This is a genomic window from Acinetobacter rathckeae, from assembly GCF_015627125.1.
GTDB classification, from domain to species: domain Bacteria; phylum Pseudomonadota; class Gammaproteobacteria; order Pseudomonadales; family Moraxellaceae; genus Acinetobacter; species Acinetobacter rathckeae.
This window is the reverse complement of sequence record NZ_VTDO01000001.1, coordinates 692,057-744,468: the sequence shown is the minus strand read 5'-3', so window position 1 is coordinate 744,468 and position 52,412 is coordinate 692,057. Positions and strand designations below refer to the sequence as shown.

At 38.7% G+C, this 52,412-nt stretch carries 47 protein-coding genes and 1 pseudogene (1 of these 48 cut by a window edge); 39 read left to right on the top strand and 9 right to left on the bottom strand.

Going from position 1 to position 52,412, the window contains the following annotated elements:
• Positions 1-122 precede the first annotated feature (122 nt).
• The 4 genes from I2F31_RS03555 to I2F31_RS03540 all read left to right on the top strand — a co-directional run bounded on the left by I2F31_RS03555 (position 123) and on the right by I2F31_RS03540 (position 7,291).
• Positions 123-827, top strand: coding sequence for a fimbrial biogenesis chaperone (locus I2F31_RS03555; RefSeq protein ID WP_323127547.1), 705 nt, complete (start codon positions 123-125; stop codon positions 825-827).
• A gap of 2 nt (positions 828-829) precedes the next feature.
• Positions 830-3,322 carry a fimbria/pilus outer membrane usher protein gene (locus I2F31_RS03550; protein WP_195773447.1) on the top strand — a complete coding sequence of 831 codons (2,493 nt, stop codon included), beginning with the start codon at positions 830-832 and terminating at the stop codon, positions 3,320-3,322.
• Entirely contained in the window at positions 3,319-4,365 is a 1,047-nt protein-coding gene (locus I2F31_RS03545; protein ID WP_195769568.1) for a fimbrial protein, read from the top strand. The genes I2F31_RS03550 and I2F31_RS03545 overlap by 4 nt, the downstream gene beginning before the upstream one ends.
• Positions 4,366-4,651: 286 nt before the next feature.
• Positions 4,652-7,291: a bifunctional aconitate hydratase 2/2-methylisocitrate dehydratase gene (locus I2F31_RS03540; RefSeq protein ID WP_195769569.1), complete on the top strand. Its 2,640-nt coding sequence runs from the start codon at positions 4,652-4,654 to the stop codon at positions 7,289-7,291.
• Positions 7,292-7,386: 95 nt separating this feature from the next.
• Here the strand turns inward: I2F31_RS03540 and I2F31_RS03535 are convergent, their stop codons facing one another.
• On the bottom strand, positions 7,387-8,394 hold the full coding sequence (locus tag I2F31_RS03535) for an ABC transporter substrate-binding protein (protein WP_195769570.1): 1,008 nt from the start codon (positions 8,392-8,394) through the stop codon (positions 7,387-7,389).
• Between the two features lie 2 nt (positions 8,395-8,396).
• A complete protein-coding gene (locus I2F31_RS03530; RefSeq protein WP_195769571.1) occupies positions 8,397-8,984 on the bottom strand; it encodes an ANTAR domain-containing response regulator in 588 nt (195 codons plus the stop codon).
• 345 nt (positions 8,985-9,329) lie between these two features.
• Here I2F31_RS03530 and I2F31_RS03525 point away from each other — a divergent pair, with 345 nt between their 5' ends.
• Genes I2F31_RS03525 through I2F31_RS03465 form a run of 13 tightly spaced genes read left to right on the top strand, consistent with a single transcriptional unit; the run spans position 9,330 to position 24,409 of the window.
• A complete protein-coding gene (locus I2F31_RS03525) occupies positions 9,330-10,670 on the top strand; it encodes an MFS transporter (RefSeq protein ID WP_195769572.1) in 1,341 nt (446 codons plus the stop codon).
• Between the two features lie 35 nt (positions 10,671-10,705).
• Positions 10,706-13,246 carry a nitrite reductase large subunit NirB gene (gene nirB / locus I2F31_RS03520; protein ID WP_195769573.1) on the top strand — a complete coding sequence of 847 codons (2,541 nt, stop codon included), beginning with the start codon at positions 10,706-10,708 and terminating at the stop codon, positions 13,244-13,246.
• Positions 13,247-13,257: 11 nt separating this feature from the next.
• Positions 13,258-14,868: a nitrite reductase small subunit NirD gene (gene nirD / locus I2F31_RS03515; protein ID WP_195773446.1), complete on the top strand. Its 1,611-nt coding sequence runs from the start codon at positions 13,258-13,260 to the stop codon at positions 14,866-14,868.
• Positions 14,869-14,896: 28 nt separating this feature from the next.
• Positions 14,897-17,659, top strand: a complete 2,763-nt coding sequence (locus tag I2F31_RS03510) for a nitrate reductase (RefSeq protein ID WP_195769575.1) — start codon at positions 14,897-14,899, stop codon at positions 17,657-17,659.
• Positions 17,659-18,276: a molybdenum cofactor guanylyltransferase gene (mobA, locus tag I2F31_RS03505; RefSeq protein ID WP_195769654.1), complete on the top strand. Its 618-nt coding sequence runs from the start codon at positions 17,659-17,661 to the stop codon at positions 18,274-18,276. Before I2F31_RS03510 ends, mobA begins: the two co-directional genes overlap by 1 nt.
• Before the next feature lie 51 nt (positions 18,277-18,327).
• Complete coding sequence (gene moaA, locus I2F31_RS03500; protein ID WP_195769576.1) at positions 18,328-19,347, top strand: GTP 3',8-cyclase MoaA; 1,020 nt, start codon at positions 18,328-18,330, stop codon at positions 19,345-19,347.
• A 1-nt stretch (position 19,348) separates the two neighbouring features.
• Positions 19,349-19,600, top strand: a complete 252-nt coding sequence (locus I2F31_RS03495) for a MoaD/ThiS family protein (RefSeq protein ID WP_195769577.1) — start codon at positions 19,349-19,351, stop codon at positions 19,598-19,600.
• A gap of 4 nt (positions 19,601-19,604) precedes the next feature.
• Positions 19,605-20,063 carry a molybdenum cofactor biosynthesis protein MoaE gene (locus tag I2F31_RS03490; protein WP_195769578.1) on the top strand — a complete coding sequence of 153 codons (459 nt, stop codon included), beginning with the start codon at positions 19,605-19,607 and terminating at the stop codon, positions 20,061-20,063.
• 57 nt (positions 20,064-20,120) lie between these two features.
• Positions 20,121-21,044, top strand: a complete 924-nt coding sequence (moaCB, locus tag I2F31_RS03485; RefSeq protein WP_195769579.1) for a bifunctional molybdenum cofactor biosynthesis protein MoaC/MoaB — start codon at positions 20,121-20,123, stop codon at positions 21,042-21,044.
• Positions 21,044-22,276 carry a molybdopterin molybdotransferase MoeA gene (locus I2F31_RS03480; RefSeq protein ID WP_195769580.1) on the top strand — a complete coding sequence of 411 codons (1,233 nt, stop codon included), beginning with the start codon at positions 21,044-21,046 and terminating at the stop codon, positions 22,274-22,276. The genes moaCB and I2F31_RS03480 overlap by 1 nt, the downstream gene beginning before the upstream one ends.
• Before the next feature lie 14 nt (positions 22,277-22,290).
• Positions 22,291-23,049 (top strand): molybdate ABC transporter substrate-binding protein, encoded by a 759-nt coding sequence (gene modA, locus I2F31_RS03475; RefSeq protein WP_195773444.1) that lies wholly within the window; start codon positions 22,291-22,293, stop codon positions 23,047-23,049.
• Positions 23,050-23,057: 8 nt separating this feature from the next.
• Positions 23,058-23,741 (top strand): molybdate ABC transporter permease subunit, encoded by a 684-nt coding sequence (modB, locus tag I2F31_RS03470; protein WP_195769582.1) that lies wholly within the window; start codon positions 23,058-23,060, stop codon positions 23,739-23,741.
• A 5-nt stretch (positions 23,742-23,746) separates the two neighbouring features.
• Positions 23,747-24,409, top strand: coding sequence for an ATP-binding cassette domain-containing protein (locus tag I2F31_RS03465; RefSeq protein ID WP_195769583.1), 663 nt, complete (start codon positions 23,747-23,749; stop codon positions 24,407-24,409).
• A 20-nt stretch (positions 24,410-24,429) separates the two neighbouring features.
• Here I2F31_RS03465 and I2F31_RS03460 read toward each other — a convergent pair.
• Positions 24,430-24,782: pseudogene (locus tag I2F31_RS03460) on the bottom strand (tyrosine-type recombinase/integrase); the annotation flags it as partial.
• Between the two features lie 128 nt (positions 24,783-24,910).
• On the opposite strand from I2F31_RS03460, the gene dusB reads away from it, so the two are divergent.
• The 7 genes from dusB to I2F31_RS03425 all read left to right on the top strand — a co-directional run bounded on the left by dusB (position 24,911) and on the right by I2F31_RS03425 (position 32,638).
• Positions 24,911-25,912 (top strand): tRNA dihydrouridine synthase DusB, encoded by a 1,002-nt coding sequence (gene dusB / locus I2F31_RS03455; protein ID WP_266096540.1) that lies wholly within the window; start codon positions 24,911-24,913, stop codon positions 25,910-25,912.
• A gap of 18 nt (positions 25,913-25,930) precedes the next feature.
• Positions 25,931-26,776 (top strand): MaoC family dehydratase, encoded by an 846-nt coding sequence (locus I2F31_RS13410; protein WP_195769652.1) that lies wholly within the window; start codon positions 25,931-25,933, stop codon positions 26,774-26,776.
• A gap of 254 nt (positions 26,777-27,030) precedes the next feature.
• Positions 27,031-28,896, top strand: coding sequence for a DNA polymerase III subunit gamma/tau (gene dnaX, locus I2F31_RS03445; protein ID WP_195773441.1), 1,866 nt, complete (start codon positions 27,031-27,033; stop codon positions 28,894-28,896).
• 18 nt (positions 28,897-28,914) lie between these two features.
• Positions 28,915-29,412: a low molecular weight protein-tyrosine-phosphatase gene (locus tag I2F31_RS03440; protein WP_195767785.1), complete on the top strand. Its 498-nt coding sequence runs from the start codon at positions 28,915-28,917 to the stop codon at positions 29,410-29,412.
• 8 nt (positions 29,413-29,420) lie between these two features.
• The gene (gene murB / locus I2F31_RS03435; RefSeq protein ID WP_195767786.1) at positions 29,421-30,464 is read left to right on the top strand and encodes a UDP-N-acetylmuramate dehydrogenase; all 1,044 of its coding nucleotides are present in this window, start codon (positions 29,421-29,423) and stop codon (positions 30,462-30,464) included.
• Positions 30,461-31,609, top strand: coding sequence for a YdcF family protein (locus I2F31_RS03430; RefSeq protein WP_195767787.1), 1,149 nt, complete (start codon positions 30,461-30,463; stop codon positions 31,607-31,609). The genes murB and I2F31_RS03430 overlap by 4 nt, the downstream gene beginning before the upstream one ends.
• On the top strand, positions 31,610-32,638 hold the full coding sequence (locus I2F31_RS03425) for an alpha/beta hydrolase (RefSeq protein WP_195767788.1): 1,029 nt from the start codon (positions 31,610-31,612) through the stop codon (positions 32,636-32,638).
• A gap of 1 nt (position 32,639) precedes the next feature.
• Here I2F31_RS03425 and I2F31_RS03420 read toward each other — a convergent pair whose 3' ends face one another.
• Both I2F31_RS03420 and I2F31_RS03415 read right to left on the bottom strand, forming a co-directional pair.
• Complete coding sequence (locus tag I2F31_RS03420) at positions 32,640-33,818, bottom strand: ribosomal protein uL16 3-hydroxylase (RefSeq protein WP_195773440.1); 1,179 nt, start codon at positions 33,816-33,818, stop codon at positions 32,640-32,642.
• Between the two features lie 79 nt (positions 33,819-33,897).
• Positions 33,898-34,281: a DUF2237 family protein gene (locus tag I2F31_RS03415; RefSeq protein WP_195767790.1), complete on the bottom strand. Its 384-nt coding sequence runs from the start codon at positions 34,279-34,281 to the stop codon at positions 33,898-33,900.
• A 144-nt stretch (positions 34,282-34,425) separates the two neighbouring features.
• Between I2F31_RS03415 and I2F31_RS03410 the strand changes: the two genes are divergently transcribed.
• The 3 genes from I2F31_RS03410 (at position 34,426) to I2F31_RS03400 (ending at position 36,814) form a co-directional block, all read left to right on the top strand.
• Positions 34,426-35,610, top strand: a complete 1,185-nt coding sequence (locus I2F31_RS03410) for a phosphoglycerate kinase (protein WP_195767791.1) — start codon at positions 34,426-34,428, stop codon at positions 35,608-35,610.
• Positions 35,611-35,626: 16 nt separating this feature from the next.
• Positions 35,627-35,842: a hypothetical protein gene (locus tag I2F31_RS03405; RefSeq protein WP_195767792.1), complete on the top strand. Its 216-nt coding sequence runs from the start codon at positions 35,627-35,629 to the stop codon at positions 35,840-35,842.
• Positions 35,843-35,947: 105 nt separating this feature from the next.
• Positions 35,948-36,814 (top strand): DMT family transporter, encoded by an 867-nt coding sequence (locus tag I2F31_RS03400; RefSeq protein ID WP_195773439.1) that lies wholly within the window; start codon positions 35,948-35,950, stop codon positions 36,812-36,814.
• 4 nt (positions 36,815-36,818) lie between these two features.
• Here the strand turns inward: I2F31_RS03400 and nfsB are convergent, their stop codons facing one another.
• A complete protein-coding gene (nfsB, locus tag I2F31_RS03395; RefSeq protein ID WP_195773438.1) occupies positions 36,819-37,472 on the bottom strand; it encodes an oxygen-insensitive NAD(P)H nitroreductase in 654 nt (217 codons plus the stop codon).
• Between the two features lie 217 nt (positions 37,473-37,689).
• Between nfsB and cysD the strand changes: the two genes are divergently transcribed.
• The 11 genes from cysD (at position 37,690) to miaE (ending at position 48,014) form a co-directional block, all read left to right on the top strand.
• Positions 37,690-38,598: a sulfate adenylyltransferase subunit CysD gene (gene cysD / locus I2F31_RS03390; protein WP_195773437.1), complete on the top strand. Its 909-nt coding sequence runs from the start codon at positions 37,690-37,692 to the stop codon at positions 38,596-38,598.
• 17 nt (positions 38,599-38,615) lie between these two features.
• The gene (gene cysN, locus I2F31_RS03385) at positions 38,616-40,226 is read left to right on the top strand and encodes a sulfate adenylyltransferase subunit CysN (RefSeq protein ID WP_195767795.1); all 1,611 of its coding nucleotides are present in this window, start codon (positions 38,616-38,618) and stop codon (positions 40,224-40,226) included.
• A gap of 160 nt (positions 40,227-40,386) precedes the next feature.
• Entirely contained in the window at positions 40,387-40,893 is a 507-nt protein-coding gene (locus I2F31_RS03380; RefSeq protein ID WP_195767796.1) for a hypothetical protein, read from the top strand.
• Positions 40,894-41,082: 189 nt separating this feature from the next.
• A complete protein-coding gene (lepA, locus tag I2F31_RS03375) occupies positions 41,083-42,903 on the top strand; it encodes a translation elongation factor 4 (RefSeq protein ID WP_195768143.1) in 1,821 nt (606 codons plus the stop codon).
• Positions 42,904-42,922: 19 nt separating this feature from the next.
• Positions 42,923-43,786, top strand: coding sequence for a signal peptidase I (gene lepB / locus I2F31_RS03370; RefSeq protein WP_195767797.1), 864 nt, complete (start codon positions 42,923-42,925; stop codon positions 43,784-43,786).
• Positions 43,787-43,993: 207 nt separating this feature from the next.
• Positions 43,994-44,698: a ribonuclease III gene (rnc, locus tag I2F31_RS03365; protein WP_195767798.1), complete on the top strand. Its 705-nt coding sequence runs from the start codon at positions 43,994-43,996 to the stop codon at positions 44,696-44,698.
• A 2-nt stretch (positions 44,699-44,700) separates the two neighbouring features.
• The gene (gene era / locus I2F31_RS03360; protein ID WP_195768144.1) at positions 44,701-45,723 is read left to right on the top strand and encodes a GTPase Era; all 1,023 of its coding nucleotides are present in this window, start codon (positions 44,701-44,703) and stop codon (positions 45,721-45,723) included.
• Between the two features lie 27 nt (positions 45,724-45,750).
• Positions 45,751-45,927, top strand: a complete 177-nt coding sequence (locus I2F31_RS03355; protein WP_195767799.1) for an NF038104 family lipoprotein — start codon at positions 45,751-45,753, stop codon at positions 45,925-45,927.
• Positions 45,928-46,629 carry a DNA repair protein RecO gene (gene recO / locus I2F31_RS03350; protein WP_195767800.1) on the top strand — a complete coding sequence of 234 codons (702 nt, stop codon included), beginning with the start codon at positions 45,928-45,930 and terminating at the stop codon, positions 46,627-46,629.
• A 12-nt stretch (positions 46,630-46,641) separates the two neighbouring features.
• On the top strand, positions 46,642-47,382 hold the full coding sequence (gene pdxJ / locus I2F31_RS03345) for a pyridoxine 5'-phosphate synthase (RefSeq protein WP_195773434.1): 741 nt from the start codon (positions 46,642-46,644) through the stop codon (positions 47,380-47,382).
• On the top strand, positions 47,370-48,014 hold the full coding sequence (gene miaE, locus I2F31_RS03340; protein WP_195767802.1) for a tRNA-(ms[2]io[6]A)-hydroxylase: 645 nt from the start codon (positions 47,370-47,372) through the stop codon (positions 48,012-48,014). The genes pdxJ and miaE overlap by 13 nt, the downstream gene beginning before the upstream one ends.
• 52 nt (positions 48,015-48,066) lie before the next feature.
• Here the strand turns inward: miaE and I2F31_RS03335 are convergent, their stop codons facing one another.
• From I2F31_RS03335 to I2F31_RS03325, 3 genes are all read right to left on the bottom strand, one after another.
• Complete coding sequence (locus tag I2F31_RS03335; RefSeq protein WP_195767803.1) at positions 48,067-48,600, bottom strand: DUF2058 domain-containing protein; 534 nt, start codon at positions 48,598-48,600, stop codon at positions 48,067-48,069.
• 284 nt (positions 48,601-48,884) lie between these two features.
• The gene (locus I2F31_RS03330) at positions 48,885-49,187 is read right to left on the bottom strand and encodes an ArsR/SmtB family transcription factor (RefSeq protein WP_195767804.1); all 303 of its coding nucleotides are present in this window, start codon (positions 49,185-49,187) and stop codon (positions 48,885-48,887) included.
• A gap of 1,111 nt (positions 49,188-50,298) precedes the next feature.
• On the bottom strand, positions 50,299-50,853 hold the full coding sequence (locus I2F31_RS03325; RefSeq protein WP_195767805.1) for a hypothetical protein: 555 nt from the start codon (positions 50,851-50,853) through the stop codon (positions 50,299-50,301).
• 624 nt (positions 50,854-51,477) lie between these two features.
• Here I2F31_RS03325 and I2F31_RS03320 point away from each other — a divergent pair.
• Positions 51,478-52,412: the 5' portion of an amino acid permease gene (locus I2F31_RS03320; protein ID WP_195767806.1), read on the top strand. 529 nt of this gene lie beyond the right edge of the window; only the first 935 of its 1,464 coding nucleotides appear in the window; it begins with the start codon at positions 51,478-51,480; its stop codon lies beyond the right edge, outside the window.

Sequence of the window (52,412 nt, the reverse complement as noted above, 5' to 3'; positions counted from 1 at the left end):
TATCCATACTATGCGCGTTATTACGCAACAGGTACAACTACAGCAGGTACTGTAGTAGGCCAAGTTGACTATTCTATTATTTATAAATAATACAATTACAATTGATGATGGGAAGAGATCACGTGAAACAGTATTGCATCGCTTTAATGGCCAGTTTATGTGTACAACATGCCGTATCTGGCGTAACAATTACGGGGACACGCGTTGTCTTTCCATCAGACCAAAAGCAAGTGGTGGTTCAGCTTAATAATCCAGATCAGAGAGCTGCTTTAGTACAGTCATGGTTGGATGATGGTAACCCCAAAGAGATTCCACCTGCAGGCAGAATTCCATTCATTTTAACGCCACCTTTAGTACGTATTGAAGCAAATAAAGGGCAAATGGTTCGGTTACTTGCTAAAAATGCTGATCAATTGCCGAAAGATCGTGAGTCTTTATATTGGTTTAATATTTTAGATGTTGCTCCTACAGATCAGTCTGCAGCCAATAAACTCAATATTTCGGTACGTTCGAGAATTAAACTTTTTTATAGACCAATACAATTGGCAGAAAAACCAGAGCACTTTTTTCAAAAGCTCCATTTTAAATATAACGTTGAAACTCAGAGCATAAAAGTGACTAATCCAAGTCCATATTATATGAGTTTTCAACAAGTCGTTATCAGTAATAAAAAAGGTACAGATCAAGAAACTTATACAAGTCCATTGATGGTGAATCCTTTTAGTGAAGAAACATTTAAAACAAAAGTGGCATCGCCAAACTCAATCACTTATACCCTGATTAATGATTTTGGCGGTACGGTATCTTTTAATACAATAGCCGATTAATTATGAATAAATCTATATTAAACGTAGGGTTTATGATCACAACTGTACCATTGTTGTGTTTTAGCCCTGCGAGTGCTGAGGAATTATTAACTTTTGACTCATCTGCATTATTTGGGTCAAGCAATAAAAATATCGATTTAAGTGCCTTTAATGTAGAAAACACGGTTCCTGTTGGAGTTTATGTGTTAGGTGTTGGCCTAAATGATCAGTATTTAGGCCAGACAAATATACGTTTTTGGCAACCTGATCTGAAAAAACCTGCAGTTTTATGTGTGGATCAGGCTTTACTTGAAAAAATTGGTTTAAAAAACGATGTGCGTTCTAAACTCTCACAAAAGCCTTGTGTGAGTTTAAGTGATATTAGTCCAGATGCTAAATATAGTTATGATGATGCCAATCAGGCATTAAGTTTAACAATTCCTTTGGCATTGCTTGTTGAGCGACCTGTAGGATATATTTCGCCACGTTTGTTTGATCAGGGCGTGACAGCAGGGTACTTAACTTATAACTATAACCATTATAGTAATAATAACCAGTCAATAAACACAGACAGTAATTATTTGGGTTTAACAGGGGGGATAAATATTGCAGGGTTTAATTACCGCCATATGGGTAGTTTTGAATCAAGCAATAACCGTTTAACACATTATGTCTCTTCGCTAAATGTACTTTCTAGAGATATTACTGCACTTAACTCTCGACTTTCATTTGGTGATTTCACTACCAATGCCTATTATATGAGCTCTTACTTGATTAGAGGGGTAGAGTTAAGTAATGACAGTTCTATGCGCCCATGGTCTGTGCAAAGTTATGCACCCACCATTTCAGGGGTGGCAAACTCGAATGCATTGGTGTCTATTTTTCAAAATGGCCAAAAAATTTATGAGCGTACCGTTCCTGTTGGGCCATTTGATATTCGAGATTTAACCACATTAGCCACAAATGGTGACTTAACAGTACAAGTGACTGAGCAAAGTGGTCAAAAGCATAGCTTTATTGTACCTATGCAAGGTATGACAAATTTAGTACGTGTAGGTCAATTTAATTATAACTTCGCTTTAGGGCGTTATAAGCTAGAAAGAAAAGTCTTAGATGAAAACCTTGCTCAGGGAACATTAGAATACGGTATATCCAATAATTTCACGCTACATGGTGGCTCAACGCTAAGTAATCATTATCAAGGCTATTTATTAGGTGGTGGTGTAAATAGTTTATTTGGTGGTATGACGTTTGATGTAGAGCAAGGCAATGCAGATTTAGATGGCACGAAAAAAAATGGGCAAAAATATAAGCTGACGTATCGTTACAGTTTTATGCCTTTAAATTTAAGTTTAAATGTTAGCACGCAACAGTTGACCCAAGGCTATATTTCTTTTGCCAATACAGTGTCTTTATTAAATAGCAACCAACTGACTCAAGATGAGGTCGATAATTTTTATTTAACCTATCGTTTAAAAGCTCAAACCAGTATTACTTTGCGTCAGCAGTTTAAAGCAGGTTGGGGCGCATTGTATCTGACAGGTACACGTTCACAGTATTGGAATGATCAGCAGAGCTATAATCAATATACTTTAGGATATTCAAATCATTATAAAAAGTTGAATTACAGTATTAATGTGGCACAAACGCAAACGGTCAGTAGTGAAGCTAATCGTAGTATCTATGCCAGTTTATCATTCCCACTGTCTTGGAAAGATAAAAATACTAATGTAAACAATACTTTACAGCATAGTAATACAACCGATATGTTTGCTACAGGCTTGAGTGGTACGGCGGGTGAACAAAATCAGATGACGTATACTTTAAATGCAAGTCGAGATGACACGCAACGCCAGTCAACGATCAATGCAAGCATGAATTATTTATTGCCACAAACAAACGTGGGCTTCACTGTAGCGAAAGCGAACTCACAGCGTCAGTATGGCGTGAGCTTACAAGGAGGGGTTGTTGCACACCCATATGGTGTCACATTAACCAATAATTTGTCGGATACGTTTACCATTATACATGCACAAGATGCGGTAGGTGCCGAGGTAGTGAATGCATGGGGTGTGAGATTAGACCGTTTTGGTAACGCAATTTACCCAGTGGTCGACCCATATCATATCAATACTTTAAGTATTAATAGTAAAGATTTACCACTTGATGTCGTGATTGAGAATAACCAGTCTCAAGTGATTCCACGCCGTTATAGCTCGACTTTGCTCACTTTTGATACCAAGAAAACCTCTAACATTTTATTAAATGTACATACCGCAAAACAAGAGCAGATTCCGATGGGTGTTGAGGTGAAAACCAAAGACAATACAACGGTTGCGGTGATGGGGCAATCTAACCAGTTGTTTGTCGAGTCTGAGCAAAGCTTAAAACAACCACTTACTTTACGTTGGGGGGTTGTTAATCAACAAGTATGTGTTATTCCTGCAAGTGATACAAAAGTGAATAAGGCATCAAGTAAAAAACAATTCCAAGTGATTGATGTGGTGTGCCAATGAAGAAATATCATTTAATTTTTATTGTAATTGCATGTTTGTTGTCGAGCATTTCTGCATTTGCAGATGACTGTACAATTACATCAGGTAATTTGCGTGGTGGGAGTATTACACCTACAAACTCAACATCAACTACGCATGTGTATACGGCTTCTATGATTACGCATGGGAGTATTGTGAACTGTCTGACTAAAACCAATAATAGTTATTCTGGTTCAATGACAACAGTATTAAGTTTGACTGGCTCAAATATTGACAGCAGTACCAGTGTAACCAATAGTGGTATTACGTATTATAAAATTGTAAATACAGGCAATGAATTTGTAGATAATTTTGCATATGTCTATTTTACTGCTTCAGATAACAATAGCGCAAATAGCCCATCTACGACCTTGCCAAGTATGGTGAGTAACAGCGGATCATGGACCATGTATACATCTACGACAGGGAGAGCCACACAAGGTCTAAGACTTACACCTACTTTTTATTTCTCTAAAGTGCCAACATCAACTATTAGTCAAAGTATTATTTGGGGAACACTGAGTGTAAAACTCGTATACAACGGTACAACATATAGTAATTCACCCACCTTATATACCACGATTAACTTTACTCCAGTTTCGACTAAAACGTGTTCTGTCGCAGATGCGAGTGTAACACTACCCACCACAAATATTTCAGCACTGAGTACCAGTGGTACAGATGCAGGGCGTACTAAATTTACCATTACAGCAACCTGTAGTTCGGGCTTAGCCAGTACGTCTATGACAGGTGTCATGTTAGATGCTAATAATGTAAGTAACTCAACCTATTTACTGAGTAATACAGGAACAGCAACAGATGTGTCTGTAAAGCTATATGACACATCAAATACCGCTATTCCTTTAGGTGGCAGTGGAAGTAGTTTTACATTTGGTACGACATCATCAGCAACAACGCCAACTGTGAGCAAAAGCTTTTATGCGGTTTATCATAGAAATGGCAGTACAGCTTTGGCTGCAGGTACGGTCAAAGCACAGGCTACTTTAAGTTTGTTTTATAATTAAAAAGATCATACTCAGGTGATACCAAAACGGATCACCTTTTTTATTGGCATTAATCACATGCCTTTACGCTTTGCTACACATCTTTTGTTATTCTCTTATATGATACCTTTAAATGATCCATAGCCAAGCTTGTACCATTTCGCTAGGAAATATCGATCATCACGTACAAAGTACTTAATTACATTAACTTTATTTCATAATTTTAGTAAAATCAGAAATACACAAGTGACTTATAAATATGGAATAACAACATTTATAAGTTAATTTAAAACACAGGGAGAACACCGTGCTAGAAGCTTACCGCCAACACGTTCAAGAACGTGCCGCACTAGGAATACCAGCAAAACCACTTGATGATGCACAAACTGCCGATCTTGTTGAACTATTAAAAAACCCACCGGCAGGTGAAGAAGCATATTTGGTAGACCTTTTAGAAAATAGAATCCCTGCAGGTGTTGACCAAGCTGCTTATGTAAAGGCTGCTTTTTTAGCTGCTGTTGCCAAAGGCACAGCAAGTTCACCATTAGTGACCAAGCAAAGAGCGGTCTACCTACTCGGTACCATGTTGGGTGGTTATAATGTTGCCCCACTGGTTGAATTACTTGATGATGCTGAACTGTCTGACCTTGCAGCAGATGCACTCAAAAAAACATTACTCGTATTTGATGCCTTTCATGATGTTGCTGAAAAAGCCAAAGCAGGCAATACTAAGGCACAAGCAGTCATGCAATCATGGGCAGATGCAGAGTGGTTTACGTCACGTAAAGATGTGCCTGACGAAATTAAAATTACAGTATTTAAGGTGACAGGTGAAACCAATACAGATGATCTTTCACCTGCACAAGATGCATGGAGTCGCCCAGATATTCCTTTACACGCAACAGCGATGCTCAAAAATGAGCGTGATGGAATTGTGCCTGAAAAACAAGGTGAGATTGGACCAATACAGCAAATTAAAGCACTGATTGCGAAAGGTCATCAGGTGGCTTATGTCGGTGATGTTGTTGGTACGGGTTCATCTCGTAAGTCAGCGACCAACTCTGTCCTTTGGTACTTTGGTGAAGACTTACCACATATTCCTAATAAAAAAGATGGCGGTGTCTGTTTAGGTAGCAAGATTGCTCCAATCTTTTTTAACACCATGGAAGATGCAGGGGCATTGCCAGTAGAAATTGATGTGTCTGATATGAATATGGGTGATGAAATTACCCTAAAAATTGATAAAGATGCCGCTGAAGTAACCGCCTATAAAGCAGGTCAGCAAATCGCTCACTCTAAGCTTAAAACGCCTGTATTGCTCGATGAAGTACGTGCTGGTGGTCGTATTAACTTAATTATTGGCCGTGGCTTAACAACAAAAGCAAGAGAAGCATTGGGTCTACCTGCATCTACATTGTTCCGTCAGCCTAAGCAACCTGTTAACTCAGGTAAAGGTTTTACTTTGGCACAAAAAATGGTGGGTCGAGCATGTGGTTTACCTGAAGGTCAGGGTATTCGCCCAGACACTTATTGCGAACCACGTATGACCACTGTGGGTTCACAAGACACTACAGGGCCAATGACACGTGATGAATTGAAAGATCTAGCATGTTTGGGCTTTTCTGCCGACTTGGTCATGCAGTCATTTTGCCACACAGCCGCTTACCCAAAACCTGTAGATGTTCAAACGCAGCATACGCTTCCTGACTTTATTATGAACCGTGGTGGTGTGTCATTACGTCCTGGCGATGGCATTATTCACTCATGGCTCAACCGTATGTTGTTGCCTGACACTGTGGGTACAGGTGGTGATTCGCATACGCGTTTTCCAATTGGTATTTCATTTCCAGCAGGTTCGGGATTGGTTGCATTCGCTGCAGCTACAGGCGTTATGCCTTTAGATATGCCTGAGTCTGTTTTGGTGAAATTTAAAGGCAAAATGCAAGCGGGTATTACGCTCAGAGACCTTGTGCATGCCATTCCGTATTATGCAATTCAGGCAGGCGATTTAACGGTTGAGAAGAAAGGTAAGAAAAACATTTTTTCTGGCCGTATCTTAGAAATTGATTTAACTGAAATGGAAACGGAACTCACTGTTGAGCAAGCATTTGAGCTATCAGATGCATCTGCGGAACGTTCTGCGGCAGGTTGTGCGATTACTTTATCTGAAAACAAAGTCGCAGAATATTTACGTTCGAATATTACCATGCTGAAATGGATGATTTCGCAAGGTTATGGTGATGCAAGAACCATGGCACGCCGTGTGGAGAATATGGAAAAATGGCTTGCTAACCCAGAGCTACTTAAAGCAGATGCCGATGCTGAATATACAAGAGTTTATGAAATAGACTTGGCAGAGATTAAAGAGCCTGTATTATGTTGTCCAAATGACCCTGACGATGCAAAACTGCTGTCAGATGTGCAAGGTGCTAAAATTGATGAGGTATTTATTGGTTCATGTATGACCAATATTGGCCACTTCCGTGCAGCAGGTAAACTGTTAGATAAAGTACCAAGCGGTGCATTAACAACACGCTTATGGCTTGCACCACCAACACGTATGGACGAGCATCAGCTGATGGAAGAGGGTTTTTATAACACCTATGGCCGTGCAGGTGCACGTACAGAAATGCCAGGTTGTTCGCTCTGTATGGGGAACCAAGCACGTGTTGCACCCAATACAACAGTGGTTTCAACTTCTACACGTAACTTTCCAAACCGTTTAGGGCAGGGGGCAAATGTATACTTAGCTTCTGCTGAACTGGCTTCGGTCGCTGCAGTGCTAGGGCAATTGCCAACGCCTGAAGAGTACCAAAAGTATGCTTCACAAATTGATAGCATGTCTTCAGATATTTATAAATATTTGAACTTTGACCAAATGGCACAGTATCAATCTGCTGCTTTAAAAGTAGATACCAAGAAAATATCTGCTGCACAGTTGACTTAAACATGTGTTATACCCCTTACAGCTTAATGCTGTAAGGGTTTTTTAGTCGGTGAGATACCAAGCGAATTGAACCCATCAAAAGAGTTAGGTGTAAGCTAATCTTTATGCCATATTATATCTGACTCAGCGATGCATGATTGAGCAATATGTTGAGATAGCTCGTGTGTTAAGTTTAGTCCTTCCCATTTAATCATTTGCTGAATGATCCATTCAAAATCATAAGCTTGAGGTTTTTGAGGTTCTGAAAAGTTTTTAATAATATCTATAAGCTTATAATACTCTGGAACATGAACTTTATCTGAACAATTAAACTGAATAATATGGTATTTCTCTAACATATCCCAAACTTCAGTCATGGAGCATAAGTTTTTTAGCTCGTGCTGTGCTTTTACAATCGCTTGAGTGATTGCTCTTAATGTATTAGGGTAGTTTTGAGCCCAACTTTGTGTCGTGGCTAATACTTTGTCTGCAACTTGGGGAATAATTTGTTTACTCTCGGCAATAATTTGTGAGTAACCTTGTACTTGCGATTGAATATTCCATGGTTCCCCGACACAAAAACCATCAATGGTTTGTTTTTGAATCGCTTGAATCATGTATGGTGGAGGGCAGGTCATGAGTTGTAGGTTTTTTGCGACGTCGATATCTGCTAAAGACAGCCATTCTTTCAAACAGTAGTGATGAATTGAATGTTTAAAAACATGTGCTAAATGAATACTCTGATTTTTTTTTATAATATTTACAACTTTGTTCGCACTTTCCGATATCGCATCAGATGATGAGATATTGTGTTCAAAACATATCTGTTGATTGAGACTAATAAATGCACGATTAATGCTTAAAACTAAAGGTGTTTGTAGTGGAATACCAATTTGGTCTGCACCTACAGCAGCTGCGGGCAACATAGCAGATAAACAATGTGCGGCATCGAGCACACCAAACGCTAATCGGTCTCTTAAGCTTGCCCAAGACGCTTCTTTTACTAATGTGACATCTAGGCCTAATTCATCAAAGTAACCACGTTGCTTCGCCCAAAGGATGGCAATACAGTCAAGTAGTGGAATATAGCCCAGTTGTATGGATTTTTTTTCTAAAGTGTGCATTATTATTCCTTTAATTCAAACTGTAATAGTTTTTGAGCATCAATTAACCTACGTGCCATATCTCCGATCGTAATTCTTAGGCTCATGGCATTTTTACGTAATAGCTGGAAAGCTTGTTCTTCAGAAACTTTGTGAATTTGCATTAAAAGTACTTTTGCTTTTTCAATGTCTTTTCGGTCTGCGAGTTTGTTTTTAGTATCTTGCAGATCATTTAGAAGTCTTTTGTGTTTTTTATATTGTTCTATTGAAATCTCAAGAATACTTTGTAGTTTTATAGGGTCGATACCATCAACAATATATGCAGTTACACCCGCATCAATCGCATTTTTAATGACATCTTTATTGGTGTTTTTAGTGAATAAAACAGTGGGTAGATCAAATTGACTCACGCAGTTTTCAATAATATCTCGATGAGGGTTAGCCATGTCGAGCAAAATAACATCTGCATGTAATTGTTCTAGCTGTATTGTGCTTAAATGTTCGATGCTCAAACATGCAACAACCTCTAAATCATGCTCAATCAAAGAGCATTTTATGAGTTGGGCACGATCTAGATCATCATCAATGAGTGCAATTTTTAAAGTAGACATAAACTTAAATGAAAGTATGAGAGTATTTCACAAAAGGAAAAGCAATTTTTATACCAGTAGCTACAGCAATATATGAAATATAACTGCACTGCTTTAACGCAACAGTACAATTCTATCTGGTATTTTTTGTGCAAAAAGCTTTTCTAAATATTTATTTATACTTAAATAATTCAGTTTAGATAAAGTTTTTAATGGTTGGCACATTATATGCATTAAATATAATGAGTCAAAGAAGACTCCTAAAATTTATATGACGGTCAATGGCGCCCGTTCTAATCCGTTTTTGTTTTGTGGCATAAGCCCAAAGCAAAGTGATGAATACGTTAAGCTCAGAAGAGTAATGCCATGTCTATAAATTTGAACGCCAAAAAAGCCACCAAGATTAATTTATTTAGTTTTAAAACCGCAGCAATGCGAGCCTTTCACATGAGTTGGCTTGCTTTCTTTGTTTGTTTCTTTGCATGGTTTGCTTGTGCACCTTTAATGCCTGTCATTGCAGGTGAGTTTCACCTGACTAAAAACCAAATTGCCAATATTAATATTGCAGCCGTTGCAATCACGATTTTAGTACGTCTGATTGTAGGGCCATTGTGTGATAAGTATGGGCCTCGTAAAACCTATACAGCTTTACTTTTAATTGGCAGTATTCCTGTATTTGGTGTAGCTGCATCTAATAGTTATGAAACATTTTTATTTTTTAGACTTTTAATTGGTGCAATTGGTGCGAGTTTTGTCATTACCCAATATCATACCAGTATTATGTTTGCACCAAATGTTGTGGGAACGGCAAATGCTGCTTCTGCAGGTTGGGGAAATGCTGGTGGGGGAGCAACGCAAGCGTTGATGCCATTGGTGTTAGCCGCAATTGTTATGTTCGGCGTTGAGCAAGCAGTAGGTTGGCGTTTTGCATTGATCGTGCCTGGTGCCATGATGTTAATTGTGGGTGTGATGTATTGGAAATACACTCAAGATTGCCCACAAGGTGATTTTAAAGCACTGCGTGCCCAAGGCGTACATGTTGGAAGTGATAAAAAAGGTAGTGTCGCAATTTTAATGCATGCAGCCAAAAATTATCGTGTTTGGGTGCTATTTATTGCGTATGCGGCTTGTTTTGGTATAGAAATTTTTATTCATAATGTCGTTGCGATGTATTACGTAGATAATTTTAAATTTGGTCTAAAAGAGGCTGGGCTTACGGCAGGAATTTTTGGACTGTTGGCACTGTTTGCTCGTGCTTTAGGGGGAATTGTTTCTGACCGTATTGCAGTAGAAAAAGGCTTAGATGGCCGAACTAAAGTCTTATTTTTAATGATTCTTCTAGAAGGTTTATTTCTAGTTCTATTTTCTCAAATGCAAACACCTGTACTGGCTATTTTAAGCATGACAATTTTTGCACTATTTACCCACATGGCATGTGGTGCAACGTATGCACTTGTGCCTTTTATTGATCGTGATGCACTCGGTGGTGTTGCTGGAATTATTGGGGCTGGTGGTAATGTGGGGGCTGTTGCTGCAGGCTTTTTACTTAAAGGTATGTTAGATATTCAAACGTGTTTAATGGCATTAGGCTGTTTAGTGACTGTGGCTGCAGTCAGTGTGTTAACTATACGTTTTTCAGTAGAGCATAAAGAAAAAGAGCAACGTTTATTTGACCAAGCTGTATTAGATCGAGATACCGTAGCGTAACTACAAAAGACAAGTTAATTTGTAGGAGAATCAAAATGAAAATACTAATGATTGGTTACGGTATGGTTGGACACAAGTTTGTCGAAACATTACTTGAAAAAGCAGATGATACACTGGAGTTAACAATTCTTGCAGAAGAGCCTTACTTAGCCTATAACCGAGTGCATTTAAGTGAATACTTTGCAGGAAAAACCCTTAAAGACCTCTCTTTGGTACGTGCTGATTTTGCAGATGCTTATGGTATAGATTTACGTTTAGACACCAAAGCCATGGCAATTGACTGTTTGAGTAAAACGGTAACCACAAATCATGATGATGTTATCAATTATGATACATTGGTTTTGGCAACAGGCTCGTACCCATTTGTACCTCCGATTCAGGGGCATGAAAGAGCGAACTGCTTTGTTTATCGAACTATAGATGACCTTGATGCTATTAGAGCAGCAAGCTGTAATGCACAAACAGGTGTAGTTATTGGCGGTGGGCTGCTTGGGCTTGAGGCTGCGAAGGCTTTAATGGATTTAAAGTTAAACACGCATGTGGTTGAATTTGCACCACGTTTAATGGCTGTACAGGTGGATGATTTAGGAGGGAAAGTACTTCGATCCAAAATTGAAGATTTAGGTGTTCAAGTCCATACGCAAAAAGCCACATCTGTCATTGAAGATGGTACAGAGTCAGTACATGTACTGAAATTTGCAGATGGCTCAAGTTTAAATGCAGATATTATTTTATTTTCAGCTGGTATTCGTCCACGTGATGAGTTGGCACGTCAAAGTGGTTTAGCCATTGGAGAGCGAGGCGGTATAGTTATAAATGACTATTGCCAAACCTCTGATCCGAATATTTATGCCATTGGTGAGTGTGCACTGTGGCAAAATAAAATTTATGGTTTGGTCGCACCAGGCTATGACATGGCTCGTTTAATAGCCAAGCATATTTTAAATGAGCAAGCACAGGGCTTTGCTGGTGCAGACATGAGTACCAAGCTGAAGTTGATGGGGGTTGATGTTGCATCGATTGGCGATGCTCATGCAATTACGCCTAATAGCTTAAGTTATTTTTATGCAGATGAAGATGCCAAAATTTATAAAAAAATTGTGGTCAATCAGCAAAAAAATAAACTGCTTGGTGCGGTATTGGTTGGATGTGCTAAAGAGTACAAAGATCTTTTACAAATGATGCTAAATGAGACACCACTGCCTGAAAACCCTGAGCATTTAATTATGCCAGGTTCTCAGCCTGATCAAAGTAAATCTGGTGCAAGTGGTATTGATTTGTTGCCAGATACTGCAGTGATTTGTTCATGTAATAATGTCTCTAAAGCAGACCTTTGTACTGCAATAGGCGAAGGCTCTACCTCACTAGGTGCACTTAAAAAATGTACGAAAGCGGCTACGGCGTGTGGTGGTTGTACCACATTGGTGACTCAAGTATTAAAAGTAGAACTACAACGACAAGGTGTAACGGTAAACAACAATATTTGTGAACATTTTGCTTACTCAAGACAAGAGCTATACCATTTAATTCGTGTAAATGAGATAAAAACATTTGACGATTTGATCACAACACACGGACATGGTTTAGGTTGTGATATTTGTAAGCCAACGGTGGCCAATATATTGGCATCATGTTGGAATGACTTTGTACTCAAACCATCGCATGCAGGCTTGCAAGATAGCAATGATTATTATCTGGGCAATATTCAAAAAGATGGATCTTATTCAATTGTACCGCGTATTGCAGGTGGAGAAATTACCCCAGATGGTTTAATTACCATTGGTCAAATTGCCAAAGAGTATCAGCTGTATACTAAAATTACAGGCGGTCAGCGTATAGATTTATTTGGTGCACAAGTACATCAATTGCCTGAAATTTGGGAAAAACTAATTCATGCAGGGTTTGAGTCCGGTCATGCTTATGGGAAATCATTGCGCACAGTCAAGTCGTGTGTAGGTAGCACATGGTGCCGCTACGGCGTAGATGATTCTGTTGCTTTAGCCATTTTTTTAGAAAACAGATATAAAGGGTTGCGTTCACCACATAAGCTGAAAATGGCTGTTTCAGGTTGCACACGTGAATGTGCTGAGGCACAAGGTAAAGATGTTGGGGTGATTGCAACTGAAAAAGGCTGGAACCTATATGTATGTGGGAATGGTGGAATGAAACCACGCCATGCTGAGTTGTTGGTGTCTGACTTAGATACACACACTTTGATTCGCTATATTGACCGCTTCTTCATGTTTTATATTCAGACCGCAGATCGCTTACAGCGTACAAGTGTCTGGCGTGATAATTTAGAAGGTGGTTTAGCTTATTTAAAATCAGTGATTGTTGATGACTCTCTTGGATTGGCAGCGGAGCTTGAGCATCGTATGCAACATGTTGTGGGGACATATCAAGATGAGTGGCGTACGGCAGTAGAAACCCCAGAAATACGCCAACGTTTTAAAACCTTTATTAATGCACCAGAGCAAAGCGATCCAAACATTCAATTTACCCCTGTGCGTGGGCAGATTCGACCTAAAACGCAAAATGAACGTGATGAAAGTCGTATTCCTGTGGTAGAGGCGTAAGGGGGCTAAAAATGAATGAGCTAAATACAAGTGTAATTACAAACTGGATAGATGTTTGTGCCTTAGATGACATTACACCCAATACAGGTGTAGGCGTACTGGTAGGCCAAGAGCAAGTTGCACTATTTCGTGTAAGCCATGAGCAAAGAGTATATGCCCTAAGTAATAAAGATCCATTTAGTCAATCATTTGTGATGTCACGAGGCATTATTGGTGATATTCAGGGGGAGCGTGTTGTGGCCTCCCCAATTTATAAACAACATTTTAGTTTAGTGACGGGGCGTTGCTTGGAAGATGGTCAACAACGCTTAAAGTCATTTGCCACGAAAATTGAAAAAGGCCGAGTACTGCTTAATACGGTTCCACAAAAAGCCTATGCAACACAATTTGTGTCAGCACAGCACAAATTGAAGCTCGTATTGGTGGGTAACGGTCTAGCAGGTATGCGTTGTCTTGAAGACTTGTTAGATATGGCACCCGATCGCTATGAGATTACCGTAATTGGTGCAGAACCGAGAGGCAACTATAATCGGATTATGCTGTCCCCTGTATTATCTGGTGATAAAACGCTTGATGACATTATGTTGCACCAACCTCATTGGTACAGTGAACATGGTATTCGATTAATTACGGGTGATGCTGTGATGAAAATTGATCGTGCAAAAAAGCAATTACATACCCAAAAAGGGTTAACGGTTGATTATGATCGTATGATTTTAGCGACAGGTTCAACCCCATTTATTCCCAATATAGAAGGCACAGCACTAAATGGAGTCATGAGTTTTCGTGATATTGATGATGTGAATCAAATGTTGCAGTATGCCAAAAAACATAAAAATGCAGTTGTAGTTGGTGCTGGACTTTTAGGCTTAGAGGCGGCCTATGGTCTAAAGCAGCAAGGTATGAATGTCACGGTATTGCATTTAACAGACCGTATTATGAATCGTCAGTTAGATGCTCATGCCAGTGGATTATTACAAAAAAGTATTGAAGCAAAAGGGATTAAAGTCATTACAGGTGCATCCACACAACGTTTAGAGGGTGAGGATGGACAGGTTACTGCAGTACATTTGGCATCTGGCCAAGTGATTCCAACCGATTTGGTGGTTTTTGCAGTTGGTATTCGGCCAAATATTACACTCGCGAAAGAAGCAGGCTTGCATTGTCATCGGGGTGTTGTTGTGAACGATACCATGCAGACCTTTGACCCGAGTATCTATGCTGTTGGTGAGTGTATTGAACATCGTCAGCAAACATTCGGTCTGGTTGAGCCTTTGTGGGGGCAAGCGTTTATTTGTGCAAACCAATTGGCAGAGCGTGGTGGAATCACGTTTAAAGCACCTACGGTACCAACGCAACTGAAAGTCAGTGGCTGTGATGTTTTTTCTGCGGGAAGTATTGATCCATCTGGTGACTTTGAAGATATCATTTTGAATGATGAAAAAAGACAAGTCTACAAGCGGATTATTATTCAAAATGACCGTGTGATAGGTGCTGTGTTATTTGGTGATACCGAAGATGGTGCTTGGTATGCAGAACTGATCTCAGACCAAACAGTCATTAGACAGATTCGTCATAAACTGCTTTTTGGTCGTGACTTTGCAATGAAGCAAGCAAGCTAGTTTTAATTGGCTTGCTGAGGGAGTCTCTATGACATCAATTCCAATCATGAATATACCGCAATCAATAGTGACAACGACCCACACGACGTGTCCATACTGTGGGGTTGGTTGTGGTGTTACGGCTGAGGTTGTAGAAAAAGCATCAGCTATGCACGTGACGGTAAAAGGAGATAAAGGCCACCCATCTAATTTTGGTAAATTGTGTATTAAAGGTAGTCACTTAGCAGATACGGTGGGTTTAAGTAGCAGACTCCTTCAGCCACAAATGGGGAGACGCTCTCAACGAAAAACGACCACATGGCAACATGCTATACAACACGTGGCTGAAAAATTTAAAGCCTGTATTAATGAGCATGGGCCAGAAAGTATTGCTTTTTATGTTTCAGGCCAGCTACTAACTGAAGACTATTATGTGGTCAATAAGTTTGTGAAAGGTTATTTAGGTACAGCAAATATTGATACCAATTCAAGGTTATGCATGTCATCTGCTGTTGCAGCACATAAACGTAGTTTTGGTGAAGATATTGTGCCTGCCAGTTATGTTGATTTTGAACATACGGAGATGGTTGTTCTTGTCGGGTCTAATACGGCGTGGTGTCATCCGATTTTATTTCAACGGATTATGCAAGGTCAGGTTTTTGTTGTGGTCATTGACCCACGGTTTACTGCAACTTGTGAAAGTGCAAATTTACATTTACCGATTTTGCCTGGTCAAGATGTTTGCCTTTTTAATGGTCTATTGCAGTACTTATTTCATCATGGCTATAAAGACAGTGCTTTTGTAGACGCATATACAGACAATTTACAACATGCTTTATTGGCCAGTGAAAGTGAGTTAAATGTTGCAGATGTTGCCGCTAAAACAGGCATTTCAATTGAGAGTCTGACGCAATTTTATGAAAAGTTTGCTCAAACTGAGAAAGTCATGACCCTGTTTTCTATGGGGGTAAATCAGTCCTCTCAAGGTGTAAATAAGGCCAATAGTATTATTAACTGTCATTTGTTGAGTGGGAAAATTGGTAAGCTCGGCGCTGCTCCATTTTCAATGACTGGACAGCCCAATGCGATGGGGGGGAGAGAAGTCGGTGGCCTCTCTAATATGTTGGCTGCTCACTTAGATCTAGACAATCCATCACACCAACAATTAGTACAGCAATTTTGGCAAAGTCCAAACATTGCTCAGCGTGCAGGTTTAAAAGCGGTAGATTTATTTCAAGCGATCGAGCGTGGTGATGTTAAAGCCGTTTGGATTATGGCGACTAATCCTGTTGTGAGCTTACCAAATGCGATGCAAGTACAACGTGCACTTGAGGCATGTGATTTTGTTGTGGTGTCAGATATTTCCCAAAATACAGATACAACCGCATATGCAGATGTGTTATTGCCAGCACTTGCTTGGGGTGAAAAAGACGGGACGGTGACCAATTCTGAGCGTAGAATTTCTAGACAACGTGCATTTTTACCCGAGCCACAACAAGCCAAGGCCGATTGGTGGGCCATATGTCAGGTGGCTAAATCGATGGGTTTTGCAGGGTTTGATTTTAAAAATAGCCATGACATATTTTTAGAGCATGCACGGCTCACTGCTTATAAAAATAGTCATCCTTATCACCATAATAGCACCGATCAGTTTAGGTACTTAAATTTAGAGGGCTTAACTGCATTAAGCTTTAAAGATTATCAAGCGTTAAAACCTATACAGTGGCCAGTGTGGAAAAATAATACATCACAAACGTGTGTTGAACAGCTATATGGTAGATCAGGTCGCTTTAGCCATGCCAATGGTCGAGCAAAGTTTATTGCCACGTATGTTGCTGATCCAGCACAGCAAGTGACAGAAAATTATCCTCTTATTTTGAATACGGGGCGTGTCAGAGATCAATGGCACACCATGACCAGAACGGGACTATCTGCAAATTTAACCCATCATTTGAGTGAGCCTTATTGTGAAATACATGCCCAAGATGCATTGAAATATGGAATACGCCATGATGCTTTGGTACAAGTTAAGTCTGCCTGGGGACAGTGTGTTTTACGGGTAAAAGTGAGTGCAAATATACGCCGTGGCCAAGTTTTTGCACCCATTCACTGGAATGATCAGTTTGCCTCAGATGCTTTGATTGGTCAGGTTGTGAATCCTGTTGTGGATGCAATTTCAGGGGAGCCTGAGTTTAAGCATACACCTATTTTAGTGCAAAATTTCCCATGTGAGTGGTATGGCACATTGTATGTAAATCATCACTTTTATTTAAACATCCAGCGGTTTATTCAACAGGTGACTTGGTGGGTGAAGGTGCCTGCTACCCCTGCCATACGTTATGAGTTGGTAGATCGAAGACCATTACCACAGCTTGTGAGTGGTTTAAAAGCATACTTGGACTTTCAAGATGAATCATTTGAGTGGTTAAATTTAGATGATGCATCTGCCCAAATGAACCATACAATTATATTGCATGAAGGAAAGTTGGTTGCTGCATTGTACATTGCCAAGCAAGAACAGTTACCAGATCGAGATTGGCTCAGAGGACTCTTTGAACGTGAACGACTCGGGGCAATGCATCGTAAAGCTTTACTGGCTGGACAAGCCATGTCTATGACTTCATCTGAAGGCCCTTTAGTGTGCAGCTGTTTTAAAGTTGGCAAGCAACGGATTATAGAGACCATCAAAGCCAAAAATATAACGCATGAAAAAGAAGTTACAGCGTGTTTAAAAGCAGGAGGAAACTGTGGTTCTTGTTTGCCTGAAATTAGGGGGCTGATTAAAGCCTGTCAGCAGGAGAGCTTGACATGATGAAACACAGTTTATCTTTCCCCCAAACTGAAGTTGTGATTTTAGCAGGTGGTCAAGCCAAACGTATGTTAGGTGTAAATAAATTACTGCAAACATTTGATGACCAAATTCAACTGGTTAAAATTTATCAACATTTGTCTAAATACGTGGGCAAAGTATGGGTGAATAGCCATCGTGATCTCACCCTATATCGCCGTTTAATTCCAACATTAGGTTTTTTCAATGATGATGTTAATGGTTTTTTAGGGCCCCTCATGGGGATAAAAACCGCATGGTCACATGTGAAATCTGATTATATTTTGTTTGTTCCTTGTGATGTGACTTACATCCCTCCTCATGTGTTGACCTTATTACATCAGAAATTAAGCCAAGCTATCTCTGCACAAGTGGTTTACCTAGAAATCAATGGTGAGCCGTTGTATCCATTTTGTTTAATGAAAAGGTCAAGTGTTGATTTAATTCATCATCAATTAGAGCAAGGGCAATATTCGTTAAAATGGTGTTTTAGCCTGTTGGGTGTAGAAAAAGTGATGTATGAACACGATATGACAATGTTCCATAGCATTAACTCACTTGATGAATTACAGCAATATCGGCAGGCACGTTATTTAGCTTAAGTGTTTTATTGTGTGAACACAAACATGAGTCAATTTTTCCAGAGGGTGTAAATGAGCAGTACAGTAAATAGGGTGCAACATACAGCCTTTATTGACCAATATGGTCGCCAAAAGCGTAAGTTAAGAATATCTGTGACTGATCGCTGTAACTTTAAATGTAGTTACTGTATGCCTGAACACCCTGAGTGGGTGAAAAAACATCACCTTCTGAGTTTTGAGTCGTTATATCGTTTTTGTCAATTTATGGTGCAACGTGGTATTGAACAAATTCGAATTACGGGCGGTGAGCCTTTAATGCGTCAAGGCGTGGTCCATTTTATTGCTCAATTACATCGGCTCAAACAGTTTGGCTTAAAGCGTATTTCTATGACCACCAATGGGCATTATTTAGGTCAATATGCTTTGGCACTGAAGCAAGCGGGTTTAGATGATTTAAACGTCAGTTTAGACAGCCTTGATGAGCAACAATTCAAACAGCTCACCCAAAAAAGTGTCTGTCCTGTATTGGCAGGTATTTATGCGTCACAAAGAGTAGGGCTAACAGTCAAAGTAAATTGTGTGCTGATAAAAAATTGTAATGAAAATCAGATTGTACCGCTTACACTGTGGGCAAAAGCACATCATATTGAGTTGCGGTTTATTGAGTTTATGCCACTCGATGGTGATCAGAAGTGGTCAGTGGCACAAGTTGTCACTGAACAAGACATTTTGGATGAGTTGGCAACCGTATTTCAGCACATTGCGCTTGTAGGTCAAAGTCATAATCCTGCACGGCAATATATTGTTGATGGTGCTGTGGTTGGGATTATTTCAACCATAAGCCACTCGTTTTGTCAGCAATGTGATCGATTACGTTTAACGGCACAAGGTGAGTTTTATACCTGCTTGTTTGCAGAAAAAAGTGTAAATATTAAAACGCTATTAGAACATTTAGATGAACATGAGAATACGACAGCTTTGGATACGACATTGACACAAGCCATATGGTCAAAAGCATCAGGGTTTTTAGAGATCCAAGCTCAAAAAAAAGATAACCCCAGAAAAATCAGTATGCATGTCATGGGAGGATAACATGACAACAATAAATGTAACGATAGAAAGCTATGGCATGATTAAAACCACATTACCATCTGCACTGAATATTGTGTGTGCTCATGGCAGTGATGTGGACAGCATATTACAAAGAATTGCTCGAGATCATGTTGCAAGTGTGCCTTTATTAGAACAATGTGCATGTGCCATTGCGGATGATATGGTTTCAAGACAAACCAAGCTGTATGCAGACAGTACTTTGGTTTTATTGTCTCCTGTTGCAGGGGGGTAATGCTTTGATATTAAAAGTTTTTGAACGTATACATGATGTGCCTCTTGAGCAAAGTGTATTTGATGATATATCACTTTTCCCCGCATGTGGTGGGGTGGGTATATTTATTGGAACAGTGAGAAATCATCATTTAGGGCGTGATGTAGAGGCACTGAAGTATACGGCGTATGTACCCATTGCCGAAAAAATGATTCGGCAGATTGAGCAAGAAGTGAGTCAAAAATATGCGGTTGCTTATGTCAGGGTAGTACATCGAATTGGTTGGCTAGCGATTGGAGAAAAAGCGATCATTGCTGTTGCATATGCTGCACATCGGCGTGAAGCATTTCAAGCCTGTGAAGAAGCGGTCGAACGGGTGAAGCATGAAGTTCCAATTTGGAAAGAAGAGTTTTATTGTGATGGTACGCATCAATATGTTGAAGGATGCTGTATCCGTAAAGATCACTCCATACATCAGCATTGATACCTTTGTAAGATGTGAAAATTAAAATATATAAATTGATTTAAAAGGAATAATGGAATGAAAAATGTTGGCATGAAGGCTGAAAGTTATCGTGTAGCAATTGCCAGTGCAATTTTATATGCCCCGCCACATTGTATTGAGTTATTGCGTATAGGCCAGACAGAAAAAGGAGACGCACTGAAAACGGCTAGAATTGCAGGGATTTTAGCGGCGAAGCGTACCGATGAGCTGATTCCGTTATGTCACCCATTACCTATTTATCAGGCAGATGTTGAGTTTGAACTGTTAGAAGGTGCCGTAAAGATTGTTGCTCAAGTTGAAACGATTGGCCCTACAGGTGTTGAAATGGAAGCACTGACGGCTGCCAGTTTAGCAGGACTTACGCTATACGATATGCTGAAACCACATTGTGACCCAGAAGATTTAACTTTAGATCAATGCAAGTTGGTACAGAAAAAAGGCGGTAAATCTCATTATCGCCGTGTTTTATCAGACTGTATTTCAGCGTCTGTGATCGTGTTGTCAGATACAGTGGCTATGGGCAAAAAGCCAGATACGGCAGGTAAACATGTCTTAGATATATTGGCAGAAGCAAACTTTGATCAAGTGGCTTACCAAGTTATTCCAGACGATCCACAGCAGTTATTAGCACTCATTGAGCAACAAAAAAATAGTTATCCACTGATTCTAACGGTGGGTGGTACTGGGCTTGGCCCTAAAGATTTAACGGTTGAAACCATTCAACCCCTGCTAAAAAGAGAAATACCTGGGCTTATGGAGGCTGCACGAAGTTTTGGTCAAAAAAGAACGCCGTATGCTGCTTTAAGTCGTGGGGTAGCAGGTTACATAGAAAATAGTGTTGTGATCACCTTACCTGGTAGCAGACAAGGTGCTAAGGAATCATTGCTTGCGATTTTACCTGCATTAATACATCTTTTTGATGTGCAAAAAAATATACCTCACCGTGGGGGATATGAATAATGTCTGGTTGTGGTGCAGAGCCTGGGTTAATTGGTGTTGATGACGCATTAGAGTTGTTGCTTGAGCAAACAGTGGTATTAGACTCAAAACGAATTTCTGTTCATCAAGCATTAGGTTGTTATGTTGCAGAAGATATTTATGCACCAAATGATTTACCACTATTTGATCAAAGTGCAGTTGATGGCTATGCCATATGTAGTGCAACTCATCTTAAAAAGGGGCAAGTATTTGAGTGTATTGCTGAAGTAAAAGCAGGCGATCACTTTACCTTAAGTTTACAACAAGGACAGGCCGTTCGTATTTTTACGGGTGCTCAGATTCCAAAGGGTACAGCAACAATCGCAAGACAAGAATATATTCGCTGTTTAGATCATAGGGTACTCACTGTAGAGAGAGATATTGCCTTAGATGTGGATATTAGATATCGAGGAGAAGAGTTAAGTCATGGTCAGCGACTTGCACCGAAAGGACAGCATGTCACTGTTGGCGTGATTGCGGCACTGTGTATGGCAGGTATTCAAGAGATTACAGTATACCAATCACCACGCATTGCTGTTGTGGTGTCTGGTGATGAAATCTCTGATTTAACAACAGATATAACATTAAGCCAAGGTAAGGTTTTTGACGCAAATACTCCACTTATCATGAATTGGTTACACAGTGCGGGACAAAGTGCAGATCATTTTTATGTAAAAGATACATTGCAAGAAGTACAACAACTGATTCAAAAATTGAGTCAAACCTATGATGTGATTTTAACGACGGGCGGTGTGTCTGTGGGGGATTATGATTTTATTCGACCTGCAACATTAAAGTTAGGCTTTCAACAGGTTTTTTGGAAAGTTAAGCAAAAGCCAGGCAAGCCGATGTTTTTTGCAACACTACAAAAAAAGGAGCAACGGCGTTGTTATTTACTGGGTTTACCAGGTAATCCTGCGGCTGTGTATGTGGGGCTGTTTGTTTATGTTCGAACATTAATTGCGGCATTACAGGGAAATTCCCAAGCGTTGTCATGGTATACAGCACAGCTTGGGCAAGATGTTAAGCCTGACCTTCGTGCTCGTTTTTTACGTATGCAGGTCAAATCTGATGAGGCATTTTTGCAAGTGGATAATTTGAAAAATCAACAATCTCACATGTTAAGTAATCTGATGCAAGCCAACAGTTTGGTCTATCTGGAGGCAAACAGGTCTTATCTTTGTGGTGAGACGGTAAAAATTTTATTGGTCTAATACAGGGGTACTTTATGAAAAAATTCTTTTTAGGTGTTATCGCATTTACTGCGTGTATGACTGCCAGTGCAGATACTGTACGAATTTATGCAGCTGCAAGTTTAACCAATGCAATCAATGAAATCTCTGAGTTGTATCAAAAAAAGCACCCTGATACAAAAATTGTGACGGCATATGCCGCATCTTCAACATTAGCAAAGCAAGTTGAGTCAGGTGCACTGAGTGATCTCTTTTTTTCAGCAGATCAAGATTGGATGGATTATTTAGTAAAAAAACAAAAAGTGGATTCTGATCAGGTAAAGACTTTATTGATGAATCAGCTTGTGGTGATTGCACCGAAAAGCTCACAGGCTACATTTAAGGCAACGCCTCAGTTTAATTTTTCACAATCTTTTTATGGTCATTTATGTACAGGCCAAATGGAGTCTGTACCTGCGGGTAAGTATGCCAAACAAAGTTTAATTAAATTCGATTGGTTAACTACATTAAATGGCCGTATTGTGGGTACAGATGATGTGCGTTCTGCTTTAGCATTTGTTGAAAGAGGGGAGTGTGACGTTGGTATTGTCTATAAAACAGATGCTTTGATTAGTACAAAAGTAAAAATATTGGGTGTTTTTCCTGAAAACTCACATGGCCCAATTACTTATCCTGTGGCCTTGACGAAGCAAGGTGAAAGTAATAAAGAAGCACAAGAAGTCACTCAGTTTATAAAAAATGATCATCAAGCACGTGCCATTTTTGAAAAGTATGGTTTTACATTTATGCGATGAGTGAATATATGTTGAGTCCAGAGGCTTTAAGTGCAGTATATCTATCAGCAAAAGTTGCATTTTTTGCCACGTTAATTTGCTTGCCTTTCGCAATTTTAGTGGCTTGGTGGCTTGCTCGATATGAGTTTCGTCTAAAATTTTTAGTAGATGCATTATTGCAATTACCTCTAGTTTTACCACCTGTAGTTTTGGGGTATTTGTTATTGGTTGTATTTGGTACGCAAGGCATTTTGGGGCAATACTTATATGCTTTAGGAATACGTCTAGCGTTTGACTGGAAAGGGGCTGTGTTAGCATCTATGGTTGTTGCTTTTCCATTAATGGTGCAACCGATTAGGCTATCGTTTCAACATATGAATCAACAACTTGAGCAGGTGGCAGCCAGCTTGGGTGCAGCACCTTTAAGAGTGTTTTTTACCATAAGTTTACCTTTGGCATTACCAGGTATGATGGTGGGTAGTATCTTAGGGTTTAGTCGGAGTCTAGGTGAGTTTGGTGCAACGATTACATTTGTAGGTAATATTCCTAACGAAACACGAACTTTACCTATCGCAATTTACTCCTTACTTCAACAGCCTGATGGTGAAATGATGGCGATGAGGCTGGTTGTTTTATCCTTGATTTTGGCATTTCTAGCATTGATCGCTAACTACTTCATTGTGCAGAAGTATCAGCGAAAAATTGGAGCTTAAGTATTATGTTGAAGTGTGATTTTGAGTTTAGTTATCAGCAGTTTCATTTAAAAGCACAATTTGAGATGCATGATCAAGTGCTGGCAATTGTAGGCGCATCTGGAAGTGGTAAAAGCACAGTTTTAAAAAACATTGTCGGTTTACTTCAGCCTCAACACGGTGAAATTTGTTTTAATGATAGGGTGTTATTTGATCATCAAAACCATATAGATATCGCTGTACATCAACGCCGTATAGCACTGGTTTTTCAAAATCCATTGCTGTTTCCTCATTTAAATGTACGACAAAACCTAAAATATGCAGAGCAGTTGGTTGGCAATGTTCAGCGAAAATTTAGCTTTGAAGACGTTGTTGAGTTATTTGAGTTAAGGAATTTACTAAAACGTCGCTCAAATCAACTTTCAGGTGGAGAGGCTCAACGAGTATCTATTGGAAGAGCACTATTATCTTCGCCCGATTTATTGCTACTAGATGAACCATTAACTGGTTTAGATGCACGTTTAAAAAATCAGATTTTACCTTTTTTAAAAATGCTTAAAGATCAGACACACTTACCCATGATTTATGTAACACATCATCTAGATGAAGTAGATTTTTTACAAGCACATACCATGACTATGACCAGTGGTTATTTGCAGGATTTTAATAAAAGGAGTAACAGCCACTGAGCTTGTAGGCTACTTTAGAAAGCATGATCTGAAAAGTCTTGTCTTGTTAATGAATAGATATTTTTCTCGGAAATGCTTAAACTAGCCAAGTAATTAAGCGTCCAAGTTTTTGTTCTCGCGAAACCATCTGCCTCTTCTAAATATTTTTTATAAGGTCTGCTAAGGTTTTATGTTTTACAGTACTAGGATTAAGTATCTTTTCAGGATTTAGTTCTATTTCTGCTTCAGTCTTTTTAATCCACTCATCTGCGAGAGATTTTTTACTGAAAGTTTTAGAAACTTTATAGATCGGATAGTTTTCTTTCTGTATACGGACTTGGGCACGATATCTGATTGTGCCATCTTTTAATTGGCGTTTAGTCACAGTTCCCATATTTTGCACCGCAGATTTTTCAAGGTGCAAACATGGTGCAATAGTAGGGTGTTAAAAGTCCATAAGACGCAGATAAACGAAGTTCAACGAGGTTGTGTAAATTGAGTAAAAACAAAGTAGTTACAGAATTGTTTGATAAATCAATAGATAGGAAGGTTTGGGTTGCTCCGATGGCAGGTGTTACAGATCGGCCATTTAGAACACTTTGTAAGTACTTTGGTGCAGGCCATGCGGTCAGTGAAATGATGACCGCAGATAAAACTTTACGCATGACAAAAAAGAGTTTATATCGTGCGAACTTTGATGGAGAAATTGCTCCAATTTCTGCTCAAATTGCAGGTTCAGACCCGCAAGAGCTCGCCGAGGCTGCTCGTTACCAAGTCGCTAATGGTGCACAAATTGTAGATATTAATATGGGCTGTCCTGCAAAAAAAGTATGTAATAAACTTGCAGGCTCTGCATTATTACAAGATGAAGATCTTGTGGCACGTATTTTAGATACGGTTGTACAGGCGGTTGATGTTCCTGTCACATTAAAAACACGGCTTGGTTTTTTAAATGGGCAAGAAAATATTTTACGTGTGGCATTAAGGGCAGAACAGGCAGGTATAGCAGCATTGGCCTTACATGGTCGTACCCGTGAAGACATGTATTTAAATACAGCACGTTATGATTTAATTAAGGCAGTTAAACAAACAGTGAATATGCCTATCATTGCAAATGGAGATATCGACTCACCAGAAAAAGCCAAACAAGTGCTTGACTATACAGGTGCAGATGCGTTGATGGTTGGTCGTGCTGCACAAGGTAGGCCATGGATTTTTAGGGAAATCGCACATTATTTAAAAACAGGACAACATATTGCATCACCTGAAATTGTTGAAGTGAGAGATGTGCTGTTAGGGCATTTAACCGAGCTATATGACTTTTACGGTGAGTACTCAGGTTGCCGTATTGCAAGAAAGCATATTTCTTGGTATACCAAGGGTTTACGTGGTAGCAATTCGTTTCGACAAAGCATGTATCAAGTTGAAAATACAGCAGATCAAGCCAAAGTGGTGGCACAATATTTCACTCAGTTGCTTGATTTTGGTTTAAGTATGGATGATATACAAACAGAGCCAGCCTAAAATTTCGAAGGAAATGATGTGAAAGTTCGCTATTTTAATCAAATGCCTAAAGCATGTTTAACTTATCCAGCAATACTGGCAGGTGCATTGGCAAAAAACAGCGTACATCAGCTTTCACTTCCTAAAGTACGATATGAAGTTGCACCGTGTTTGGTATCAGCCAAACATTTGGTGGCATATAATAAAGTGTGTGGCTTTGAAAATAATGGCGACATTCCTGCGATATATTTTGCAATGCGAGCACAAATCTTGCATATGTATATGATGACACAAGAAGAATTTCCTTTTTCAGTACTAAGCTTGATACATGAAAAAAATCAAATTACCCAATATAAGCCATTAAGGGCAAATCTAAGTTATAAAATAATCTGTTATTTCGGTGAATTAATTCAGGCAGAACACGGGGTTTCTATTGAGTTTGTGGTCAATATTTATCAAGACGATGATGTTGTGACACAGGTCAAAAGTACTTATCTTAAACCACAGCATAAAAATACCTTACATCAGCCACAATGCTTAGATCTAGATTCCATGCAGACATTAGCACAGTGGCGTGTTACCCCCCAAACTATTCGTCATTATGCTTATATTTCAGGGGATTTTAATCCTGTACATTTACATGGTTTAGGTGCTAAAGCCTTTGGTTTAGAGCATGCCATAGCACATGGTATGTGGACACAAGCCACCATGATGGCACGACTAGATCTGCCTTTGAGCTATGACTTTACGGTGTATTTTGAACGTCCACTATATGTAAGAAAAGATGTCGTACTTTTAGTTAATAATTCTGACCAAGTTAGCTTGGTTCATGCAGAAACAGGGGAGATCTATGTGTCGGGTCAGCTTGAAATACCTGTAAAATAGCCTAAGTGGTTTTTTGGGTGGTCTATAAAGCCAGATAAAAAGCAGGTTTTTCTAAAGTAAATGTCATGACTATTCACTTTAATAGTACTCAGAGCCCCATCAGTTTTATCTTGATATTGCAATATTTATCTATATTTAGCCTAAGTGTTATGCCAATTTAAATAGACTGCTTAAAATTAAGTGAATCAGAACGTTAGTGAGTTCACTATTACATAGAAAAACAGTATGCTTATAGGTGCAGTCAGGGGGCATTCATGTATCAGGTTCTAGCAAGAAAATATCGTCCACGCAACTTTAATGAGTTGGTGGGTCAAAACCATGTGTCTAGGGCACTTACCAGTGCTTTGGAAAGAGGGCGTTTGCACCATGCCTATTTATTTACAGGCACACGTGGTGTTGGTAAAACAACCATTGCTAGAATTTTGGCGAAATGCTTAAACTGTGAAACAGGTGTCACTTCAACGCCGTGCGAGCAGTGTAATACCTGTAAGGCTGTCAATGAAGGGCGTTTTATCGACCTCATTGAAATCGATGCAGCGTCCCGTACTCGAGTAGAAGATACACGAGAGCTATTAGATAATGTTCCTTATGCACCCACACAAGGACGCTTTAAGGTTTATCTTATTGATGAAGTGCATATGCTGTCTACGCACTCATTTAATGCTTTATTAAAAACACTAGAAGAACCACCTGCACACGTTAAATTTTTATTTGCGACAACAGACCCTCAAAAACTACCGGTAACAATTATTTCTCGGTGTTTGCAATTTACATTGCGTCCACTCGATATGACTGAAATTAGTCAGCATCTCGTCACTATTTTAGATAAAGAACAAATTGGCTATGAAGCAGATGCTTTATGGCAACTTGCAGAAGCGGCTCAAGGCTCAGTACGTGACTCATTATCGCTTACAGACCAAGCGATTGCTTATGGGCAGGGTCAAATTCATCACCAAGATGTTAAAGACATGTTGGGCTTAATTGATCGCTCTATTATTTATGATCTTATTTTAGCCATTCATCAAAACCAACAACAAAAGGTTGCACAGTTACTTTTACAGTTCAGACAACAGGCTTTAGATGTTGCGCTGGTATTAGATCAGTTGGTATCGACTTTACATGAGTTGGCACTGATTCAATATTTGCCAGATTTGTCATTGCAATATAGCCAAGATATTAACCAGAAAATTAAGCATCTAGCACAGGTTATTTCCGCACAAGATTTACAGTTGTATTATCAAATTTCGAGTAAAGCACGAGCTGAGCTGTCTTGGGCAGTCACGCAAGAGCAAGGCTTTGAAATGTGTGTTTTAAGGCTACTTGCTTTTAAACCCTTGGCAGTCAATGAATATGTTGCACCAAAAATAAATCACACAACAGCAATTCCATCTGACACACTGACGACCGATACGACCGATACGACCGATACGACCGATACGACCGATACGACCGATACGACCGATACGACCGATAAAGACCAAATCTACTTTGAAGTAGATACTCAGGGGCTTATTGCAGTTGATGTGCCATCACAGCAATACATGTCAGAGCAGTTCCATATTGAACCACAAAAGGAAATTTTTCCATTTTCGTTAGGTGATGATCTTATTACTTATGAGAAAGAAGATCTGAAGACGGAACAACTCAATACAGTTGAACAGCCTCTTTCCCCTGTAGTTTCTTTAGCGCATCAAATAGATTTAACCCCACAGCAAATTCTACAAATACCCCAGCAAGACATGTCGGGTGAGTGGAGTGTTGAAAAATGGGAATATTGGTTCAGATCGAGTGAGCTATCGCCAGCCATACAAAATATTGCCAGTCATGGCACAATGAGTGGTGAAATTGATGGTGTATCCACATTCCACATTCCGAGTGAATATGCCAAAATTTTACAAGAGCATCAGCGTGACTTTGAACAAATGCTACTTAAACAGTGGCCAAACACCCAGTTTAATATTGCATATGGCCATGTGGATGGCATGACTGCATCTATGTTACAAGAGCATAGAAAGCAGCAAGCCTATGATCGTGCCCAAACGCTACTAGAAAATGAACCTGTGATTAGAAGTTTACTCGATACCTTTGATGCACAGCTGGTAGATATTCAATTAAAATAGAGTTTACAAGGGTGAACTATGAAACCATACCGTGTATTGTGTGTGTGTTTAGGCAATATTTGTAGGTCTCCTACGGCTGAAGAAGTCCTGCGTCATATCTTAAAACAACACCATTTAAATATTGTGGTTGACTCAGCAGGCACGAGCAACTATCACCCTAATGCAACACCAGACTCACGCAGTCAAGCCCATGCTAAACGTAGAGGTTATGATTTATCTATGCTCAAAGCCAGACAAATTAAACTCAATGATTGGGTTGATTTTGATCTGATATTAGCCATGGATTTAGACAACTTAAAAGACTTAAAGCGTTTACAACAGCAAGCCGTTTTATCTTTTAAAGATGTACCTTTGGCAAAATTGGCATTGATGACAGAACACGACCTTACACAAATTAAACAGCCCATTGCAGACCCTTATTATGGGGGTGATGACGGCTTTGAACGTGTTTTAAATCAGTGTGAGTCTGCAAGTCATGCATGGGCGACATATTTTAAACAACAACATATTGGCTAGAGAGCAACGTGCTAGAAATTCAAAACCAAGTACAATTACAGGCATTTAATAGCTTAAAACTCAGTGCGATTGCGAGCCATTATTGTAAAATTTATAGTCATAGCGACCTCATAGCCGCCTTAGCATTTGCAGATCAATCTCAATTAAACTGTGTGATTCTTTCGGGTGGTAGTAATGTTCTTTTGCCCGAGCAGTTAAATGCATTGGTACTGCATATGCAGATACAAGGGATTTCAGTGGTTGAAGAAACAGCTGAAAGTGTCATTATTGATGTGGCTGCTGGTGAAAATTGGCATCAATTTGTGATGTATAGTACTGATAAACAGTGGTACGGGCTACAAAACCTTGCGCTTATTCCCGGTTTAGTCGGTGCATCTCCTGTACAAAATATTGGAGCATATGGTGTAGAAGTCGGCGAGTTTATTGCTTCTGTATATGTTTATGACCGTTTTACTCAAACATTTGTTCATTTAATGGCGAATGAGTGTGATTTTTCTTATCGGAATAGTATTTTTAAACAAAACCCAACCCGTTATGTGATTGTGTCTGTTCGGTTTAAATTATATAAAACGCCGTCTTTAAAACTGGCTTATGGTGATTTAAAAACGGCTGTGGGTGAAGAGAAAACTGCAGAGAATCTACAGCAACAAGTCATTAACATTAGACGAAGTAAATTACCTGACCCTGCACAATACCCAAATGCAGGTAGTTTTTTTAAAAACCCGATTATTACGTCAACACAATACCAACAATTAATTGTTCAATTTCCGAACATGCCAAACTATCTGCAAGCAAATGGATATGTTAAGGTCGCAGCAGGTTGGTTAATTGAGCAAGCGGGTTGGAAAGGACGCAAACATGGTGTCGTAGGTATGTTTGAACGCCAAGCCTTAGTCCTCGTGAATTACGACCAAGCAGGTTTACACGATGTTCAACAAACCTACACTTTAGTACAGCAAGCAGTGCAACAGCAGTTTGCAATTTGGCTTGAACCTGAGCCAGTCAGATTTTTAGATAACGGCACAATTGCCTCGTATATAGATAACTCATGATATCAAACACTATTCAGCGATTATTTAAACTCATAAAGTGGATTGTATGGCTTTCCATTTTATGTGCTTGTATTGCTGTATTTGTGTTTACACCGTTTTATTCAAAATCGATTCTATTTTTACTTAACCACATTGTGCCTATAGAGGTAAATGTCGTTGCTGCAAGAAGTCAGCAAATTGCAGCGTTGAGTGAGCATAATGATTTAGAACCAGGATCTGCATTATGGATTGCACGTCAGGCATACCTAAAAGTACTTCAAGATGCTGCTCAAAAAGAAGACATTAATAGCCTGAATATGATTGCTCAGCGTTACCAAATTTTAGAAAAGCAGATTCAAAAAAATATATTAGATACAGGTGGTGATGAGCAGAGCGCATCCGAAGTATTGCATACAACGCCTGTTTCAGGGTCTCATGTTGGCCAAAAACAGCACATGAGTCTTAAGCAGAAAATGCAACAAGACGTAAGGACAATAAGCACAACCTATAGTGATGAAAATACTCAGGCGATGATTGATAAATATGACTACTTTTTAAAACACTACCCAATAGATAAGCCTGTATTACCTATCACAGATCAAACGACGCAAGAGCTAAAGAAACTCTCTACAGTTACTGAAGTCAAAACAGATCCTTCTAAACCATCAGCAATCATTGTGCTTGGTGGCGGTTTGACTTTAGATAAAACCACTAAAAAAATTATGGTGAATAACTATACGAGGTTACGCCTAGAAACAATCTTGCAAATAGAAAAACAAAACCCTTTACCCATACTTTTGAGTGGCGTAGAAGCACCATATATGCAAGCATGGTTAAAAACACGAGGGGTAGATGCCAACTTACTTGAAAATAGAAGCATGAATACCTGTGAAAACTCACGTTTTAGTTCATTGTTGCTACAGAAAAAAGGTGGAGCACCTAACGTGATTTTAATTACAGATGCATACCACATGCCAAGAACACGGCGTTTATTTGCTTTAAATGGCATTGCCACTGTGCCAGTGAGTGCGCCAATGCCAGAGCCACTGACCACTTGGCAACCTGCGTTGCAAAACTATGACCATAGTCGCCGTGCAAACTATGAGCTTTTAGCAACCGTTAGAGACATGTTGTTTGGTACAAGTGACTGCCGTGAGGTTCCCTAAATGAGCGATATTCCATTTTTAACACCCAATATATTACAGCAGTTAAATTTACCTGTACCAAGCCCAGAGCGTACACCACATAAATTGCAAGCACTCAACTTATATCGCCCTTATACGCCCAAAGGTGAATTGTTGGCTTATCAAAAGTTATATGGGTTAGACCAACTTGAATGTGACTATTGGCAAGGGTCGATTGAGTTGGCTCGCTTTAAGTTACATACGCAAGTTTTTGCACCGAAAGACACGCCCAAAGGCACTGTATTTTTATTGCATGGCTATTTAGAACACAGTGCTTTATATCAGCCTTTACTGAAAGAAATTTTATCTCAGGGTTTTAGTGTGGTGACCTTTGATTTGCCTGGTCATGGTCTAAGTACAGGGTCTGCTGCCAATATTGACCATTTTGATCATTATCAAGAAGTACTCGACAAGGTCTATCACTATGTCAATCATGCACCACAGTTGCCACAACCATGGTTTGGTATTGGGCAAAGTACAGGTGGTGCAATTTTAATGCACCATATACTAGATTGTGCTCAACAACGTAAAAACCCTTATGTTGAACGTGTGCTTTTATTATCGCCACTGCTACGTCCTGCAAAGTCGGCATGGTGGCATAACCCTGTTGGCTTGGGGATTATCCGCCGTATTAAAAAACAAGTGCCTCGACATTTTAGACGGAATAACCATAATCCTGCATTTTTACGTTTTGTACGTTTAAAAGACCCTTTACAGCCTCGTATGATGGGTATGGCTTGGATCTTGGCCATGTCTAAATGGATGCTAGAAATGGAGGAACTTCCAGCATGTCGTATTCCTGTTTGGTTGGCTCAAGGAGCTTTAGATCAAACGGTAGACTGGCGTTATAATATTGAGTTTGTTAGAAAGAAATTTAGGTTGCAAACCCTTCTTATTTTAGAAGAAGGGTCGCATCAACTCATTAATGAGCGTGAAGATATTCGTTCGGCACTCACAGGGTTAATTCCTGCTTTTTTGAATGCCAAATCAAGTGGTCGTATTTATCACTAAGTTAGATGAGCGCTTCATCATCTTGTGGCGGAACAAGCATAATCACAGCTTCATTGATGAACTGAATGATTGTATCTAGGCTGTCATGGGCTAATACATTACTGTTCAGTGCCAATGTTTCGCCATCTGCCAATGCTTTTAAGATGTTGGCTGTTTCGGCAGATACAGTGGCTTTCTCTCCATTGCCCCAAAAAATAACCTCATTATCAGTGGTTTGATAAAGCAGTCGTGAAGCAGGGTCTATTTGTAGTTCATAACCTTCTTCAGCAATTTCAAGTAAATCACTGTGTTCAAGTTCATCTGCTTCAGGAATATTGTCTGGGTATTTAGGTTCAGACATCAGTTGCATAATGGCATCATCAAAACAAGTACTTTGAGCCAAAGCTTGCATAAGTTGTGTTTTTAAATGTTCAAACTCAGCTGCAGAGATCTCACCAATCACAGGACTATTTTGTCTCATGATATCTGCTACAGGGTTTTTAAAGGCATCGTTGTCTGCAAATTGGTCACTCACACGGTCAAACATACTGGCAACGCTTGGCATGCGGAAACCAAAAGAATAGGTTAAGCATTCATTTTCAGCCACGCCGTAATGAGATAATCCCGGTGGAACATACAATAAATCACCTGGTTGTAATACTTCATCAAAATGTACTTGCATCTCTGGTAAGAGTTTAAGTGGTTGATTTGGCACTAAAGGTGAGGTTGCATCGCACATTTGACCAAGTTGCCAACGGCGTTCGCCATAGCCTTGCACTAAAAATACATCATAAAAGTCAAAGTGCTTGCCGACAGATCCACCTTGAGGGGCGTATGACACCATAATGTCATCTCTACGCCATTGTGGAATAAATGAAAACTTTTGCCACATTTCTGCAAGCTCTAAGCTGTGTTGATCAACCGCTTGAACAAGTAAAGTCCAATACTTTGGTAATTTTTTAAAGTCTTTGGTTTTTAGTGGAGAGTTTTTGGTCTGCCACTGATCGTGTGCTTTGCCTTGTTGTAAGATGAGTCGTGCGGTTACATGCTCTTCAAGTGCTAATTCCTGAATATCACTGGGTTCAAGGAGTGTAGCAAGCTCAGGCAATGCATTACGAACCAATAGTGGTTTTTTCTGCCAATATTCACGAAGAAAGGTTTCAGCAGTAAGCCCACCGAGAACGTTAAGTGCCTGAGACATAAGAATTCCATCAAATAAAAGCGGTAATCGCCTATTTTAAAGCATAACCATGACCTACAGATAGTGCTTATATGATGCTTTAGACTGCATAATCGAGCAAAATGTCCATGGGTACATAGCTGAGCATGGCTTGATGGCATGCACTGAGTTTAAGTTGTGGTGCAACACCTGCATCATAGGCCTCAATCCAGCGTGTAATACAAATACACCAATAGTCACCGGGTTGTAGTCCGGGAAAGTCAATTTCAGGTACGGGTGTAATCAGGTCATTGCCAATTTTTTGCGAAAAATTTAAAAATTCAGCACTCATTAAAGCACATGCCGTATGCTGCCCAATATCACTTGGTGTAGTATGGCAAAAGCCATTACGGAAATAGCCTGTAATTGGGTCAAAACAACAACTGGCTAAAGGCTCGTTAAATACGTTAGATTTATTTATTTTTGGGTCGGGATGAATAGACATAAAGGCTCGAATCACAAGTTTAGGTTAAAATGAAGATGATAATATTTTTTATCAATCTCTTATACTAAAGATACTAACGTTTTTAAATCTCTTGGTCTAAAATATATTTACATTGAACATCAAATAATACTAGGGAGTAACACAATGACGTTCCAACGCATGACAGATTTAGATTTACAAGGAAAGCGTGTTCTTATTCGTGAAGACCTGAATGTGCCTGTAAAACAAGGGCAAATTACCAGTGATGCACGTTTACGTGCTGCGCTTCCAACAATTAAAACAGCACTACAAAAAGGTGCTGCTGTCATGGTGTGTTCGCACTTAGGTCGTCCTGTTGAAGGGGAACCTAAAGCAGAGCAGTCTTTAGCTCCTGTTGCTGCATATTTATCTGAAGCACTTGGTCAAGCGGTTCGTTTAGAAACAGAATATCTAGATGGTGTTGAGGTTGAGGCAGGTCAAGTTGTATTACTTGAAAATGTACGTTTTAATCATGGCGAAAAGAAAAACAGTGCTGAGCTTGCCCAAAAATATGCCAATTTGTGTGATGTGTTTGTTATGGATGCATTTGGTACAGCACACCGTGCAGAGGCATCAACCGAAGGTGTGGCTCGTTTAGCGCCGTGTGCTGTAGCAGGCCCGTTACTTGCAACAGAGCTTGATGCGTTGGGCCGTGCTTTAAAAACGCCGGCAAAACCAATGGTGGCCATTGTTGCAGGTTCAAAAGTTTCTACAAAGTTAGATGTGCTTAACTCACTGTCTACTGTATGTGATCAACTGATTGTGGGTGGTGGTATTGCCAATACCTTCCTTGCAGCTGCAGGTTATAATGTGGGTAAATCACTGTATGAACCAAGTCTTATAGACACTGCAAAAGAAATTGCAGCCAAAGTTGATGTGCCATTACCTGTAGATGTTGTGGTGGCCGATGCCTCACATATTGGTGATGATTTTATGAGTTTTGTTGCAAATAGCAAAGCAGTGGTCAAAAAAGTCACTGATGTGACTGAAAATGACATGATTTTAGATGTTGGCCCTGAAACAGCGGCAACATTTGCAAACTTACTCAAAGCATCTAAAACCATCTTATGGAATGGCCCTGTGGGTGTATTTGAAGTGGAACAGTTTGGAGAGGGCACAAAAGCTTTATCTTTAGCCATTGCAGAAAGTGAAGCATTTTCAATTGCAGGCGGAGGTGATACATTAGCAGCGATTGATAAATACAATGTTGCATCGAATATTAGCTATATTTCAACTGGTGGTGGTGCGTTCTTAGAGTTTGTGGAAGGCAAAACATTACCAGCGGTAGCAGCATTGTTAGACCGTGGTTAATGTAAAAGGATAGGCGATGAACATTAAAGTACTTATGATGGCAGCATTGGTAACACCACTGATGTTTGGTTGTGCAAAAAAATCGGAAGAAAAAACGGTAACATCTTCAGATACACAAGCAACAGCAACGAGTGCAGATCAGCAGGCAAAAATTGATGCTTTAGATAAACCAGTGCTTGATGCGAAAAATACAGATGTCAGTGCAACATCAGCTGTAACACCTAGCCATTAAGTCTACTTTGATGTTCCAAAAAACCTGTGACTTTTAAGTTGCAGGTTTTTTTCTCACAGGTGTAAAATAGCCTAAGTAATGGATAATGATTATTAAAGGTAAAATATGCTACTTATTTTATGTGCTGCATTATGCAGTGTTTGTGTATCTGTGATACTTAAAAAATACCTTGTCCAAGGTTTAAGTGTCATCTCAATCATTACATGGAACTATGTGATTGCATCAGTTTTATGTTTTTTGTGGTTTAAACCAGATATCGTACATTTAACACCACAAAATGTGCCATGGTGGCTCATTGTTTTATTGGGTGCATTACTGCCGAGCATCTTTTTTGCGTTGTCTAAGTCCTTACAACATGCAGGCATGATTAAAACTGAAATTGCACAGCGTTTATCTGTTGTACTGTCTATTTTGGCAGCGTATTTGGTCTTTAATGAAAGTATGTCTGTGCTTAAAGCCTGTGGTTTTGGTTTAGGTGTGATGGCCATTGTGCTTATGATCTTACAAAAAAATTCAACGTCACAACCTACAATCTCAAATAAAGGGATTTGGGCTTTGGTGGCCGTGTGGGTAGGGTATGCACTGGTTGATATTTTGCTGAAATATAATACGCGTTTAGGCTTGGGTTTTGCTATTAGCCTCAATTTAATTTTTGTTTTTGCATGTGTATTGTCATTACTTACGGCACTCATGAAAGCAAGAGGCCAACTTTTAAAGCCACAAAATATATTGGCGGGTTTAGTGATTGGTACACTGAATTTTTCTAATATTGCTTTTTATGTCAATGCACACAGAGCATTACATGACAGTCCAGCCATTGTGTTTGCCTCTATGAATATTTTAGTGGTGGTGATTGGTGCACTATGCGGTGTAGTGGTCTTTAAAGAAAAGCTCACGCCACGTTTAAGCATCAGTGTTGTGATGGCTGTGGTGGCGGTGCTTTGTTTAATGTTGGCCATGAAGCCAAGTTAAGGTTTTATAGCGAGGTAAAAATATATTTATCTTGAAAACGAGCTTTAGGTGAAGTCGCATTCGTATCTGTATCGCTACGGTAGCCTAAAGTCACCACAACAGAGGGTTTTAGCCCTTGTTTTTCTAATTCAAGCTCATCAGATAGCGTCTTTTCATCAAAGCCACCAATTGGCGTGGCATCGATTCCTTCAGCACCGGCAGCAAGAAGGAGTTGACCCAATGCAATAAAAGTTTGGTTCTCTAGCCATTGATCTAGGTTTTGGCGTTCATTGCGGTATAAATGAATATATCCTGAACGGCCTTTGGCTTGCCCTTGTTTGGCTTCGGCACTTTTAAAACGTCCAGAACGATCTTCTTGTTCTAGTAGTTGCTCTAAGTGGCTGTCTGTCACATCTGTGCGTGTACATAAAACCAGTGTGTGCGATGCATTAAGTACTTTAACGGCGTTACTTTCATACATGCCACCCATAGAAAGTGCAACACGGTGCTTTGCCACAGGTGTTTGAGCAATATATACATGCCATGGCTGAATATTTACGGAAGAGGGTGTTAGTCTTAATACTTCAAGTAATCTTAAGAAGTCTGCTTTAGCAATGACTTTGTTTGGGTCATAGGCTTTGGTGGTGTAACGTGTTTGGGCAACTTCTAAAATATCCATCTGTTATTTTTTCCAATCAAAACAATACTCTGTTATAACAAAAAAACAGGCTTTTTTCTTGTCAATGACCTTTGAAAAAGCGTTAAATTTTGCAACAGACTAAAGCATAAAAATTGATTTAGTTATGTGAAAATCGTTATAACTAGGCTAGGTACGAAGGCCTTAGAAGCGTGATAACATAGTTTATTAACATTTTGCATTAAGCTGAGTATTATTGATGACTGAGGAAAGATTAACTCACCTGAAACAGCTTGAAGCTGAAAGTATTCATATCATTCGAGAAGTGGCAGCAGAGTTTGAAAATCCTGTGATGCTCTATTCGATTGGTAAAGATTCGGCGGTTATGCTGCATTTAGCCATGAAAGCCTTTTATCCTGCAAAATTGCCATTTCCACTCATGCATGTAAATACAGGGTGGAAGTTTAAAGACATGATCACTTTTCGTGATGATATGGTTAAAAAGCATGGCTTAGAACTGATTGAACATAAAAACCTAGAGGGAATGGCCGCCAACATTAACCCTTTTGATCATGGTAGCTCAAAATATACTGACATCATGAAAACGCAAGCCTTAAAGCAAGCACTCGATAAGCATAAGTTTGATGCCGCCTTTGGTGGTGCGCGCCGTGATGAAGAAAAATCTCGTGCTAAAGAGCGTGTATATTCATTTCGTGACAGTAAACACCGTTGGGACCCAAAAAATCAGCGTCCTGAGCTGTGGAATATCTACAATGGCAAAGTCAATAAAGACGAAAGCATTCGAGTTTTTCCACTGTCGAATTGGACAGAGCTCGACATTTGGCAATATATCTACCTAGAGCAGATTCCAATTGTACCACTGTACTATTCAGCAAAACGTCCTGTGGTTGAGCGTGATGGCACACTTATTATGATTGATGATGAGCGTTTCCCATTACGTGAAGGTGAAACACCTACCTTAAAGCCTGTTCGTTTTCGTACCCTTGGCTGTTACCCACTCACAGGTGCAGTTGAATCTAGTGCAGATACATTACCAGATATTATTCAAGAAATGCTTTTAACCACCAGTTCAGAACGCCAAGGCCGTATGATTGACCACGATGAAGCAGGGTCAATGGAAAAGAAAAAGCAAGAAGGTTATTTTTAATTTAGTGGAGTAAACACATGTCGCATCAGTCCGAGCTGATCAGCCAGGATATTTTGGCGTATTTAAAACAGCATGAACAAAAAGACTTACTTCGCTTTTTAACGTGTGGGAATGTCGATGACGGAAAAAGTACCCTCATTGGTCGTTTGTTGCATGATTCAAAAATGATTTACGAAGACCAGCTTGAAGCAGTGAAACGTGACAGTAAAAAGTCAGGGACACAAGGCGAAAAAGTAGACCTTGCATTGTTGGTTGATGGCCTGCAAGCTGAACGAGAGCAAGGTATTACCATTGATGTTGCGTATCGCTACTTCTCAACAGATAAACGCAAATTTATTATTGCAGACACGCCAGGGCATGAGCAATATACACGTAACATGGCAACAGGTGCATCGACCTGTGACCTCGCCGTGATTTTGATTGATGCCCGTTATGGTGTGCAAACACAGACCCGTCGCCATACTTTTATTGCGGCACTTTTGGGTATTCGCCATATTGTGGTGGCCATTAATAAAATGGACTTAGTTGGCTTTGATGAAGCGAAATTTGAGCAAATTCAAGCAGACTATCATGCATTTATTCAGCAACTTGGACAGCGTGCCCCTAAAAATATTCATTTTGTGCCCATTTCAGCACTCGATGGCGATAACGTGGTGAATGCGTCAGAGCATACGCCGTGGTATCAAGGCCAAACCTTGATGAGTATTTTAGAAACCGTACAGATTGCACAAGACACTTCACAGCAAGACTTTCGTTTTCCTGTGCAATATGTGAATCGACCAAACCTAGATTTTCGTGGTTTTGCAGGCACAATTGCATTGGGTTCAGTGAAGGTCAATGACGAGATTGTCGTGCTGCCTTCGGGTCAACGGAGTAAGGTTAAAGAGATTGTCACTTATGATGGTTCATTGCCTCAAGCAGGTGTGGGACAAGCAGTCACCTTAACACTGCATGATGAAATTGATGTCAGTCGTGGTGATGTCATTACTCATGTAGAGGCAAGACCACATATTTCACGTGCAGTACGTGCAACTGTGGTGTGGATGGCTGATCAGCCATTGGTTGAAGGTAAACTTTATAATGTGAAAGTGGGGACACAAAATGTGCCTGCCAAAGTCAGCCAAATTCACCATCGTATTGATGTAAACACCTTAGCACATGGCGATGCACAAGGGTCTGTAGAGCTCAATGGTATTGCTGATATCACGGTGGAATTTGACCGCCCAGTGGTGTTTGATGAATATATCAATAGTCGCTATACAGGCAGTTTTATTTTTATTGATCGTTTAACTAATGTTACCGTTGGGGCGGCAATGATTGAACATACCGCTCAATCATTGCAACATGGCGTTGTTACTGCAACAGAGCGTGCAGCACGTTTAGGGCAAAAACCTGTGGTCATTGCTTTAAATACGGCGTTAATCCAAGACCAGACGCTTGAACGAGCTTTACTGAATGATGGTGTCGTGGCCTTGGTTGTGGAACAACCAGACTCACTCGCTGTCCTTAAACAAACAGGACTTGTCTTGTTGGTTGATGAAGCACATAAAGCACAGGCAGATGTTGTGATTCAAGCACAATCACTTGAAGATGCAGTCACAAAAATTAAAAATACGGTATTGCTCTAATACAGTATTTAGGCTTTAAAACATGCCCTCATCGTTTTTTTGTTGAGGGCATGTTTGTTTTTGTTGGGTATGATGTGCTTTATCAATATAATACGCATTAAGATAGGTGTGTCATATTTGTCTTATACTTGTGGCTTTACTACGCAGAGCGATTTTTAATATGGGTAATTATGCCAATCTCACCTTAGCATATGATAAAGAGGAAAATAGTCGTTTAGATTTTGAAAAACACTATATTTCACCCAAATATATTATCCCATTATTTTGGACTGCTTTTTTTAAAGTAGAGCACATTGTGGAAAAAGATATAGAAGGCGGACCGTATTACTATTTTGAAGCGACTAAAGCAGATGCAATGAGTAATTTTGAAGCGAGAATGCATTTGTTTTTTAAGTGGTATGGGCAAGAAGTATTTGAGTTATCAAAAGAGTTTTTTCAGTCTATTTTTAGCTTTGACTATACATATATCATGCTTGATGTAGATGATATTTTAGGTATGAGTGTTGAATACCCAGCAACAATAGTGAGCTTACAGCAGGTGCAAGAATTGATTGACTGTTTTGATGACTCTATAGATGCAATAGAGCAAAAAATGCTTCCATCATTAGATGATATCAATGAAGACTTAAATAGCTGGCTCGTTGGTTTGGATGACGAATATCCATAAGGCTTCAAGCCATGTGCTGGAAATTTATAATACAAAGAGCAAGTTGTCATATAGTTTTTTGATTTTCTCTATATTTTTATAACTCACTTGCTTATACTGTGCGACAGTTAATATATTTCATTTTACACACATCAAAATGCTACTTTAGTAATTAAGTACATGATTGTGTACACACCACCTGAGTGCTTTATGGCTGTATCTAAAAAGTCTGTTGATATCAAAAACATACGAAATTTTTCTATTATTGCTCACATTGACCATGGTAAATCTACTTTGGCTGACCGTTTTATTCAAATGTGTGGTGCATTGCAAGATCGTGAAATGCAAGCACAGTTTCTAGACTCAATGGATATTGAGCGTGAGCGTGGTATTACCATTAAAGCGGCTTCGGTTACATTGTATTACATTCACTCAAATGGCCAAGAATACCAGCTCAACTTTATTGATACCCCAGGCCATGTCGACTTCTCTTATGAAGTGTCTCGCTCATTGGCAGCCTGTGAAGGTGCATTGTTGGTTGTAGATGCAGCACAAGGTGTAGAAGCACAATCTGTTGCTAACTGTTATACTGCCATAGACCAAGGCCTTGAAGTATTGGCTGTGTTGAATAAAATTGACTTACCACAAGCTGAACCTGAGCGTGTGATTCATGAAATTGAAGAAATTATTGGTATAGAAGCAACAGATGCACCAACATGTTCTGCAAAAACAGGGCTTGGTGTAAAAGATGTTCTAGAGCGTTTGGTCGATGTTATTCCACCACCTGAAGGTGATAAAGAGGCATCATTACAAGCATTAATTGTAGACTCGTGGTTTGACAACTACTTGGGCGTAGTTTCACTGGTGCGGATTAAACAAGGTCGTATCCGTAAAGGTGACAAAATGCTTGTCAAATCTACAGGTCAATCTCATGTGGTAACATCAGTAGGTGTGTTTAGTCCAAAACATACAGAAACAGGTGTGTTAGAAGCAGGCGAAGTTGGCTTTGTCATTGCAGGGATTAAAAATATTTTTGGTGCACCAGTGGGTGATACCATTACTTTAGTGGGTACACCTGAAGTTACGTCACTACCTGGTTTTAAAAAGGTGAAACCACAGGTATACGCGGGCTTATTCCCAATTGATGCCAGTGACTTTGAACCGTTCCGTGAAGCTTTACAAAAACTACAAATTAATGACTCAGCACTGTTCTTTGAACCTGAAAGTTCAGATGCACTAGGTTTTGGCTTCCGTTGTGGCTTCTTGGGTATGTTGCACATGGAAATTGTGCAAGAGCGTTTAGAGCGAGAGTACAACTTAGACCTTATCACCTCTGCACCAACCGTAGTGTATGAAGCACTGACAAAAGGTGGTGATGTTGTTTATATTGACAGCCCATCAAAAATGTTAGATGGCACATTGGTTGAAGATTTACGTGAGCCTATAGCAGAGTGTCATATTTTAGTTCCTAAAGAATATTTGGGTAATGTCATTACTTTAGCCATTGAACGCCGTGGTGTGCAAAAAGACATGAAGTACTTGGGTAATCAGGTGTCTATTACTTTTGATATTCCAATGGCGGAAGTGGTGATGGATTTCTTTGATAAATTAAAATCATGCTCGCGTGGTTTTGCATCATTAGATTACAACTTTACGCATTTCCAAAGCTCAAATTTGGTGAAAGTTGATGTGCTGATTAATGGCGACAAAGTTGATGCCTTGGCAATGATTTGTCACCGTAACGAAGCACGTCAGCGCGGTAATGCATTGGTTGAAAAAATGAAAGACCTGATTCCTCGCCAAATGTTTGATGTTGCGATACAAGCCGCTATTGGCGCACAAATTATTGCTCGTTCTACTGTGAAGGCAATGCGTAAGAACGTGTTAGCAAAATGTTATGGTGGTGACGTTTCACGTAAGAAAAAATTGCTTTCAAAACAAAAAGAAGGTAAAAAACGAATGAAACAAGTGGGCAGTGTAGAAATTCCACAAGAAGCCTTTCTTGCAGCACTGCAAATTGATAAAAAATAAGCCTTAGGATAATAAGCCCATGGATTTTGATTTTAATTTAATCCTCGTTCCCGTTACTTTAATTTTATTTATAGTATGGTTACTTGATAAATTTCTTTTTAAGCAACGTGCAAATAACGGGCGTGGTAATGAAAACTTTATCGTCACATGGGCTTATGATTTTTGGCCTGTTTTAGCGATTGTCTTGTGTTTACGTTCATTTTTCTTTGAACCATTTAATATCCCATCAGACTCTATGGTACCGACCTTAGAAACAGGTGATTTTATCTTGGTGAATAAATTTGACTATGGTGTACGTTTGCCGGTCATCAATAAGAAAATTATTGATGTAGGTGAGCCAAAGCGTGGAGAAGTAATCGTATTTCGCTACCCAGTAAAACCGAGTATTAACTATATTAAGCGTGTTGTAGGTTTGCCTGGTGACCGTATAGATTTTAGATCAGGCACATTATTTATTAATGGCCAAAAAGTAGTATCGGTTAACACTGAATTTAGTCGAGAAAAAGATAAATTATCATCTTTTTCTACCAGTTATCGTTTAGAAACGCTTGGTGAACACCAGCACTTGGTGCGTTATTTAACAGATCGTAATCCATTGATTGAGCAGTTTAATTATGCACAAAGCCAAAATGACCCATCTCTAATTCCATTTGTTGCAAAAGATAACTCAACGTTTGTACGTAGTAATGGCACTGACTGGTCCGTGACAGTACCACAAGGTCAATACTTTGCTATGGGTGATAACCGTGATGAAAGCTCAGATGGAAGATTCTGGGGTTTTATTCCTGAAGAAAACCTGACAGGCCGTGCAGTATATATTTGGATGCATAAGGAGCCAGGTTGGAACATCCCAACATTTAGTCGTAATGGTACGATTAACTAAATAAATATTTAACATTAAGTTATGTTAAAATAGTACAACAGTTTTTGTACTGAAGTTTATGCACCTTTTTATACAAAAAGGTGCATAATTACATTAGACCATCTGTACTTCGACCCAATGGTTGAAAGTTCGGTGTAATATAATATCTAGACCCAAGGATCAATCGCATTTAAGCAGGTGATCCTCCTTGAACTTTCGAGAGAGCAGTTGACCAAAGGAACATTTAAAAAGCTAAATTATCAGCGTTTGGCTTTAAACATCGGCTATGAATTCAAAAGCAGTGATTTATTACAGCTCGCTTTAACGCATCGTTCAGTCAGCCATAAATATAACTATGAACGACTAGAGTTTTTAGGTGACTCACTACTTGGTATGATCGTTGCAGATTATTTGTACCACACTTACCCACATGAAAATGAAGGGCGATTAACCCGTATGCGTGCAACCTTGGTTAGACAAGAAGCACTGGGTAAAATTGCAAATGATTTAAAACTCAGCGAACACTTAATTATGAGTACGGGTGAGCTTAAATCTGGTGGGCATCATCGTGAATCTATTTTAGCAGATACTGTAGAAGCAATCATTGGTGCAATCTATACAGACTGTGGTCAATTAGATGTACTTAAAGCAATTATACTTCATTGGTATAAGCCTTATTTAAGCCATATAGAACCAACAGATCAACTTAAAGACCCAAAATCACGTTTACAAGAATACTTGCAAGCCCGTAAAAAACCATTACCGATTTACGAAGTAACCCATATACAAGGTGATGCACCAAACCAACACTTTCAAGTCTTATGTCAAGTAAGTGACTTTTCAGTTGTGTATGGTGAGGGAAGTAGCCGAAGATTTGCAGAGCAAGCCGCTGCGGCAGAAATTTTGAAATTATTGGAGCAAAAAACTGCATGACGATGCCATCTGACCACAACAACGATGACAACAGCCAAACTTCTGAAAAAAATGATCTGATTGATCAGTTTTTTAAGTCACAAGACATTCAAATTCCAGCTGACTTTAAAAGCGGTTTTGTTTCGATTGTTGGTCGCCCAAATGTTGGTAAATCAACTTTAATGAACCACTTGTTGGGACAAAAGCTTTCGATTACTTCACGTAAGCCACAGACCACTCGCCACAAAATTATTGGTATTGATAGTCGTGAAAAATCACAAGCCGTGTATGTAGATACACCAGGTATGCACAAAAAAGAAGTGCGTGTGATGAATAAAATGATGAACAAGGCAGCATACTCAGCACTGCGTGATGTAAATCTTGTTTTGTTCGTGATCGATGGTAAAAAATGGACACAAAATGATGAGTTGGTACTTGAAAAACTCGCCAATGCAGAAATGCCTGTCATTTTAGTCATTAATAAAATTGATACTTTAGAAGATAAAAAGTCACTACTTCCACTCATTCAAGAGCGTACAAAGCTCATGAATTTTGTAGAAATTGTACCTGTATCTGCACTCAGAGGTGCAAATTTAGAGCACTTAAGAGAAACGATAGAAAAGTACTTGCCATTTGGCCAACCACTATATGCATTTGACCAAGTCACAGACCGCTCAGAGCGTTTCTTGGCCAGTGAAATTATTCGTGAAAAAATTATGCGTCAGCTTGGTGAAGAGCTACCGTATGATTTGACTGTACAAATTGAATCATTTAAAACTGAAGAGCCAACCGTAAATCCTAAAACAGGTAAAGTAAAACCTGCGTGTATGTACATTGATGCCACCATTTTTGTAGACCGTATTGGACAAAAAGCAATTGTGATTGGTGATAAAGGGACTAAACTGAAAAAGATTGGTATGGAAGCTCGTATAGACATGGAAAAAATGTTTGAGCACAAAGTCATGCTTACGCTGTGGGTGAAAGTTAAAGGTGGTTGGTCTGATGATGAGCGAGCACTCAAAAGTTTAGGCTATAGCGATATCTAAGTCATTATTTAACAAAGAGGTGAGGTCATGGTTAAAGTATGTTCTATCTTAGCATGTATACTCCTGTTACAAGGGTGCATTACCAGCGTTGTGACCTTACCTGTTAAAGTGGCCTATAAAACGACAAAGGGTGTTGTCAAAGGGACAGCAGCCGTGGTTGGGGCTGTTATTCCAGATGGTGATGATAAAAAGTCCAAAGACTAAATGCGAAATCAATGTTTACATGGTTACGTGATTCATGCACGTAAATATAGAGAGCGTAGCCATATTATTCATTTTTTTAGTCAAGAATATGGTCGAATTGATGGTGTCATACGCCAAGCATTGCCTCCACTATTTCAACCTATGGTGCTGTACGCATCAGGCAAATCTGAGTTAAAAAACTTTACGCATCTTGAAATAGATCAACACCCTATTTTTTTACGCGGTGAAGCTTACTTCTGCGGTTTTTACTTAAATGAGTTATTGCTTAAGCTATGCCCATTAGAAGATGACTTAATAGAACTATATCAACAATATCATCTTACGATTGAAGCATTGCAATATTTGCATGAAAACAGTCAAGATACGCGATATCTTAGACAATCATTACGTCAATTTGAGTATGTATTATTAAAAGAACTCGGTTATGACATAGATTTTAGTGTTGATGCCTTGGGGAAACCTTTGCTAGAGCAACAATATTACCAATTTTTTATTGATCAAGGATTTGTAGAATCTAAGCTCAATACATCTTTTCAAGGTAAAGATCTTTTGTCTTTATTGTCTTTTCCTACGATACCTTTAACAGATGTGCAACTGGTAATATTAGGCCATTTATATCGTCAAATGATTAGCCATTTATTGGGTGATCGCCCTTTAAAAAGTCGTCAACTGTGGCTACAGTATTATCAAAATCAACGTTAACTAGGAACAATTATGTCTATTTTACTTGGTGTAAACATTGACCATGTAGCAACGCTTAGACAAGCACGTGGCACAACTTATCCAGACCCTGTAAAAGCTGCATTATGTTGTGAGCAAGCAGGTGCAGAAGGAATTACCTTACATTTACGTGAAGACCGTCGTCATATACAAGATGATGATGTTAGACGTATGCGTCCTGTGCTTAAAACACGTATGAATCTAGAAATTGCAGTCACCACAGAAATGGTTGAGTTTGCTAAGGAAATTAAACCACAGCATATTTGTTTTGTACCAGAACGTCGCCAAGAGCTTACGACTGAAGGCGGTCTTGATGTTGTTGGCCAATTAGACAAAGTACGTGCAGCAACACAAGCATTGGTTGCTGTAGGGTGTGATGTTTCATTATTTATTGATGCAGATTTTGCTCAAATTGATGCGGCAATTACTTGTGGTGCGCCAACCATTGAATTACACACAGGTGCATATGCAGATGTACATACTGTAGAAGAACAGCATGCTGAATTACAGCGTATTAGTAAAGCCGTCGCTTATGCGAAAAATAAGGGCTTGGTTGTTAATGCTGGTCACGGCTTAAACTTAGATAATGTTGCTCCAATTGCCAAAATTCAAGGCATCCATGAGTTAAATATTGGCCACTCTATTATTGCAGATAGCGTATTTGTTGGTTTAGAGGTTGCGGTAAAACAGATGAAACAAGCAATTGCAGATGCAGAGGGTATATGTCAAGCGTAGATTATGATCAGCTGATGCAACCCGTCATTGCATTTTTAGGCTGTACAACGCCACAAGCATGGTTAGATGCTGCTAAGAATAATTTAGAAATTTTAATGCAAGACCATGCAAATTGTGAAAAAAAAGCAGCCAGTACGGCTATGAATTTAATGTTTAGATACAGCTTTTTTCCAGACTTACAAATTAAGCTTGCTCAGCTTGTTCGTGAAGAAATGCTTCATTATGAGCAAGTTCTAGGCTTTATGCAAAGACGTGGTCAAGCATGGCAGGCATTAAGTGCAGGGCGTTATGCAGGTGGTTTACGTAAAGAAGTGAGAACTTATGAGCCTGAAGCATTAATTGATATTTTAATTATTGGTGCTTTTGTAGAAGCTCGTTCATGTGAGCGTTTTCATGCTTTAGCCCCAATTGTTGATGATGAGCTAGGCCGTTATTATCGCTACTTGCTAAAGTCTGAATCTAGACATTATGAAGATTATCTAGCACTTGCAACGGAAGTTGCAGAAACTCATGAACTCAAAAATGTTAATGAAACGATTTCTCTACGTATTGATTATTTTAGAGAAGTAGAGAAAAATCTGATTTTAGCACCAGATGATGTATTCCGCTTTCATAGTGGTATACCAAATTAAACACCCGAAGTCCTGACTTTGTAAAATAGAGTCAGGACTTTACTTTAATATATTACCACATTAAATCATCAGGAATCACATACGCTGCATAAGGGTCATCTTCATCGGTGGTTTGGGTGTTTTCTTCAGATTTATTCCATAAAATAAAGCCTTCCATTTTCTGTTCAATACGTTCAGCCAGTGCTGTTGCAAGTAATACGTATGGTGTAGATTTTGCAACGACCAAACTTCCTGCAACTAATGCATTATAAGCTTGTTGATTAATGTATATCTTTTTAATTTTTTGTTCATCAATAAACTGATAGGCAATATCACCTTCAGTTTTTTCAATTTTATGTTGTTGAATCATTTGTTGAATATTTGCTTTTAGGGTTTTCTCTTCGAGTTGTTTTTGTTTTTTTGCATTTAACTCAAGGTCTTTTTGTTGTTTTGATTGTTTAGTTTTTTCAAGATCTGCGGCCAAAGCAGCTTTGTTATCTTGACCTGTACGCTGCTCATGTTGTGCTTGTTTAGTGAGCTTTTTTGCTTTTTTAGAGTCAACTAAACCGGCTTTCAGTAGTTGAGCTTGCAGTGCATTTTTAACCATAATGTATTCCAGTACAAAAAAACAAGATACTGTATTATACGCATAAAAAGTCTGATCGACCTTTACATTTTATCATGGGGATTGAATCTATGGCAGCATAAATCTTTAATTTTCTTCATGTTAAACATATTTTATACACTCATATGTATATGATGTATTTTATGAAAACAATCGATTTATATATTTTATGCTGCGTTATATCATTTTATGAAGAGATTGTTTTATTTAGCTAACAATGAATATGCATGGCTGAATAGGAGAGTGAAACAATCAGCAATATTAGTTTATTGATAAAACTGAGAGACTTTATTTAAAATCGTTTGAAAACGTTGATCTTTGATTGAATAAAAAATTTGTTTTCCCGAACGGCGAGTAGTCACAACCCCATTTTTTCGTAAAATCATCAGTTGTTGTGACAGTGTTGGTTGCATGATATTTGTTTTCTGTTCAATCTCTGAGACATTTAATTCTTCTTGAAGTAAATGGCTTAGTATGATTAATCGGTCTTGATTTGCTAAAGATTTTAACATGCATACAATATCGTTAGATTGGTTTCGGACGACATTCATATTTATTGCATTGTCCATAAAATATTTCCTTGGTCTATAACTTTATTGATCGAAAATATACAGAATATGTATGCATAAAAAATGGATTTGTCATATAAAAAAGTAAATGCTATCTCTTATTTGATTCAAAATTAACCCCTAAAATTTTGTTAGCGTACTAAAGAATCTTTTTGATCTTTATCATCTAGAGTTAGCCATATTTTTAGAATAAATAAGAATTTTATTGATTATTTTTATATGTATTATTTTCATGTTTCCAGTAAAGAATTTAGATTTACAAATACCTAATTTTGATAAATAAAAGTAATAAATTTAAGTGATTTTTAAAATCGTAATGGTTGAAAAATATTGACAGTATAATAGTTGTATTGGTAAATTTATTTACGCAATGATCAATCGTTTGGTGAAGCTTTTGCTAAAAAAATATTTAACTAAAACAATGCTTTTATTAATGCTTCCATTTATTTACATATTAATGAACTATATTTTTTCAAAGTTATCTATTAGATATGATTTAGAAAACAGTATTTACTCATATATTTTTAGAGGAGTATCCGTATTTATACTTGTATTCTTTTCGATACAATTTGTTAAACGGATTAATGAAAAAACATTACCTTGAGATAAATTACTTTAGAAGGCGTGGAAATAGTGTCAGGTGTGACCGCTTTTATATGCGGTTGGAGCTATAGTCGTTATATGACTGCTGGGCAGTCTTTTACGATTTTTGGTTCGACAGAGTGTGTTGAAAGCTGAAGATGATGAAAGTCAAATTAGAAATTTAATTGTATCTGTTGCACAAGATGATGTGTTCTTGGCAAGAACATCGTATAGAAAGTCCTAAATTTTATGTCTAGATGAAGCCACGAGCCATATATTCGAATTATTGAATCAAATGTTTCTTCGAAAATAGCCTATGTGTAATTTTAAAACAAAAGAGTGACTCACGCTTAAAATGAAGCATGGATTGGTTGTAAGGCCTTATATAATTTTTCTAGCACCTTGTATTTACTTTTATATGATAAGCTGTATGTTCAGTTCCTTCGGCTTAATAATTACATTTATAAGAAGCCTTATGGCTCCATCATCTTTTCTGTCATACAATAAACGATTTTGTCAAATGGGGGAGCTAAACCCATCCTCCAGTAATAAAATCTCCTGAATCATATCCAATAGAATATCCAACTTTTCTCTCAGGATAAGCTTTTTTATAATGAGTCATTGATGCTTGGGCGAGCTTAAGTGCATACGCTAAGAATAGAGGGTACTCAGCATAATTATCTAGTTCAGTTTCATCGGCTAAATTTTCGATAGATCGTAAAATTTCAGAGCTAAAAGCTCCTTGTTCTGGATAGTATGTATTGCTTTCAAACATCCAATCTAGGTTATTTTCTTCTGCAATGTATTGATCTGATAATGCAAAATATAGATACCCATTGTCAGAAAGACCAAACCAAAAACCTTGTTCAATAAAGGGGGATGACTCTTTTGCCAAAATATCAATTACATATGTTGCTAAACTTTCAAGTTCTGCTGTGTAATCTAATTGTTTGAATAGATCCCAATTTTTATTTGGCTCCATTTCATGGCAATAATTAATAACTGTTGTCATAAAATGATTAATGTCGGGATCATTTTTATGAAGATCAATTTCTTTAAAGATTTTTACGAAGTCAAATGACATAAACTGCCTATATTTTTCAAAATTTTAGTAAATAAAATAGATACTTTTTAAGATTTCTTAAAATTAACATAAACCGCTTATTCAAACACGCTAAAATTGAAATTTAACTTATTATTTTTAATTCAACTACATCTATTAATAATATTATTACGTGTTGGTTTTTCATTAGTAAATCACAACAAGCTATGTTTGTACCATATTTGATTTATACGTTTAAATAGATTTTAACAGTCAAGCACTGCTATGGTGCATTGGTATTGAAATATAAAAACTATGTTGCTGAACTCTATTTTTTTTAATTCTTGGAAAGAAGCGATGTTGAAAGTGATCAAATAAGTTGTAACTATCTATGAAGTGTTCTAGCAATTTTATATTAGGTTAGGTAAATTTTTCTTCTAAAATAGCCTCTATAATTAAAAATAAAGGACGATGATTAAGTAAAATTCAGGTTGTTTTAAGCTTTACTTATAAACGACTTTGTAAGCTCAGACGTATTAGAGGTTGTAAATATATTCTATAAATATTGGCATATATGTTGCTCTAGTAAACCAAGGTTTTCATAATTTCTCAATTTAACCTTAGTACTTAATCATCTAATAATACAAGCTCAATAGGAGATACACTATGAGCAAAAATACAAGTGATGCACTTCAAGGTGATCTACTCGGTGGACACAATCAAGACCCTCAAGACGAAGAAAAACTACAACGATCCTTAACCAATAGACATATTCAGCTGATTGCGATTGGTGGTGCAATTGGTACAGGATTATTCATGGGTACGGGAAAAACACTCAGCCTCTCGGGTACATCCATTGTTTTAACGTATTTAATCATTGGTTTTTTCTTTTATTTTGTTATGCGTGCAATGGGGGAGTTACTTCTTTCCAATACCAACTATAAATCATTTGCTGACTTTGCCACGGCGTACTTAGGCCCATGGGCAGGGTTCTTCTTAGGTTGGTCATATTGGATGAGTTGGGTGGTTACAGCCATTGCAGATATTATTGTTATTGGAGGGTATTTCCAGTTTTGGTTCCCTGACTTGTCGGCATGGATACCTGCCTTTATTACCGTAACCACATTAACCATTCTTAACTTACTGACAGTCAAATTATTTGGTGAGACAGAGTTTTGGTTTGCACTCATTAAAATTGTAGCAATTGTGGTATTTTTATTGGTTGGGATTTATTTAGTCTCTACTGGTTTTGTGTCACCAAATGGTGTGAAAGCATCATTATCTCACTTAATTGAACCAGGCTCTATTTTCCCATATGGTCTGAGTGGATTCTTAGCAGGCTTTCAAATTGCAGTATTTGCATTTATTGGTATTGAGCTTGTAGGTACAACAGCCGCTGAAACCAAAGACCCTCACAAAACACTACCTAAAGCGATTAACTCTATTCCTTTACGTATTATTTTATTTTATGTGGGTGCACTCATTTGCATTATCTCTGTCACATCATGGGCAAAAGTATCACCAAGTCAAAGTCCATTTGTGCATATGTTTACTTTAATTGGCTTACCTGCGGCCGCATTTTTAGTGAACTTTGTGGTCAC

What these genes read in the sequence shown, in the direction of transcription:
- lepA (WP_195768143.1), top strand. Translation starts at nt 41,083, where the DNA reads ATGGCTGTATCTAAAAAGTCTGTTGATATCAAAAACATACGAAATTTT.
- nirD (WP_195773446.1), top strand. Translation starts at nt 13,258, where the DNA reads ATGAATGAGCTAAATACAAGTGTAATTACAAACTGGATAGATGTTTGT.
- nirB (WP_195769573.1), top strand. Translation starts at nt 10,706, where the DNA reads ATGAAAATACTAATGATTGGTTACGGTATGGTTGGACACAAGTTTGTC.
- I2F31_RS03380 (WP_195767796.1), top strand. Translation starts at nt 40,387, where the DNA reads ATGGGTAATTATGCCAATCTCACCTTAGCATATGATAAAGAGGAAAAT.
- I2F31_RS03465 (WP_195769583.1), top strand. Translation starts at nt 23,747, where the DNA reads ATGTTGAAGTGTGATTTTGAGTTTAGTTATCAGCAGTTTCATTTAAAA.
- I2F31_RS03530 (WP_195769571.1), bottom strand. Translation starts at nt 8,984, where the DNA reads ATGTCTACTTTAAAAATTGCACTCATTGATGATGATCTAGATCGTGCC.
- era (WP_195768144.1), top strand. Translation starts at nt 44,701, where the DNA reads ATGCCATCTGACCACAACAACGATGACAACAGCCAAACTTCTGAAAAA.
- mobA (WP_195769654.1), top strand. Translation starts at nt 17,659, where the DNA reads ATGAAACACAGTTTATCTTTCCCCCAAACTGAAGTTGTGATTTTAGCA.
- modB (WP_195769582.1), top strand. Translation starts at nt 23,058, where the DNA reads ATGTTGAGTCCAGAGGCTTTAAGTGCAGTATATCTATCAGCAAAAGTT.
- dnaX (WP_195773441.1), top strand. Translation starts at nt 27,031, where the DNA reads ATGTATCAGGTTCTAGCAAGAAAATATCGTCCACGCAACTTTAATGAG.
- I2F31_RS03335 (WP_195767803.1), bottom strand. Translation starts at nt 48,600, where the DNA reads ATGGTTAAAAATGCACTGCAAGCTCAACTACTGAAAGCCGGTTTAGTT.
- pdxJ (WP_195773434.1), top strand. Translation starts at nt 46,642, where the DNA reads ATGTCTATTTTACTTGGTGTAAACATTGACCATGTAGCAACGCTTAGA.
- I2F31_RS03550 (WP_195773447.1), top strand. Translation starts at nt 830, where the DNA reads ATGAATAAATCTATATTAAACGTAGGGTTTATGATCACAACTGTACCA.
- I2F31_RS03330 (WP_195767804.1), bottom strand. Translation starts at nt 49,187, where the DNA reads ATGGACAATGCAATAAATATGAATGTCGTCCGAAACCAATCTAACGAT.
- I2F31_RS03325 (WP_195767805.1), bottom strand. Translation starts at nt 50,853, where the DNA reads ATGTCATTTGACTTCGTAAAAATCTTTAAAGAAATTGATCTTCATAAA.
- I2F31_RS03535 (WP_195769570.1), bottom strand. Translation starts at nt 8,394, where the DNA reads ATGCACACTTTAGAAAAAAAATCCATACAACTGGGCTATATTCCACTA.
- moaCB (WP_195769579.1), top strand. Translation starts at nt 20,121, where the DNA reads ATGAAAAATGTTGGCATGAAGGCTGAAAGTTATCGTGTAGCAATTGCC.
- lepB (WP_195767797.1), top strand. Translation starts at nt 42,923, where the DNA reads ATGGATTTTGATTTTAATTTAATCCTCGTTCCCGTTACTTTAATTTTA.
- modA (WP_195773444.1), top strand. Translation starts at nt 22,291, where the DNA reads ATGAAAAAATTCTTTTTAGGTGTTATCGCATTTACTGCGTGTATGACT.
- miaE (WP_195767802.1), top strand. Translation starts at nt 47,370, where the DNA reads ATGTCAAGCGTAGATTATGATCAGCTGATGCAACCCGTCATTGCATTT.
- I2F31_RS03400 (WP_195773439.1), top strand. Translation starts at nt 35,948, where the DNA reads ATGCTACTTATTTTATGTGCTGCATTATGCAGTGTTTGTGTATCTGTG.
- I2F31_RS03430 (WP_195767787.1), top strand. Translation starts at nt 30,461, where the DNA reads ATGATATCAAACACTATTCAGCGATTATTTAAACTCATAAAGTGGATT.
- I2F31_RS03525 (WP_195769572.1), top strand. Translation starts at nt 9,330, where the DNA reads ATGTCTATAAATTTGAACGCCAAAAAAGCCACCAAGATTAATTTATTT.
- I2F31_RS03495 (WP_195769577.1), top strand. Translation starts at nt 19,349, where the DNA reads ATGACAACAATAAATGTAACGATAGAAAGCTATGGCATGATTAAAACC.
- cysN (WP_195767795.1), top strand. Translation starts at nt 38,616, where the DNA reads ATGTCGCATCAGTCCGAGCTGATCAGCCAGGATATTTTGGCGTATTTA.
- cysD (WP_195773437.1), top strand. Translation starts at nt 37,690, where the DNA reads ATGACTGAGGAAAGATTAACTCACCTGAAACAGCTTGAAGCTGAAAGT.
- I2F31_RS03545 (WP_195769568.1), top strand. Translation starts at nt 3,319, where the DNA reads ATGAAGAAATATCATTTAATTTTTATTGTAATTGCATGTTTGTTGTCG.
- nfsB (WP_195773438.1), bottom strand. Translation starts at nt 37,472, where the DNA reads ATGGATATTTTAGAAGTTGCCCAAACACGTTACACCACCAAAGCCTAT.
- I2F31_RS03415 (WP_195767790.1), bottom strand. Translation starts at nt 34,281, where the DNA reads ATGTCTATTCATCCCGACCCAAAAATAAATAAATCTAACGTATTTAAC.
- I2F31_RS03405 (WP_195767792.1), top strand. Translation starts at nt 35,627, where the DNA reads ATGAACATTAAAGTACTTATGATGGCAGCATTGGTAACACCACTGATG.
- I2F31_RS03440 (WP_195767785.1), top strand. Translation starts at nt 28,915, where the DNA reads ATGAAACCATACCGTGTATTGTGTGTGTGTTTAGGCAATATTTGTAGG.
- I2F31_RS03480 (WP_195769580.1), top strand. Translation starts at nt 21,044, where the DNA reads ATGTCTGGTTGTGGTGCAGAGCCTGGGTTAATTGGTGTTGATGACGCA.
- I2F31_RS03410 (WP_195767791.1), top strand. Translation starts at nt 34,426, where the DNA reads ATGACGTTCCAACGCATGACAGATTTAGATTTACAAGGAAAGCGTGTT.
- I2F31_RS03425 (WP_195767788.1), top strand. Translation starts at nt 31,610, where the DNA reads ATGAGCGATATTCCATTTTTAACACCCAATATATTACAGCAGTTAAAT.
- I2F31_RS03355 (WP_195767799.1), top strand. Translation starts at nt 45,751, where the DNA reads ATGGTTAAAGTATGTTCTATCTTAGCATGTATACTCCTGTTACAAGGG.
- moaA (WP_195769576.1), top strand. Translation starts at nt 18,328, where the DNA reads ATGAGCAGTACAGTAAATAGGGTGCAACATACAGCCTTTATTGACCAA.
- I2F31_RS03510 (WP_195769575.1), top strand. Translation starts at nt 14,897, where the DNA reads ATGACATCAATTCCAATCATGAATATACCGCAATCAATAGTGACAACG.
- recO (WP_195767800.1), top strand. Translation starts at nt 45,928, where the DNA reads ATGCGAAATCAATGTTTACATGGTTACGTGATTCATGCACGTAAATAT.
- I2F31_RS03420 (WP_195773440.1), bottom strand. Translation starts at nt 33,818, where the DNA reads ATGTCTCAGGCACTTAACGTTCTCGGTGGGCTTACTGCTGAAACCTTT.